The following is a 55,959-nucleotide window of genomic DNA, read 5'->3' as shown; positions in this document are numbered from 1 at the left end:
ATGATCATGCCCGACTGGCAATAGCCGCACTGCGGCACCTGCTCGGCAATCCACGCACGCTGGACCGGGTGCGAATTGTCGGCCGACAATCCTTCGATGGTAGTAATGTCGGCGCGCGCCACGCTGCCGACAGGCGTGATGCAGGCGCGCACCGCCTTGCCGTCGACATGCACGGTGCAGGCGCCGCACAGGCCGGCACCGCAGCCGAACTTGGTGCCGGTATAACCCAGGTAATCGCGCAGCACCCATAACAGGGGCATGTCGCGTTCGGCCTCGACGGCGTGGCGCTTGCCGTTGATCTTCAACTGCAGTTTCATGGGGGTCTCCTCGTTGCGCACCGGCTTCGGGGCGGCCGGTTCGGCTGCGAGCCAGTATCGGCCGGGCGGCATGGCGGGACAATCGACTTGTTTTGCCAGCACCTGTGAGGCAAGATCACAGCCATGATGCGCAGGCTCCCCTCGATGCAAGTGCTCCAGGCCTTTGCCGCCACCGCGCGCACGGGCAGCATGACGCGCGCCGCCGATGCGCTGTGCGTAACGCATGGCGCCATCAGCCGGCATATCCGTGCGCTGGAGTCACAGCTGGGCTGCACCCTGTTCCTGCGCGCCGGCCGGCAGCTGGAGCTGACCGCCACCGGGCGCGAACTCGCCGACGATCTCGATCGCGCGCTGCGCGCGGTGGAGCTGTCACTGGCCGGCGCGGCCGAGCGGCGCGCGCGTGAACGCCAGTCGCTGCATGTCAACGTCAGCCCCGAACTGGCCGGCGCCTGGCTGGTCCCCAAGCTGCCGCAGTTGCGCGAGGCGCTGCCCGGCCTGGACCTGTCCATCGCGGCCAGCACCGAAGACCCCGACTTTGCCCGATCGGACCTCGACGTCAGCCTGCGCTACGGCCCCGCGCCCTTCACCGGCTACCAGTGCCTGAAGCTGCTCGACGACGACATCATCGTGGTCTGCAGCCCGGGCTTCGCCCAGCGGCATGCCGGCATGACCGCGGCCGATGCCGCGCACCTGCCGCGGCTGCGGCACGCGCGCTTCCGCTGGTCACAGTGGGGAGCGGCTGCTGGCGTGGTATTGGATGAGCCCGAAGACGGCATCGTGTTCGACTGCCGCGCGCTGCTGATCGAGGCTGCGGCCAATGGCATGGGGCTGGCGCTTACGCGGGGCTTGCTGGCACGCGAGGCTATCGCCGCAGGGCGGTTGGTGCGGCCGTTGGCAGATAGCTTTCCGGCCAGTCATAACTGCTACATCGTCTGGCGTGGGGATAATCCCAAGCAGGGGTTGATTCGGTACTTTGCGGAATGGTTGCGGGAGGTGGCGCTGCGGGGGTGAGAACGCCTGCCTAGTTCATGCATCGGCCCAAGGCTGCCAAGGACCGTCCGACGGCATCATCGAGCGAGAGCCGCTTACATGCCGCTGCGCGCATCGCAACGGCAAGGCGACGCGGGCGATGATCTGCGCGATACTTCGCACCAAGGCGCGACCGTCGGAAATGCCCCGGAGCTGCCGATGACCGCGGTGAGCCACTTGAGCCAAAGCCCGGGCAACTCGCGCACCCCCACCTCCTTAACGCAAACTGACGGCTCTCCAGGGCAACAGATTTGGCTATTTCGACAGCTTCGGCCAAGGAGTGTCAGCCTAGTTTACTGAGCAGGTGGATGCCCAGTCATAGCGCCGCACGATCGTCCTCTGCCCTGGGTAGCCGTCGGTGTACTGGAAATAACCGCGGCAACCGATTGTGAACCCAGGGTCGATGTTGTAAGGCCCACCCCACATTGGACGTCGACATCAATGTCGGAGGTGACCACGATATTCCTTGATTTGAGGACGATATCTTATAAACACCGAATTTTCCAGAATTTTCTGGCATAGCAAATAGAATTGCCCAGTCACATCCGGCGCACGGTGTTTGTCTATATCCGGTTTCAGCAGCAATGTATGGATGCAATGCAGAGCCGTTCGGCGTGTGAAACAGAGTCGATTCACCCGTCCACGTTATACCGTCATCGCTTGACCAAATTTGATGCAGATCGGTATAGGGATATCCGGTTGGCCGAACTCCGTCGGTGCACGTCGAATTTCTATTTGGCGCAGAATCGTAACGGGAGAAGACCAGCATGATCGCGCCGTAACTATTCTGAACCGCTCGGGGATACTCGGCGTCGCATGTGTTGGTGATGTGCATCGGCGAACTCCAAGTTCCGCCACCATCGAATGATCTTGCCAGCTTAATACGACCGCTACCAACGCCCCCCACACCCTCCGGTCCGTTCATCGTGAAAAACGCCAGCTTAGTGCCGTTTTGCAAGGTAAGCAGGCTAGGAATCCTTGTGCGATGGCTGGGGCCACGCTGATGGAGAGACCGGCCGCACACAGAACGATCGAAATCGCTGCTCTTACCCTATATATCATTTCTTCTCCATGGAAAGTCAGACAACCCATACTCATGCACTCAATCAAATCAACGGCATGACTCTATTCGGAAAGAACTGATCACTAAACGTCTTTTCGGCAATGAAGCTCCCTCCATTCCGACCAAGCACCTAACGGGACAGACGCCGCAAGATTGTCTCGCTCAGCCTAAAAAATAAACTGGATTGGCATCGCCATCTCGAATTGTTAACGGATTGTGATGCCCGTCACGAAACTCAGCTCCACGCGCCATTAACCTAGCTCCCTCGATGCAGGAGACGTGTGGCGCGGCCGGTACGCTTTCCACCCGGAATGCATGCGCTACGCCCGACGTCCTGACAGAAACGATAGCGAGATGGCATGACTGACTCTGAAAGCGGGTCCCTGGCCGTGGTGGTCCCTGTCTACAACGAAGAAGCCGTCGTTCGGGAGTTTCACGCGCGGTTGTCAGCAACGCTCGATGGGATCGGGCGTTTGCGCGCGACCGTCATTTACGTGAACGACGGAAGCAACGATCACACGCTCGGCATACTGCGGGCGCTGCGGCAGCAGGATTCCCGCATTGCCATCGTCAACCTGAGCCGCAATTTCGGCAAGGAGATTGCTCTGTCCGCGGGGCTGGACTATGCGGACGCCGATGCCGTCATTGTCATCGACGCCGACCTGCAGGATCCGCCGGAACTGATTCCGGATTTCCTCCGGCTATGGGAAGCCGGGAACGATGTCGTGTATGGTCAACGCGTCAGCCGACGGGGCGAAACCGGATTGAAGAAGGCAACGGCATACCTGTTCTATCGGGTCATTCAATCCCTTAGCCGCGTTCACATTCCGGAGGACACCGGGGACTTCCGGCTCTTGAGCCGGCGCGCAGTGACGGCGCTGCGGTCGCTTCGCGAGCAACATCGCTACATGAAAGGGTTGTTCTCATGGATCGGATATTCGCAGGTGGCGCTGCGCTATGAGCGCGCTCCGCGGTCTGCGGGCACGTCGAAGTTCAATTACGTGAGGCTTTGGGCTTTTGCCCTGGAAGGGATCACGTCGTTTTCGATTGCGCCGCTGAAGATCGCGACCTATCTGGGACTTGGGATTGCCGGATTATCGTTCATCGGCGCGGCGTTGGTGTTCTACAAGGCCATGGTCTACGGCGATCCGGTGCGGGGCTATCCGTCGCTCATGGTCACGAATCTCTTCCTGTCAGGGGTACAGCTGATCGGGATTGGCGTGCTGGGCGAGTATCTCGGCAGGATGTTCAATGAGAGCAAGAATCGGCCACTGTACTTTGTCGAAGAGCATTTCCCGGCCGGCATGGCTGATGACGCCAGAACGCTGGGGAGGCTCGTTTCGGGCATGGGCAGCACAATTGGGATTGACCGGGAGGCTCAGCAGCAGCCAGCGGTCAGGATCGCGAGTGGAATTTAGTTGGTGGTGATGTACCAGATCCTGGCCGCGGTATTTCGACCGCTGCGCTCCCCTCTTCGCATGCCAAGTGGCAAGCTCGCAGCCAGGCATGCGGATACCGTGCCAAGCAAAACCGCCAAGCTGCATATCGCCACGGCAGTCGCCCTCGTTACGCTCGTCGTCTTCTGGTTCCTCGGACGCGGTCTCGTTGTCGGGACGCTTGCCAACGTAGAACAGCTGACCGGCCACTATGTAGCCACCGCATTCGCCTGGGCAAGCCCGGCGGCTCATCTCAAGCCCGAGCTCCTGGCTGGTTCCGGCGCCTTGCAACTGACGGGTCATGCGCCGCATGATCAGCGCTGGACCCTGCGCTGCGGCAACGCTCTGGAACTTGTCATAGAGCGGCCCGCCGGCCTGTTTCGCCAGTGGATTCCGCTGGTGTCAGCGTGCGAGAGTTCCGGCCTCTCGATTCGCTCTGACTGGTCAATGGTTCCCGCTGACGGCTCGGGGGCCCGCGATCCGCGCCAGCTTTCCTTTCAGGTTTTCGAAGTCCGCGACAACGCCGGGCCGATACCGCTGGCACGCCTCGTTTCGGCATCGGCCGGCTTCTTTGAGGTCGAGAAGCACGATTTCGGCACCTCGGCAGAGCATGTTCTCACCTCGCGCTGGGATGCCGACTGGTACCGCCGCATTGCAACCCATGGCTACCACTACGACGGTGACAGCGGCAGGCAGCAAAGCGTCGCCTGGCCGTTCCTGTACCCCATGGCCGTGAAGGCATTGGCTGCCGTGCTCGGCAAACCGGTAACGTCGATGATGCTGGCATTCAATGCCGTGTGTCTTCTGCTTGCACTCGCGCTACTGTTCGCCATCGGCCGCGCCGCGGGCCTCGACGCTGGACCGGCGCTCATTGCACCCGCGTGGCTGGTGTTCAATCCGTTCGCATTCTTTCTGGTAGGAGGCTTCTCCGAGTCGCTATTCCTGCTGCTCGAGTGCGCGCTCGTGTTTTCGCTGGTCTATCGGCGTTACTGGCTAGGCGCCTGGGCCGTTGCACTGCTGACGGCAACGCGCTTTATCGGATTGCTGTCTGTGGTCTGGCTGATCCACGGCATCTGGTCCGACAGCACCTCGAGCCCGCGCAAGCAGATAATCCAATCCCTTGCCGTGGCCGGAATCGCCATGCTGGGAGTGGTTGGCGACATCGCTGTCAAGTGGATGCAAACCGGTTTTCCCCTTGCTGCCTTTACGGTACGCAACGCGTGGCAGGTCACGCCGCCAGGCCAGTGGCTGGGCATACTCGATATCGGGAAACTGTTCGAAGGTGAATACCTGGCGCTCGTCTTCCTGGGACTGTCGCTCTTCCTCTCGTGCATCGCCGCACTTTGCAAAGCCATCCGGCAGTCCTGCCATGCGGCAGCCATGCTGATTGGCATTGGTGTCACGCTGGTAGGCGGAACGCTTCTGCTCAACCCCGAATTGCACTCGGTGGGACGCTACCTGCTGCCATTGGCGCCGGCTATCGCGGGCGTACTCGCGTTGGGCCGGGGCCACGGCAGGTTGGTTGCTTGTGCTGGTGTTATCACGGCGGTTGGAGCGGCAGCCATGCCGTTCATCGTGCAGCGTATTGCCATCGGTTGGCCGCCTTATTGAATTGCTGGCGAAAGTTTCCGCCAAGCGCTCCTACCCCACCCAGACCGCCACATCATCCAGCGGATAAACCGGCCTCTCAACCCGCCGGAACGGAAACCGCTCATAGCGCGAACTGGTAACCCCCTCCCCGTCGCACTCCACCACCGCTTTCGCAATCGGCACGAACACCGGCCGGCAATACATGCGCGACTTCAGCAGCAGGAACCTGGCCCGATGCGGATCGATGCCGATATGGGTGAAGATCCCCAGGTCCCAGTGCTCTTGCGGGGTTTCGGTCACGATCACCTGCGCCGCGCCGATGTCGAGCAAGGCGGTGCGTCCCATGCGGACGCGTTGCCCGGTGTAGGTCGGCCCGGTGATGGTGTACTCGCCGTCGGTGATCGCGGCGACCGTGCCGGTCAGCGGCCGGCTTTGCGGATAGACCTCCAGCTGGGGCAGCGCCACCTTGTCGCCCACCGGCAGCGTGATGCGGGCGCCAACGCCGGCGTCGGCCAGCGCTGCCACTGCCTCCGGGTCGCATACGGGTCCGACCGCGATGCCGGTCAGGCCCTGCGCCAGCGCTTCGTGCAGCACCGCCATGTTGTCGCAGGTGCCGCCCGACATGCAGTTGTCGCCATGGTCGAGCAGCAGAACCGGTCCTTCATGCGCACCGTTGGCGCTGTCGGCAAGCCGGGCGGCGCGCGCGATGGAGCTGGCGAGCGGCTCGGCCTGGTAGCCAAAGGCGTCGCGCTCGGTCCAGGCCTGCGCCGCGATCCGGCTTGCCACCTCGTCGGCCCGGGCCGGGTCGCCGTCGCCGACGACGATTACGCTCAGGCAGGGCGCGGCGATGTCGGCCAGGCCGAAGCCGGCCAGCACCGACACCGCCAGCATGCCGTCGCGCTCGGCCTCGCGCGCCAGCGCCACGGCGCGCTGCATCGCGCCTTCGTCGGTGCGGCTGCGCAGCGTGTGGGTGATCAGCGGGGGACGCCGCCACGCCATCACCGGGCGCACGCGTCCCGCGATCATGTCGAGCAGCAGCCGGCCGGCGTGTTCGCCGGTTTCGTACATGTCCACGTGCGGGTAGGTCTTGAAGCTGACCGCGATGTCGGCATGGTCGACCAGCGCCTGCGTGATGTTGCCGTGCAGGTCCAGGGCGACCGCGACCGGCGCGTGCGGCAGCACGGCACGCAGGCGGCGCAGCAGGTCGCCTTCGCCATCGTCGCTGTTTTCCGCCACCATCGCACCATGCAGGTCGAGCATCACCGCATCGCAGCCGTCAGCGGCGGCGATGATGGTGTCGCACAGATGCGTGTAAGCCTCGGCGGCGACGCGTCCGCTCGGGTTGGCGCCGGCGATCACCGGCACCACGATCTCGGCACCGGCGGCCTCGGCCAGGTCGATGAAGGCGGCGGCGGCCGTGCGGGTTCCCTTGGCGGCGCGATAGGCGGCGTCGCCATAGGCCGGCGCGAACGCAGCCAGCGGCGTCGGCACCGGTGAAAAGGTGTTGGTCTCGTGGTTGAGTCGGGCAATCAGGATCTTCATCGGGCAGTCCGTTCCGGTGTCATGGCCGCGTGGCGGCATCGAGCATGGCGTGCAGCAGCACGTTGCAGCCCGCCTCGAGGTGCTCGGGCCGCGCGTCTTCGATTTCGTTGTGGCTGATGCCGTCCTTGCAAGGCACGAAAATCATCGCCGCCGGGGCGACGCGGGCCAGGTAGACCGCGTCATGGCCGGCGCCGCTGATCACCTCCATGGCGGAATGGCCGAGCCGTTGCGCGCCGCCGCGCACCGCCTCGACCAGCCGCGCATCGAACGGCTGCGGTGGGAAGTACACCACCTGCCGCAGATCGATGGCGATGCCGCTGCGCGCCTTCAGCGCGGCGACCTGCGTACGCAGCGCCGCATCCATCGCGGACAGCACCGTGTCGTCGCCGGCGCGCAGGTCCACCGTCATCGTCACCTGGCCTGGGATGACGTTGCGCGAATCGGGATGCACACCCAGGCAACCGACTGTGCCGCGGCCATGCGGCGGATGATCGAGTGCGATGCGGTTGACCATGCCGACCAGCTCGGACGCCGCCAGCAGTGCATCCTTGCGCAGCGCCATCGGCGTGGGACCCGCATGCGCTTCCATGCCGGTCAAAACCACGTCGTACCAGCGCTGGCCGAGCGCGCCGGTGACGACGCCGATGGTGGTGTCGTTGGCCTCCAGCACCGGTCCCTGCTCGATGTGCGCTTCAAAGTAGGCGCCGACCGGGCGCGCGCCGACCGGCTCGGGTCCGGCATAGCCGATGGCCTGCAGCGCCTGCCCGACGCTGATGCCGTCGCGGTCGCGCTGCTGCAGCATGTCCGCCAGCGCGAACTCGCCGATGAACGCGCCCGAGCCCATCATCACCGGCACGAAGCGCGAGCCTTCCTCGTTGGTCCACACCGCGACCTCGAGCGGGGCATCGGTGACGATGCCGGCGTCGGCCAGCGTGCGCAGCACTTCGATGCCGGCGAACACGCCGTAGTTGCCGTCGAACTTGCCGCCGGTCGGCTGGGTGTCGATATGGCTGCCGGTCATCACCGGCGGCAGGGCATCGTCGCGCCCGGCGCGCCGCGCAAAGATATTGCCGATGGCATCGACGCGGACCGTGCAGCCGGCGGCTTTGGCCTCGGCAACGAAGAAGTCGCGGCCCTGGCGGTCCAGCTCGGTCAGCGCCAGCCGGCATACGCCGCCCTTGGGCGTAGCGCCGATGGTGGCCAGGCGCATCAGGGTGTCCCACAGGCGCTGGCCGTCGATGCGCAGGTCGGCGCGCGCGCCGGCGCCGGCCGCCGCCACCGCTGCCGTGCGTGCAGCTTGCAATGTCGTCATGTCATTCCTCGTCCCGGTCGGCCGGCATCGCGGCCGCCGTCATCCATGGTTCAGGCCGCCAGGCCGACGCCGAGATAGCGGTCCTTGACCGCCTCGTCGGCGCGGAAGGCATCGTTGCTGCCGGTGTAGACCACCCGGCCCTGCTCGATGATCACGTGGCGGTCGGCCAGCTGCGTGCAGACCTCGAGGTTCTGCTCGACCAGCAGGATCGGTACGCCGGCGGCCTTGATGACCTTGAGCTGCGCCACGATCTCTTCCACGATCACCGGCGCCAGCCCTTCGACCGGCTCGTCGAGCATCAGCAGGCGCGGATGGTTCATCATGGCGCGCCCGATCGCGAGCATCTGCTGTTCGCCGCCGGACAGCTGCGCGCCGCCGTTGCCGCGCCGCTCGCGCAGGCGCGGGAAGATGCGGTAGATGTCCTGCAACTGCCACGGCGAATCGCGGCGCGCGGCCAGCTTGAGGTTCTCCTCCACCGTCAGCAGCTTGAAGATGCCGCGGTGCTCGGGCACCAGGCACAGGCCCTCGGCGGCAATCCGGTGCGGCGCCAGGCCGGCAACCTCCTTGCCGCGAAAGATCACGCGCCCGCCTTTAGGCTGGACCACGCCGGCGATGGCCTTGAGCGTAGTCGACTTGCCGGCGCCGTTACGTCCCAGCAGCGTGACCAGCTCGCCTTCGCCGACCGCCAGCGATACGCCCTGCAGCACATGGCTCTTGCCGTAGTAGCCATGGATCTCCTGTACGTCGAGCATCATCCCTTGCCTCCGGTAATCATGTTGCCCAGATACGCGGCGCGCACGCGCGGGTCGCCGCGCACGGCCGCGGGCGGCCCTTCCATCAGCACCTTGCCTTGCTGCATCACCGTGACGGTGTCCGAGATATCCATGACGATGTCCATGTTGTGTTCGATCAGCACGACGGTGTGGTCCTGCGCCAGCCCGCGGATCAGCCGCTTCATCGCGCCGAGGTCGTCGACGCCCATGCCCGAGGTCGGCTCGTCCAGGAAGATCGCGCGTGGCCGCGCCGCCAGCGCCATGCCGACTTCCAGCCGACGCTGCTGGCCGTGCGACAGCGCGCCCGCCGCGCTGTCGGCGACGCGCGCCAGCTCCAGCCGTTCCAGCACCTGGTCGACCACCTCGCCGCAGGCGAGTTCGCCCACCGGCAGGCGCCATCCGCTCATGGCCTTGCGCGGCGACGTGCCCAGCGCTGCCAGGCGCAGGTTCTCCCGCACCGGCAGGCTCGGGAACAGGCTGGTGACCTGGAACGAGCGCGCGATGCCGCGTTGCACGCGCTGGTAGTCGGCTTCGGCCGTGACGTCCTTGCCGTCGAAGACGATGCGGCCGGCGCTGACTTCCTTGGTTCCGGTCAGCATGTGGAACAGCGTGGTCTTGCCGGCGCCGTTGGGTCCGATCACCGAATGGATCGTGCCCGGCATCACGCGCAGGTCGACCCCGCCCAGCGCCATGAACTTGCCGTACTGCTTGACGATGCCGGTGGCTTCAAGAATCGGTGTAGTGGCGGTGCTCATGCGCGTTCCTCCTGCGTGACGGGGGCGCGGCGCACGCCGCGCAGGCGATCCCATAGCGTGGCGCCCAGCCCCCACAGCCCGCGCTGCATGAACAGGCTGACCGCGATCAGCAGGAAGCCGAGCAGCATCAGCCAGCGCGGCCACAGCGTCGACAGCCAGTCCGCCAGCAGCACATAGAAGGCGGCGCCCAGCACCGAGGCAAAGATATTGCCGGTGCCGCCGATCACGGTCATCACCAGGATCATCTCGCTGGCGTGGTAATCGATATTGGTCAGCGGCGCGATGCCGGTCAGCATGGCGTGCAGCGCGCCGGCCAGCCCGGTGACCGCGCCGGAGACCATGAACGCCAGCAGCTTGAACGTCTTGACGTTGTAGCCGACCGCCAGCGCGCGCTCTTCGTTGTCGCGGATCGCCAGCAGCGTGCGCCCCAGCACCGACTCGGTCACGCGCAGCACCGCAAGGAAGACCGCCAGGAACAGCACCGCGACGAAACCATAGAACTGCCACGGCGATGCCAGCGGCACCAGCGCATTTCCGGCGATGGACAAGGGCGGACGCGGGATGTCCAGCAGCCCGTTGTCGCCGCCGGTGATGCCGGGCGCGGTATAGGCGAGGAAGTAGAACATCTGCGCGAACGCCAGCGTCAGCATCACGAAGTAGGTGCCGCGCTGCCGGATGGCGAACCAGCCGACCAGCGCCGCCGCGGCCGCGCCGATCGCGATCGCCAGCAGCAGCGCCAGCGGCATCGGCAGGCTGGCGCGGGTCAGCGCCAGCCCCACCGCATAGCTGCCCAGCCCGAAGAAGATGCCCTGGCCGAACGACAGCAGGCCGGTGTAGCCCAGCAGCAGATTGCACGCCATCGCGGCCATCGCGTAGATCAGCACTTCGGTGGCGAGCGTGCCGGAGCGCATCGTCAGCGGCAGCAGCAGCGTGACGCCAAGTGCCAGCCACCAGAAGCGGTAGCGCAACAGCCATTGTCTTTGCATAGCCATCATCCCCTCCCCAGCAAGCCATGCGGACGCAGCAGCAGCACCGCGGCCATGGCGACATAGATCATCAGCCGCGCGCCTTCGGGCCACAGCGTGCTCATCAGGCTCTGCACCACGCCGACCAGCAGGCCGCCCACCAGCGCCCCGGTGAAGCTGCCCATGCCGCCGACCACCACCACGATAAAGGCCACGCCCAGCGCCTCGACACCCATGAAGGGCTCGGCGCCGCGGATCGGCGCGGCCAGCACGCCGGCGATCGCCGCGGTGGCGGCGCCGAGCGCAAACATCAGGCTGAACAGCCGGAACACATTGATGCCGAGCAGCGACACCATCTCGGTGGATTCGCTGCCCGCGCGCACCGCGCTGCCCAGGCGCGTGCCTTCCAGCAGCCACCACAGCCCGATCGCCAGCAGGCCGGTAAAGCCGATCACGAACAGCCGGTACTTGGGATAGATGAAGTCGCCCCACATCACCACGCCCTGCAGCGCATCCGGCGGCGGCACGTCGACGCCGAGCGGCCCCCAGCCGACGATGATGAGCTCCTGGATGGCCAACGCCAGGCCCACCGTGACCAGGATGTGGAACTCGTGCGGCTGCGCATAGACATGGCGCAGCATGACCTTCTCGGTCAGCCACGCCAGCGCGCCGATGATGATCGGCGCGAATACCAGCGCCACCCAGAAGTTCATGCCGAACTGCAGCGCCTGGAAGCAGAGGTAGGCACCCAGCGCATAGAAGGCGCCATGCGCGAAATTGACGAAGCGCAACAGGCCGAACACGATCGACAGCCCTACCGCCAGCAGGAAGTAGAGCATGCCGATGCCGACGCCGTTGATCACCTGCAACAGATAGACGTTCATGAGTCGTACGGATGTAGGAAGCCGCCATGCTCGCGCAGCCGCGCGGCATGGTGCTCAGGGGTGCTTCAGTGTGTGCTTCGCGGGGCGATGGCCCCGCGGCGTCAGGGCATCAGGCCATCTTGCACTGGGTCTGCTCGACCGGCAGGAAGGCCTTGCCGACGCTGACGATTTCGGCGTAATCGTCCTTGTCCTTCATGCGCGACTTGGCCTTGCCCTTGAGCAGGTAGTAGTTCTTCAGCACCTGGTGGTCGGCGGCGCGGATTTCCTCCGGCCCGGTCAGGCCCTCGTACTTCATGCCTTCGAGCGCGGCCACCACGGCCTTCGGATCGGCGCTGCCGGCCTTGATCATGCCGTCGACCATGATCTTGGTGCAGATGTACGAGCCGGCCAGGCTGTAGTTGGGATTGGCCTTGAACTTGGCCTGCGTGCGCTTGACCAGGTCGCGGTTCAGCGGCGTATCGACGCCGTGCCAGTACTGCGCGCCGAAATAAACGCCCTCGCACAGGTCCGCGCCCAGCGACTCGAACTGCTCCAGCCCCGAGGCCCAGGCCAGCAGGATGGTGGTGTTCTTCTTCATGCCGAAGCTGACCGCCTGGCGCAGCGTGTCGGCGGACTGCGAGCCGAAGTTCAGGATCAGCAGCACGTCCGGCTTGGCGGCCAGCGCATTGGTCAGGTAGCCGCTGAATTCCTTCTCGGTCAGGGCGTGGTAGCTGTTGCCGACGTGCTCGATGCCCTTCTCCTTGAAGATCGCCTTGGCTGCCGACAGCAGCCCGTCGCCGAACACGTATTGCGGCGTGATGGTGTACCAGCGCTTGGCCTTGGGCATCGCTTCGATCAGCGGCCGCACGGTGCGCTCGATCGCGCCGAAGGTCGGCACCGACCAGCGGAAGGTGGCGCGGTTGCAGTCCTTGCCGGTGATCTCGTCGGCCCCCGCGGTGGTCACGAAAACGCCGCCGAACTTTTCTGCCTCCTTGCCCATCGCCAGCGATTCGGACGACAGGATGCCGCCGGCGAAATAGCGCGCCGCCTTCTGCTGCGCCAGCTCCTGCACCTTCCGCACCGCGGTGGCGGGCTTGCCTTCGGTGTCGAGCACGCTATAGCGCAGCGGCCGGCCCAGCACCTGCCCGTACTGGTCGATGGCGAGCCGCATGCCGAGGTCGGCGAACTTGCCGTTGGCGGCGAAGGCGCCCGACATCGGCACCGGGCAGCCGAATTCCAGCGCCTCGCCCGCGGCAAGAGCGCTGCGGCCATGGATCAGGGAGGTGGGGACGGCGGACAGCGCCGCCAGTTTCAGCAGGTCACGACGATTCAAGGCTCACTCCTCGTTATGTGGGGATCGGGCTGCACGGGGCGAAAGTCTGGCCACGCCATGGCCTGGCGCTGCACCGTCTCCCCGACATGCTGGTGACTTTCGCCCGGCGCCGACACTGCCCGAGCAAGAATCGAACCTGTTTATTCTATTTATACGTATAAATAGAATAGAATCATCTTAGGAGTCGGCCGGAATCGTTGTCAACAAAGGAAAGGTCAGGGTTTACGCACCCTCGGCGCATGGCGCCACGTGCGCCGCGCATGAGGCGGCGGGGGGACAGAAAGGTACGCGCTGAACCCGGCAATGCCAGCGAATCGGGCAGCATGCACGCGGCTGGGGCAAGCCGCGGCCCTGCGCCGGCGCGCTTGGCTAGAATGCAAGCGCCCAGGCCTCCATGGCTTACGGCGCATGACAAGGAAAGAGCAATGGCGATGTTTCGGGAGGGCAAGACCGGGGCCATCGAGATCCGCAAGCAGAAGCGCGCGGACCTGGTGGCGGAAGAGCTCAAGCGGCTGATTACGCAGCGCAACCTGCGCCCGGGCGACAAGCTGCCGCACGAGGTCAAGCTGCAGCAGATGTTCTCCGTCAGCAAGAGCACCATCCGCGAGGCACTGAAGTCGCTGGAGGTGCAGGGCCTGATCCGGGTCAGCACCGGACCGGCGGGCGGCGGCACGATCGTCGAAGTGCCGCTGGACCGCACCTTCCAGCTGATGCAGAACTACCTGTTCTTCAAGGACGTCGGCATTGCCGACATCTACACCGTGCGCCGGCTGCTGGAGCCGGAACTGGCCGCCGGCGCGGTGCCGCATCTGACCGATGACGATTTCCGCGCGCTGGAACGCACCATCGACCTGTGCGACCCGGCCTCGGCCGCGGCCGCGACGCCGCTGCTGGACCAGCGCCAGGAAGACCTGACCTTCCACGACATCCTGGCCGCGGCCAACCCCAACCCGATGCTGAGGTTCTCATGCGAGCTGATCAACGAGATGATCCGCCAGCTGGTGGTGTTCGGCAACGACACCCCGGCGTGCGAGCACGAGAAGTTCGGCGCGGCCAACGTCAAGTTCCACAAGCGCATCGTCGAGGCGGCACGCCAGCGCGACGCCGAGACGGTGCGCGCGCTGATGTCGGCGCATATGGAAGAGTGCACGCATTACGTCACGCGCATGAACGGTCGCGTCCATGGCCGCCTGGTGCTGGACTCCGAAATGCCGCGGCGCGGCCGGATGCTGCCGGCGGAGGACGAATGAACCGCGGACTGGCGCACCCGCTATCGCGTCAGCCGGCCGCGTCCAGGCGTGCCGCCGCCCTGTTCAGCCGCGCCACGCCTTCGGCGATCTGCTCCGGCGCCGCGCCGGCGAACGACAGCCGGAACGCGGGCCGTGCGCGGCGCTGCGCGTAGAAGCCGGCGCCGGGCACGAACAACACCTTCTCCGCGATCGCATGCGGCAGCAGCGCGGCCGCATCGTCGACGCCTTCCAGCCCTGCCCACAGGAACATGCCGCCTGCGGGCAAGGCAAAGCGGATGCGCTCGCCGAAGGCCTGCCACAGCGCCTGGGCCAGCCGGTCGCGCTTGTCGCGGTAGAACGCGATCTCGCGCTCCACCTGCTTGGGCAGGCGGCCGTCGGCCAGGTATTGCGCGACCGCCAGCTGGATCCACGGCGGCGTGCACAGATCCGACACCTGCTTGGCAATCACCGCGCGCCGGATGATTTCCGGCGCGGCCACCATCCAGCCGATGCGCAGGCCCGGCGCCAGCGTCTTCGACAAGCTGGCCAGGTGCACCAGCCACGGACGGGCATCGGGCACCTGGTCGCTCAGCGCCAGCAGCGACGGCGGTGCGGCGCCGTCGAAGCTCAGCGCGCCATAGGGATCGTCTTCGACCAGCACCACCTGGTGCCGCGCCGCCAGTTCCAGCAGCCGCAGCCGGCGCTCGGGCGACAGCGTGGCGCCGGTCGGGTTGGCGAAGGTCGGCACGGTGTAGATCAGCCGCGGACGCACCGCGCCGTCTGCCAGCATGGCCGCGAGCGCGTCGACGTCCATGCCGTGCTGGTCGGACGGCACCCCGCGCACGTCGGCGCCCGCCAGACGCAGCGCCTGCAGCGTCGCCGAATAGGTCGGCTCCTCGACCAGCACCACGCTGCCCGGCTCGACCAGCGCGCGCACCAGGAAATCAAAGCCCTGCTGCGAGCCACTGGTGACCAGCAGCTGGTCCCGCGTCACGGCGGCACCTCGCCCCGCCATCAGCGCCACCAGGGCGTCGCGCAGCACGGGTGCGCCTTCGGTGGCGCCGTACTGCAGGCATTCGGCGGGCCGCTCGCGCAGCACCTGCGCGGACGCCGCGCCAATGCCGTCGGCATCGAACAGCGCGGCCGACGGGTAGCCGCCGGCGAAGGAGATCATCTCCGGGTCCGACAGGTACTTGAACAGCTCGCGGATCGGCGAGCCTTCCGGCTCGCGCAGCGCGGGAACGAACGGGTAGGCGGCGCTCATGGTCGGGCCGGCCTCAGCATGCCGCGGCGGTCATCTTGAAGATGCCCTGCGCATTGCCTGCGTCGAAGCCCAGGTCGGTGCGCGTGACCGCCTGCGCGTCATCGACGTAGCGGTCGCGGGTGATGAACTCGTAGAACGAGCCCGGCACCTCGCGCACCACCTCGGCGCCGTCCGCGCCGACAAAGGCGCGGCGCACCGGGTCGGCGCGGAACGCGGTCTGGCGCACGCGGCCGCTGCGCGACACTTCCACCTTGTCCTTGATCGGCCGGCCCAGCCGCTTCTGCGCCTCGGCCAGCGCGAACACGTCCTCGACGCGGTCGGTGGCGTGGTTGAAGGCATTGCCCTCGGTGGCGATCCACGCCATCTCGGCCGATTCGGCCAGCAGCGCCTCGTAGTCGGCCAGCCGCGGTGCTGCATGATGGCGTTCGAAGCAGCGCGCCAGCGCCCCGATCAGCTCGCCGGCATCCGCCAGCGGTAACGACCCTTCGCGCTCGAGTTCCCACAGCAGCGCCTGCGCGCGCGGCGTCAGCGGATCGACCGAGGTCTGGAGCACGCGGCTGACCGCCTGCTGGAAGCCCGCGCTGAAGCGCTCGGGATGCAGCTCGCTGACAAAGAACTGCGCGATCTCTTCCGGCGCGTCTTCATGCGCGTACGAGCGCCCGGTCATGCCGATGCGGTCGAGCGGATAGGTGCCGTTGAGGCGGTAGCCCAGCGGGCGCAGGATGCGCGTGAAGGCGGCCTCGCCGGCGGGCAGCGCGCCATGGTCGGGCCAGCGCACGGTGCGCAGCGCGCCATGGTCGAAGTGGACCTTGCCCCCCGCTGCGGCCACGTCTTCGGTGTAGGCCTTGCCGGTCGGCACGCGCTCGAGGATGCCGTCGAACAGCACCAGGTTCAGCGCGTGGGCAATCTCGGCGCGCGACGGGCGCCCGGCTTCGCCAGCCGGCAGTTGCGCGGGCGCGCTCACCAGCGCGGACAGGCGCTCGGCGCCGCTGGCGCCAAGATGCAGGGAAACGAGTTGGTTGATGTTATTGCTCATGATGCAGGGAGGCCCATCGGCCTGATAACGAGATGAAGTTCAATGACGGCTTTCAGTCCACCGAAGCGCCGGACAGGCGCACGATCTCTCCCCACTTCTGGCGGTCTTTCTTCAGCACCTCGGCGAAGGCTTCGGGGGTGCTCGGCGCGGGTTCCGCGCCGAGGTCGCGCATGCGGGACTGCACGGCAGGATCGCCGAGCGCGCGCGCCAGGTCCTGGCTGATCTTCTGCGCCACCGCGCCGGATACGCCGCGCGGCGCCAGCAGGCCGAACCACGGGCTGGCGTCGAAGCCCGGCACCGGGCCGGCGGCGGCAACGGTCGGCACGTTGGGCAGCGCCGACGAGCGCGCCGGCGTGGTCACCGCCAGCGCCTTGAGCTTGCCGGAGCGCACGAACGGCAGCGACGCCGGCAGGTTGTCGAACATCACGTCGACGCTGCCGCCCATCAGGTCGGCAATCGCCGGGCTGCTGCCCTTGTAGGCGACGTGGCTCATCTCGGTGCCGGTCATGCGCTGGAACAGCTCGCCGGCCAGGTGCGTCGAGGTGCCGTTGCCCGCCGACGCCATATTGACGCGCTTCGGATTGGCCTTCAGGTAGGTAATGAATTCCGCCAGCGTCTGCACCTGGGCGCGCTCGGCAAACGCCGGCGACAGCACCACCACGTTGGGCACGCGCGCCACCATCGTCACCGGCGCGAAATCGGCCGCGGCGTCATAGGGCAGCTTTTTATACAAGGTGGGGTTGATGCCGAACTCGCCCACCGAGCCCATCAGCAGCGTATAGCCGTCGGCGGTGGACTTGGCGGCGACGCCGGTGCCAACGATGCCGCCCGCGCCGGGGCGGTTCTCCACCAGCACCGGTTGCTTCCATTGCAGCGCGAGCCGCTCGCCGACCAGCCGCGCCACCATGTCGGTGGTACCGCCCGGCGGATACGGCACGATGATGCGGACGGGCTTGGCGGGGAAATCCTCGGCGGCGACGATGCCGGATAGGGTCATGCCAAAGGCGAAAGTGCCGGCGGCCAGCGCGCTGAACAAGCGTTTCATTGTTGTTTTCCTGTCTACCTGATGGTTGTCGTTATGGCGGTGCCGCGATGGTGGGGGCCGCGGGACCAGGGCTGAATCATTTCTCATCAAGTTCGCCGGTTCAAGCGAGATTTCGGTATAGGATGATGACTTTATGTCATCAACTACCTTCCCGCGATGCGGCAACGCCTTCCCAGCCTTTCCAGCCTGCGCGCCTTCGAAGCCGCCGCGCTGCACCTGAACCTGCGCCGCGCCGCCGCCGACCTGTTCATCACGGAAAGCGCGGTATCGCGCCAGATTGCCGCGCTGGAAAGCCTGCTCGGCGTGCAACTCTTTCACCGCGCCAACCAGCGCATCACGCTGACCGCGGCCGGTGCGCTGTACAGCGTCCAGGTGCGCGAGATGTTGCGCAAGCTGCAGCGCGACACGCTCGAGGTGATGGCACATGAAGGCGCGGGCGGCACCGTCGAACTGGCGTGCGTGCCGACCCTGGCGGTCGAATGGCTGATCCCGCGGCTGCCCGATTTCTACGCGCGCCATCCGCGGGTGGTGGTCAATATCAGCGCCCAGTCCGACGTGTTCCTGTTCGACGGCACGCCCTACGACGCGGCGATCCACTTCGGCGAAGCGGTCTATCCCGGCGCCCGGGCGGACCTGTTGTTCGGCGAGGAATCCGTGGCGGTATGCCACCCGCAGCTGTTCGGCCGCAAGAAGCGCCTCGACGCCCATGACATCGCCCATGCGCCGCTGCTGCACCTGGCCACGCGCAGTTTCGGCTGGAAGCAATGGATGGAGGCGGCCGGCATCGACGACGTCAACGCCATGCGCGGCGCCCGCTTCGACCACCACAGCATGGTGATCGCCGCGGCGCGGGCCGGCCTGGGCATCGGCCTGGTGCCACGTTTCCTGGTGGAAGAGTATCTGGCGAGCGGGCAACTGGTGAGCCCCGTGGCCCGCTCGTTGCGCTCCACCAGCGCGTATTACCTGGTCCAGCCCGATACGCGCCCGATGAGCCATGCCATGCAGCAACTGCGTAGCTGGCTGCTGGAGGCGGCCTCGGCATTTGCCGAGGGCCAGGGCATGGGATCTGCGGGCCCAAAGTCAGCCGCGCGGGATTGAAGGCCGCAGGCGTGCGCGGCCTACTCCTTCTCCCCGCGCCACACCCGCTGCAGCTCCCACGCCGGCGCCTCGCCCGCCGGCTGCGGCAAGGCCTGGGCCTCGGCCAGCATGGCGCCGGCCCGCGCCTGCAGCTTGTCGAGGCAGCGCGACAGCACCCGCGCCTCTTCGGCCGTCAGGCAGGCGGCCAGCTGCGTATTGAAGTCACGCGCCTGCGCAAAGGCGGTGCGGTAGACCGCCTCGCCCTCCTCCGTCAGCGTGAAAGCGGCCGCGCGCCGGTCCTGCGAGCGCGTTTCCCGGCACACCAGGCCGCGCTCCACCAAGGCGTGCACGGCGCGGCTGGCCAGTACCTTGTCGAGGCCGGCGCTCTCCGCCAGTTCGGTCAGCCGCGTGCCGGGCTGCTCGCCCAGGAAGGAGATCATGCGCCATTCGCGCCGGGTCACGCCCGCTCGTGCGCGCAGGTGCAGCGCGGCCGCGCCCAGCGCGACCCGGTTCAGGTGGTAGACCCGGTAGTTGATGAAATCCGCCAGCCGCCGCGGCCGCTGCAGGCGGCTGCTGTCGCTCCCGCTGTTCTCGCGCGCCATGCCACACCTTCGATTTAGTTGACTTTGTCAATTATATCGACGGGTGTTAGCTTCCTCACCAAGCCGGCCGCCGGCGCATAACAGACAGGAGACACCGTGAGCCCCAGCAACTTCGTTCCCCGCCTTGCCGCATGCCTGCTGGCAGTCGCCGCGGCCTGGTCCGCGCCGGCCAGCGCGCAGTCGGACCGGCCGCTGCGCATCCTGGTAGGCTACCCCGCCGGCGGCACCGCCGACCTGGCCGCGCGCCTGGTCGGCGACAAGCTGCGCGAGACGCTGAACCAGACCGTGGTGATCGAGAACAAGCCCGGCGCAGGCGGCCGGCTGGTGATGGACTACGCGCGCACGCAGCCGGCCGACGGCAATACGCTGGTGGTCGCCAACTCGGCGGTGATGACCATCGCGCCGCTGGTCTACCGCAAGCTCAACTACGATATCCAGCGCGATTTCACGCCGGTGGCGCAGGCCGCCAATTTCCAGCTGGCGCTGGCCACCGGTCCTGGCAGCCCGGCGCGCACGCTGAAGGATTACGTGACCTGGCTCAGGGCCGGTGCGCAGAACAACTCCTACGCCTCGCCCGCGCTCGGCAGCATTCCGCATTTCTTCGGGCTGATGATCGGCAAGCAGGTGGGCGTCGACATGCTGCACGTGCCGTTCAACGGCTCGGCGCCGCTGATGAGCGCACTGGTCGGGGGGCAGGTGCCGGCCTCGGTCGACACGCTGGCCGACCTGACCGAGATGCACCGCGCCGGCAAGATTCGCGTGCTGGCGACCTCGGGCAAGCATCGCTCGGTGGCACTGCCGGACGTGCCCACCTTTACCGAACTCGGCTACCAGGGCATCGAGGGCGAAGGCCGCTATGGCGTGCTGGCGCCTGCCGGCACACCGCGCGCGGCGCTGGAGCGGCTCAACGCCGCCATCGTCAAGGCAGTGCAGTCGCCCGACGTGCGCGACCGATTCCTGAAGCTGGGGCTCGAACCCGCCACCGGGTCAGCCGAGGCCTTCGCCGGCGTGCTGAAGGCCGACGCCGCCAAATGGGCGCCGGTGGTCAAGGCATCGGGCTATACCGGCGACTGACGGCGCCAGCCGGCTTCCCGCAACCTTACCGACCATGACGATCCGCAACACCCTTTTCATCATGTGCGACCAGCTGCGGCGCGACCATCTCGGTTGCTACGGGCACCCGACGCTGCGCACGCGCAATATCGATGCCCTGGCCGCGCGTGGCGTGCGCTTCGACCGCGCCTATGTCACCTCCGGCGTCTGCGGCCCCAGCCGCATGAGCTTCTACACCGGCCGCTACGTCAGCAGCCACGGCGCCACCTGGAACCGCGTGCCGCTGTCGGTCGGCGAAGTCACGCTGGGCGAGTACCTGAAGGACAGCGGCCGCGCGCTGGCGCTGGCGGGCAAGACCCATGTGATGCCCGACCACGCCAACCTGAAGCGGCTGCACCTGGACGGCGGCACCGAGCTGGAGACGCTGCTGCGCAGCGGCCACTTCACCGAAGTCGACCGCCACGACGGCCATCATGCCGAGCCGCGCAGTGCCTATGCCGACTGGCTGCGCCGGCAGGGCTACGACAGCGCCGACCCGTGGACCGACTATGTGATCAGCGCCGAGAACGCGCACGGCGAGATCGTCTCGGGCTGGCACATGCGCAATGCCGGGCTGCCCGCGCGCGTGGCCGAGCCGCACTCCGAGACCGCCTATACCGTTGGCCAGGCCATGCAGTACATCGCGGCGCGCGGCGACGATCCGTGGGTGCTGCACCTGTCGCTGGTCAAGCCGCACTGGCCCTACCTCGCGCCCGCGCCGTACCACGCCGCCTATTCGCTGGACGACTGCCTGCCGCTGCAGCGCCACGAGGCCGAACTGGAAGACCCGCATCCCGTGCTGTCGGCGTATCGCACGCAGGAGGAATGCGCCAACTTCATGCGCACCGAGGTCTCCGACACGGTACGCCCCGCCTACCAGGGGCTGATCCAGCAGATCGACGACCGGCTCGGCCTGCTGTGGGAACAGCTGGAACGGATGGGCCGCTGGGACGACACCCTGATCGTCTTCACCGCCGACCATGGCGACTTCCTCGGCGACCACTGGCTGGGCGAGAAGGAGCAGTTCTACGACACCGTGCAGAACATCCCGCTGATCGTCTACGACCCTTCTCCGCAGGCCGATGCCACCCGCGGCACTGCGCAAGACAGCCTGGTCAGCGCGGTCGACGTGGTCCCGACGGTGCTGGATGCGCTGGGGCTGCCGCCCGCCGACCACCGCGTCGAAGGCCGCTCGCTGCTCGACCTGACGCGCGCCGCCGCGCGCGACGGCGCGGGTGCGTGGCGCGATGCCGTGGTCTCCGAGCTGGACTATGCCTACCGCGGCGCGCGCGTCGCGCTGGGCCGCCATCCCGGCGAATGCCGCGCGTGGATGGTGCGCGACGCACGCTGGAAATACGTGCACTGGCAGGGCTTCCGGCCGCAGCTGTTCGACCTGCACAACGATCCGCAGGAATACTTCGACCTGGGCGCCGATCCCGGGCATGAAGCCGTGCGCAGCGCCATGCGGCTGCGCCTGCTGGACTGGTTCTGCACGCTCAAGCCGCGCGTGACGGTGACCAACGAAGAAGTCGCGGCCAAGACCAATGTGTACAAGCAGGCCGGCGTGTTCTTCGGCGTGTGGTAACCGGATCGCTGCCGCCCTGGCCTGAGCGCCCAGTGCCGGTTGCCTGAAAAAGTTGCACGGTTTCCCTGTCGATACTGCAACCGTGTGCCGCGACCGGCATCTCAGGCCGCTTATGGCGCCGCCTGCGGCCAAAGCGCGGCGGCGGGACGGATGGCGTATCCCTTGCAACAGGTGCCGGAGGGCCCTGTGTTCGGGCCGGCAACCGGAGCGATCATGAAGAACATCTGGATCCTGGTGGCGGACGAATCCGTCGCCCGCATCTTTGCCTCGCATGGCGACAGCGCCCCGCTGGAAGTCATCAAGGAAATCACCGACGCGGCCGCGCATGCCGACCGCGCCGATCTGCGGCGCGACGCCTACGGCCGCCGCGGACAGGCCGCCGCCCAGGGCGATGCGGGACATCCCGGCGCTCACCAGGTTGGCCCGTCGACGGTCACGTCTTCGGCGGGCGAGGACGAGCTGCACCAGGAAGCGCAGCTGTTTGCGCGGCGCGTGGCCGATTACCTCGACGACGCGCGCAACAAGCAGCGCTTCGATGAACTGGCGCTGATCGCGGCGCCGCGCTTCCTGGGGCTGTTGCGCAAGACGCTGCCGCCGAGCGTCACCGATCTGGTCACCAGGGAAATCGACAAGGACTTCAAGTACGTGGCGAACAACGACCTGCAGCAGCGGCTGGCCGACGAGGGCATCGTGCCGGCGCGGCGCGACGAACGCGTCAATACCAGCCGCGACCGTTAGCGCGGAGGCACGACAACGCAGCCGCCCGTGCTGGCGCAGGCGGCTGCGCCGTCGTCAGCGGGCGGTGCCGGAACCGCTGGCGGCGCCACTGCTGCCGCTCGAGGTACCGCTCGGGCTGGTGGTGCTGGTCGCGCCGGAGGTGCCGGTGGATGTGCTGGCGCCAGGCGTGGTGCGGCTGCGGTTCTGTTCCGTCACCGAACCCGACCCGGACAGCGAGCCAGAGCCGCTGGTGCTGCCGGTGGCGGTGCAACCCGCCAGGATGCCAAGTGCTAGCAAGGCTGTGCCGATGCGTAAGGGTGTTTTCATGTTGTCCTCCATCTGGCAGGTTGGCGGCAAGCCTTGCTGCATGGCGCAGCCTGCCGGCGGGGCGCCGATGGCGCCGCTGCGCTGGAGAAGACGCAACTGACGTACCAGATTGGGAAGGACGGGTGCAGCGCTGCGGCGAAGCGGGCACGGCCGCACAGCGTGCCCTGGCCGCAGTAAGAAGTACGTGCGGGCGGTAAAAGTTACCGTGCGGGTACCTGAAGACTGGCCGCGCCAGCGCGGTTGCGGTGCTCGCTTCCGCCGCTCCCGCGCTTTAGCGCGTCAGCGTCCACTTGTAGGCATAGCGGTCCGGGCGGAACAGCAGGTCCGCGCAGAACAGCGGCGTGCCTTCGATGTCATAGGGCGTGCAACGCAGGCGCAACAGCGGCAACCCTTCGGCGACGCCGAGCTTGCGCGCCACATCGGCCGGCGCCGGGATGGCGCTGGCTTCCATCGCCACGTCGCGAAAGCGATACCCCAGCCGGCTTTCGAACAACGCCATGGCATCGTTGGTCTCGACATCTTCCTGCACCAGGCGGCGCATCAGCGGCTCGGGCCCCATCAGGTTGAAATAGGCGACCGCCACGTCGTCCCAATAGCGCACCGTGGCCACGCTCAGCACCTTCTCGCCCGGCTGCAGGCTCAGCGCCGCCGCCACATGGGGCGGCGCCCGCAACAACCGCACCGATGCCAGCTTGCCGTAAGCCAGCTGGCCGCGCGCCCGGCCGGTCTCGTAGAAACCTGTCAGCGCGCCCAGGCTTGGGGTATCGGCCGGCCGCGTCACGAAACTGCCCTTGCCATTCACTTTCTCGATCAGGCCGGCGTTGTGCAGGCCGGACAGGGCCTGCCGCACGGTGATGCGGCTGACGCCGAACTCTGCCATCAGTTCGGCCTCGGACGGCAGCTTCGCCCCGGGGCCGAAGGTGTTGCTGGCGATTCGCTGGCGAATCTCGCTCTCGATCTCTTTGAACCTGGGCAGTGCCACGTCTGTCCCGCCCCGCGGGCGGCTCCGAACTGGGTGAGGCGGATTATACCTATCATGACAGGTCGCGTCATAACCTATTGACCTGTTATAACAGGTAATGGCAGTATCCGTCGTCACCAGCGCTCTGCGCCCCCACCCCACTGCATGCTGGCAACACAGGAGACAACGCAATTGGATACCAGGGCAAATGACACCGCCGGCGCGCCGACGGAGTTCGACTACATCGTCATCGGCGCCGGATCGGCGGGCTGTGCCGTGGCCGGCCGCCTGGCCGAGGACGCCAGCGTCACCGTGGCGCTGCTCGAGGCGGGACCGCATGACCACCATTACGCGATCTGGGCGCCGGTCGGCATCGCCGCCGTGGTGCCCAAGGCCGGGCCGCGCAATTACGCCTACTACACCGAGCCGCAGCCGGGCCTGAACGGCCGCCGCTCCTACCAGCCGCGCGGGCGCTGCCTGGGCGGCAGCTCGTCGATCAACGGCATGGTCTATATCCGTGGCCACCGGCGCGACTATGACGACTGGGCCGCGCTGGGTTGCCGCGGCTGGGGCTATGACGAGGTGCTGCCCTACTTCCGCCGCAGCGAGCGCAATCCGCGCCTGGGCGGGCAGCCGGACGCGCTGCATGGCAGCGACGGGCCGCTGCACGTCAGCGACCTGCGCTCGCCCAACCCGTTCGCGCAGCGCTTCGTCGAGGCCGCGATGCAGGCCGGACTGCCGCGCAACGACGACTTCAACGGCGCCACCCAGGAAGGCGCCGGCCTGTACCAGGTGACGCAGCGCAACGGCGAGCGCTGGAACGCGGCGCGCGCCTACCTGCACAGCGGCAATGCGGCCGACACCGCGCTCAACGGCGGCCGCCGCGGGCTGGCGGTGATGACCGACACGCAGGCACTGCGCATCCTGTTCGACGGCAAGCGCGCCACCGGCGTGGAAGTGGTCCGTGGCGGCACGGTGCAGGTGCTGCGCGCACGGCGCGAGATCGTGCTCAGCGGCGGCGCCTTCAATTCGCCGCAACTGCTGCTGGCCTCGGGCATCGGCCCGGCCGCGCACCTGCGCGAGGTCGGCATCGACGTGGTCCACGAACTGCCGGGCGTGGGCGAGAACCTGCAGGACCATCTCGACATCATCGTCAACAAACAGCTGCAGAGCACCGAGCTGTTCGGCAAGACCGGCCGCGGCATGCTGAAGCTGGCGCGCGAGGTGATGCGCTACCGCCGCACCCGCACCGGCATGGTGACGTCCAATATCGCCGAGGCCGGCGCGTTCCTGCGCAGCCGGCCCGAACTGGAAATCCCCGACGTGCAGCTGCACTTCGCGGTGGCGCTGCTCGGCAACCGCAACCTGGGCAATCTCGGCCACGGCTATTCCTGCCATGCCTGCGTGCTGCGCCCGAAGAGCCGCGGCCACGTGCGCCTGCGCAGCGCCGACACGCGCGAAGCGCCGCTGATCGATCCGCGCTTCCTGTCGGCAGAGGAAGACATGGCCGGCATGGTCGAAGGCGTGCGCGCGATTCGCCGCATCTTCGCCCAGCCCGCACTGGCGCAGCACGGCGGGCGCGAGGTGCTGACCGACGCGTTCGGGCCCGACAGCAGCAACGAGGCAGCGATCCAGGACTTCGTGCGCAACCATGCCGATACGGTCTACCACCCGGTCGGCACCTGCAAGATGGGCGTCGACGACATGGCCGTGGTCGACCCCGAACTGCGCGTGCGCGGCGTGCAGGGCCTGCGCGTCGCCGATGCCTCGATCATGCCGACCCTGGTCGGCGGCAACACCAACGCGCCGGCCATCATGATCGGCGAAAAGGCCGCGGACCTGCTCAGGGCCGCGCTCCGCTGAAACCCACCTGCATTGGCACAAACACTAGCAAGGAGACCATCATGCAAGCCGCCGCACCCGCCACCATCAGCCCGCAAGACTACCGGGCGCTCGAGCAGGAGCCGTTTCCCTTCACCGTGCGCCGCTGCACGCCGACCATCGGCGCCGAGGTCGAGGGCATCGATTTCCGCGAGACCCTGGACCACGACACCTATCTCTCGCTGCGCCGCGCACTGCTGAAGTACAAGGTGCTGTTCTTCCGCAAGCAGGCCATCACGCCGGCCCAGCACGTTGCGGTGGCGCGGCGCTTCGGCGAGCTCGAAGTCCACCCGATGTTCACCAACCATCCGGAGCATCCGGAGCTGGTGGTGTTCGGCCGCAACGACAAGACCCGCGGCCGCGAGAACCTGTACCACTCCGACGTATCGTGGCGCGAGATCCCGTCGATGGGCTCGATGCTGCGCTGCCTGGAGTGCCCGGAGGTCGGCGGCGACACCATCTGGATCAACATGGCCGCGGCCTACGACAACCTGCCGCAGGAGATGAAGGACCGCATCGCCAGGCTGAAGGCGGTGCACGACGCCATGCCGGCATTCGGCACCGCCCTGAGCGAGGAAAAATACGCCGAGATGCGCGCCAAGTATCCGCCCATGGTGCACCCGGTGGTACGCACCCATCCGGAAACCGGCGAGAAGATCCTGTTCGTGAACGAGGCCTTCACCACGCATTTCGCCAACTTCGCCAAAGAACAGCCGTACCGCTTCGGTTCCGATTTCCGGCCGGCGGAACTGGACCTGATGCAGTACCTGTACCGCCAGGCCGCCGCGCCCGAATATCAGGTGCGCCTGCGCTGGCAGCCCGACACGATCGCGCTGTGGGACAACCGTTCGACCCAGCACTACGCCGTGCAGGACTACTTCCCCGCGGTGCGCCACATGAACCGCGCCACCATCATCGGTGATCGTCCGGTCTGACCGATCGCGAACTTACCAAGGCAACCGGCATGCATATCGTCGACAAGTTCTATATCCAGGGCCAATGGGTGCAGCCCGCTGCAGGCGCTACCCAGGCCGACATCATCGACCCGGCCACCGAAGCGGTGGCGGGCAGGCTCGCCATGGGCACCGCCGCGGACGTGGACCGCGCCGTCGCGGCCGCGCGCGAGGCCTTCCCCGCGTGGTCGGTATCCACCCGCGAAACCCGCATTGCGCTGCTCGAGCGCATCATCGCCGCCTACCAGGCGCGCATTCCCGACCTGGCGCAGGCGGTGCGCCAGGAGATCGGCGCACCGATCACGCTGGCCACCAACCTGCAGGCGGCAATCGGGCTGGGGCAATTGCAGGCAACGTTGCAGGCGCTGCGCGACTTTGCCTTCGAAAGCCCGCGCGGCAAGAGCGTGGTGCTGCGCGAAGCCATCGGCGTGGCCGCGCTGATCACCCCGTGGAACTGGCCGCTGAACCAGATCGCGGCCAAGGTGGCGCCGGCACTGGCGGCCGGCTGCACCGTGGTGCTCAAGCCCTCGGAGATCGCGCCGCTGGACGCGCAGATCTTCGCCGAGATCATGGATGCCGCCGGCACGCCGCCGGGCGTGTTCAACATGCTCTATGGCGAAGGCCGCGTGGTCGGCGCCGCGCTGTCGTCGCATCCTGGGGTCGACATGGTGTCGATCACCGGCTCGACCCGCGCCGGCGTCGAAGTGGCCATCAGCGCCGCCCCCACGGTCAAGCGCGTGGCACAGGAACTTGGCGGCAAGTCGCCGCTGATCGTGCTGGACGACGCCGACCTGCAGGCCGCGGTGACCAGCGGCGTGGCCCAGTGCATGGTCAATTCGGGCCAGACCTGCGTGGCGCCCACGCGCGTGCTGGTGCCGCGCGCACGCTACGAGGAAGCGGTGCAGATCGCCGCGGCGGTGGCCAATGCGGTGAAGGTCGGCGATCCCTCCGATCCTGAAACCAAGATGGGCCCGATCTCCAACCGCGGCCAGTACGACAAGGTGCAGCGCCTGATCGGCGTCGGCATCGAGGAAGGCGCCCGGCTGGCCGCCGGCGGCCCGGGCCGCCCCGACGGCCTGGCACGCGGCTTCTATGTCCGCCCGACCGTCTTTGCCGACGTGCGCAACGACATGGCCATTGCCCGCGAGGAAATCTTCGGGCCGGTGCTGTGCCTGTTGCCGTACGACAGCGAAGAGGAAGCCGTGGCCATCGCCAACGACACCGAGTTCGGCCTGGCGGCCTATGTCGCCTCGTCCGACCCGGCGCGGGCGCGCAGGCTGGCGGCGCGGCTGCGCGCCGGCAGCGTGCGCATCAACGGCGCGATGATGGATATCACCGCGCCCTTCGGCGGCTACAAGACTTCCGGCAACGGCCGCGAGTACGGTCCCGAAGGCATCGCCGAGTTCCTCGAGACCAAGACCGTGACGGGCTGAAGCCGCCCGGTCCGCGATACGACGCCCGGCCGCCAGCGCCATGCCGGCCGCCGGGCGGTGTCGTTTGCGCGGCGCATGCTTGCGCGCTGCCGCGCTTGTCTGACACCGGCAGGCGGCGCCGTCCGACAGCCATCGCCTGCCAGCAAGCTATCTTCGAGGGTAGCGCCAGGCCTTTTGCCGAAGCGCCTGGCTATGTCGACCGTTCCCGATCCCACTGCCCCGGGGCTGCCGCCAGCGCAGCCCGTCCCGCAACTGACCGACGATGGCCGCCCTGCAGGCGCCCCCGCGGATCCGTCCACGCCAGTGCCCGCGCTGCTGACCGATGCCGCAGTTGCCGGCGCGCTGCATCGCGCCAGCACCGCGCTGATGGTGCTGGCGGTGCTGTTCTCGCTGTACGCCGTGCACGTGGCGCGCGACTTCCTGGTGCCGGTGGTGATCGCGGTGGTGATGGCCTACCTGCTCGACCCGCTGGTGTGCGCGCTGCAGCGGCTGGGGCTGCCGCGCTCGCTGGCCAGCACCATCGTGCTGCTGGCGCTGCTCGCCGCCCTGCTCAGCGGCGCCTACCTGCTGCAGGGGCAAGTCGAATCGATGGTCAACAGCCTGCCGGAGATGGCCAGCAAACTGTCGCGGTCCGTCGGCGCTCTGCTCAGCGGCGACGACTCGATGTGGCAGAAGATACGCCGCGCCGCCACCGTGCTCAGCGGCACCGGCCAGCCGCCGCCGGCGCGCGGCACCCACGTTGTCGTGGAGCAGTCGGCTGGCCAGATCAACAACATGCTGCTGGCCGGCTCGGTCAGCATCTTCACCATGGCCGCGCAGGCGGTGGTGGTGGTGTTCCTGCTGTATTTCCTGATGCTTGCCGGCGACACCTTCAAGCGCAAGTTCATCAAGATGGTCGGCACCACCATCTCGGAGAAGAAGATCAGCGTGCACATGCTGGACGAGGTCAACCGCTCGATCCGCCGCTACATGGGGATGCTGCTGGTGACCAACGCCGGCCTGGGCGTGTGCACCTGGCTGCTGCTGAAATGGCTTGGAGTCGACAATGCCGGCAGCTGGTCGATCGCGGCGGCAGCGCTGCACCTGGTGCCCTACTTCGGCGCGCTGGCAATCGCGCTGTGCCTGGGCATGGTCACCTTCATGCAGTTCGGCACGCTGGGCATGGCGGCCGCCGCGGCGGGCGGCTCGCTGCTGATCGCCACGCTGATCGGTTCGGTCATCACCACGTGGATGACAGGCCGCATGGCGCGCATGAATGCGGTCGCGGTATTCGTGGCGCTGCTGCTGTTCACCTGGCTGTGGGGGGTGTGGGGGATGCTGCTCGCGATACCGCTGATCACCATCGCCAAGGTGGTGGCGGATCACATCGAAGGCATGGAAGTGGTGGCCGAGTTCCTTGGCGAGTAGCGTGCGTTCGCGCACCTGTCGCATCGGAGCTGCACCGCTATACTGAAACAGCGAATGCTGCACCACAGCATTACAGGCGCAGCCATTCGCGCGGAGGAAACCACCATGTCTCTATGCGACCTGTGCGAGTCGCAACTGGACCGCCCCGGCCATGTGCCGCCGCATCCGCAACTGGCGATCTCGGCGACGCTGCGCATGGCGAGCGGACAGAATGCGTTCGTGTACCGCTGCGCCAGCTGCGGCCAGACTCTGCTGCTTGCGTCCGATGACGAAGAAGCGCCGGACCGCTGGACGCGCCTCGACGCCGACGGCTGGCGTTGATGCTGGCCCGGCGTCACAGCGCTGTTGGTGCCGCCTTGATCCCGCACAAGTCCGGGATCCGGAAGCGTCGACATAATGGGCCATCATGGCCAAGAAATTTCCCATCCATCCCAGCCATCCCGAGCGCATCTGCTGGGGCTGCGACCAATACTGCCCGGTCGACTCGATGCGCTGCGGCAACGGCTCCAGCCGCACCCAGCATCCGGTCGAACTGCTCGGCGACGACTGGCTCGAATGCGGCGACTGGGGCATCGAGGCGCCGCCCGCCAAGGCACCGTCCGGGACCACCCCCGGGTAGCGGGATTACAATCGTTGTCTCCGGCCCAACGACAAAGACCCGGCGCCACTGCCGGCGTACACCGAGACAACCATGCTGAACCTCCAGGATTCCTCGCTGCTGCGGCAGCAGTGCTTGATCGACGGCCGCTGGATCGATGGCGAGCGCCACATCGACGTGACCAATCCCGCCACCGGCGAGCGCGTCGGCAAGGTGCCGCAACTGGGCGCCGAAGAGACCCGCCAGGCCATCGAGGCCGCCAACCGCGCGCTGCCGGCGTGGCGCGCCCGCACCGCCAAGGAACGCTCGGCGCTGCTGCGCAAATGGTTCGAGCTGATCATGGCGAACCAGGAAGACCTGGCCCGCATCATGACCGCGGAGCAAGGCAAGCCGATCGCCGAGGCGCGCGGCGAGATCGCCTACGCGGCCTCGTTCATCGAGTGGTTTGCCGAGGAAGGCAAGCGGGTCTATGGCGATACCATTCCCGCCCCGGTCAGCAACCAGCGCATCGTCGTGACCAAGGAACCGGTCGGGGTCTGTGCCGCGATCACGCCGTGGAACTTCCCCGCCGCGATGATCACCCGCAAGGCCGGCCCGGCGCTGGCGGTCGGCTGCACCATGGTGGTCAAACCCGCCTCGCAGACACCGCTGACGGCACTGGCGCTGGTGGCCCTGGCCGAGCGTGCCGGCATCCCCGCCGGCGTGCTGTCGGTAGTGACCGGCTCGGCCAGCGCGATCGGCGGCGAGATGAGCAGCAATGCGCTGGTGCGCAAGCTGACTTTCACCGGCTCGACCGAAGTCGGCCGCGTGCTGATGGCGCAGACCGCCGCCACCATCAAGAAGGTGTCGATGGAACTGGGCGGCAATGCGCCCTTTATCGTGTTCGACGATGCCGACCTCGACGCCGCCGTCGAAGGCGCGATCGTTTCCAAGTACCGCAATGCCGGTCAGACCTGCGTCTGCGCCAACCGCATCTACGTGCAATCCGGCGTGTATGAGGCGTTTGCGCAGAAGCTGGTGGCCGCGGTGGCGGCGCTGAAGGTGGGCAACGGCATGGACGACGGCGTGCGCATCGGCCCGCTGATCGACGACAAGGCCGTGGCCAAGGTCGAGGAGCATATCGCCGATGCGCTCGGCAAGGGTGCCCGCGTGTTGCAAGGCGGCCAGCGTCACGCGCTCGGGCACTCCTTCTTCCAGCCGACGGTGCTGGCCGACGTCGCGCCCGGCATGCTGGTGGCGCGCGAGGAAACCTTCGGCCCGCTCGCGCCGCTGTTCCGCTTCGACACCGAGGACGACGTGGTCGCGATGGCCAACGACACCGAGTTCGGCCTGGCGAGCTATTTCTACGCGCGCGACCTGGGCCGGGTCTGGCGCGTCTCGGAACGGCTGGAATACGGCATGGTCGGCGTCAATACGGGCCTGATCTCGAACGAGGTGGCGCCGTTCGGCGGCGTCAAGCAATCCGGCGTGGGCCGCGAGGGCTCGCATTACGGCATCGACGACTACCTGGTGATCAAGTACACCTGCATGGCCGGCATCTGACCTGGCGCGCCCTCAGCCCGCCGTGTCTGCGGCGTGCCGGGGCCCGGACTGTGGCGGCGCCAGCCGGCAGCTGTCCCGAAAGCGCGCGATCTGGTCATGCAGCTGCTGCATCTGTTCGACCCGGAAGCTGGCCCGCTCCCGGCTGTAGCGGGTGCCGGACTCATACAGCGCGCCGTCCGCGGCGCGGGCCAGCCCCTCCAGCACCTGCGCCAGCGCGCGTCCCTCGACGCTGCGGTGCCGCCGCAGGCGCCAGGACAGCGCCTCCTGGCCCTGGTCGAGCAGGTTCTGCTGCAGGTAGCCAAGCCGCTCGGCAAGGCTTTGCGCATCCTGCAACACCGACAGATAGGCGCATACCACCGCCAGCCGCTGCTGCATCTCGCCGCCTGACAGCAGCTCGCGCGCGCACGCGCCCCAGGCCTGCGCCTCGGGCCCGTGGTCCTGCCCGCCGCATTCGCGCACATAGATGTCCAGCGGCAGCACCGATACCGCCAGACCGGGCGGCAGCACGCTGGTGAAGCGGCTGGCGATGGCTTGCTGCAGGGTGCGGTCGAGCGCGACGCACGTCTTGATGTCCGCATCGACGTGGAAGTCCAGCGCCGGCTGCCGGCCATGGCCTACCGAGACCACCGCCCGCACCGGCGGGTGCCCCGCCATCGCCAGCGTTTCCAGGCCGGCTTCGATGCAGCGCTGCTCGGCGGCCTCGGCGCCGAGAGCCTGGACGATGTCCTGCATCTGCAGCGTGCCGGCGATTTCGGTGCGGTCGATCGCGGGCCGCCAGCCGCCGCGGCGGTCGGCGGCCATGGTGGTGCGCTTCAGATCGACATGCGTGATCGCATTGCCCGTCATATACCCTCCGATTCCAGAAGTCGTGTCTCAATCCCGCCGCGATGCCATCACGATCGCGGCATGCATGCCGTGCAAGGCGTGCGCCGGCTCGGCCCCGGTCAGTGCGGCCACCAGCACGATGTCATCCAGCCGGAAGCGGTACAGCATCACGCTGGACCGCGCCAGCGCGATGGTCTGCGCCGGCGTCAGCGATGCCAGCAGGCGGCCCATCTCGCGCCCGAGGCCGAGCCGGAACAACGCCTCGGCCTCGTTCTCGCGCATCAGCCGCTGTACCAGCAGCAGGTAGGACAGGTTCAGCGCCTCGATCTGGCGCAGGCGCTCGGCGTCCGTTTCCCGGCGCGTGTCGGGATCGCTTGCTGCGGGTGTCCTGGCCGGTTCCATGTCAGCCTCGCGCGGGTGCGGTTGCGTCGCCGGCCCTGCGCAAGCGCGGCGCGGGCGCATGGGCGAGGATCATCGGGCGCGCGGCAATGGCCCGCAGCGCGGCCTTGTCGAGCAGCGTGATGGTGCGGTGCCGTACCGTGATCAATCCAACTTCGGCCAGCCGCGAGAACTGCCGGCTGACCGTTTCCAGGGTCAGGCCGATATAGCTGCCGATTTCCTCGCGGCTCATGCGCAGTACAAAGGCCGACGATGAAAAGCCGCGCAGCGCAAAGCCGTCCGCCAGCCACAGCAGGAACGTCACCAGGCGCTCTTCGGCGGTCATCAGCGCCAGCATGGTCTGCACCGCCCGCGCGCGCTGCAGCTGGCCGTCCAGCGCCAGCAGCAGCTGCCGGCCGAGCGGCGCGAGCGTGGCCGCGGCCAGGCGCAGCGCGTCTACGGTGAACAGGCACAGCTTGGTGTCTTCCAGCGCGGTGGCGTACGACGCATAGTGCGGGCGCACCAGGCTGTCCAGCCCCACCATGTCGCCGGGAAAGTGGAAGGCGAGCACCTGGGTGCGCCCGTCCTCGGTAGTGACATGGGTCTTGATGGTGCCGACGCGAATGGCATAGACCGATGTCACCGGGTCTCCCATCAGGTACAGGAATTCGCCCTTGCGCAGGCGCACCATGCGTTGCGCCACTTCAATGCCCGGTGCGCCCGGCGCGCCGCGGGCCTGGCCGGCCGGTGCGCAGTCAGGGCAGGCGCCGGCCATCTGGCAACACGTGCTGCACGGCATGGCTTCGCGCTGCGGCTGGCGATCGTCGGACTGTGTCATCGGCGCTGTGGGCTGTGAGACCTTGAGAACCTCGTGCGTCCATTCTATGGAGCCCTCCTGGCCAGACAATCCGTACATTCCGATTCCCGGCACGGAAGCGTCCGACTTGTCGCGCGCCGGCCCGCCGGGACGTCCGTGCTGCAGTCCGTGCTGCACTTGGCCGCGCAGGCGGCTGCCAGCGAAGCGCAAGCAGGCGTATCCTTACCGGACCATCAGGATTGGATGCGCCGGCAGCGCCGGCACGTCGCCCCAACCCATTCCATGACAAGACGCCCCCCCGACGATCCACAGCCCCTTGCCGGCAACGCCAGCAGCCCCGAGGCCAGTGGCCCCGACTATCCGAACGCCGACACCCCCTACCGGACGCTGGTGGAAGCCGTGCAGGACTACGCCATCTTCACGCTCGACGTGGGTGGCCATGTCTCCAGCTGGAACAAGGGCGCGGCGCGCATCAAGGGCTACCGGCGCGAGGAGATCCTGGGCAAGCATTTCTCGCACTTCTATACGCCCGACGCGGTAGCCCGGCGCTGGCCCGACGCCGAGCTCAAGGCGGCCGCCGAACTTGGCCGCTTCGAGGACGAGGGCTGGCGCGTGCGCAAGGACGGCAGCCGCTTCTGGGCCAACGTCGTCATCACCGCCCTGCGCGACCCCGACGGCCGGCTGATCGGCTTCGGCAAGGTCACGCGCGACCTGACCGAACAGCGCCGCGCCGCCGAGGCGCTGCGCCAGAGCGAGGAATCGCTGCGCCTGCTGGTGGAGGGGGTCAAGGACTACGCGATCTTCATGCTCGACCCCGGTGGTCATATCGTCAGCTGGAATTCCGGCGCGTCCTATATCAAGGGCTACCGCCGCGACGAGATCATCGGCCGCCATTTTTCGCTGTTCTATCCGCAGGAGGACATCGCCGCGGGCAAGCCGGCGCGGCACCTGGACCTGGCCCGGCGCGCCGGGCGCATCGAGGACGAGGGCTGGCGCGTGCGCAAGGACGGCTCGCTGTTCTGGGCCAATGTCACGCTGACCGCCGTCTACGACGATTCGCGCGCGCTGCGCGGCTTTGCCAAGGTGACGCGCGACATGAGCGAACGCCGCCGCCGCGAGGAACTGGAACGCTCCAGCCAGCGGCTGAACGAATTCCTGGCCACGCTTTCGCATGAGCTGCGCAATCCGCTGGCGCCGGTGCGCAGCGCGCTGACCGCGATGCGGCTCGCCCCCGGCGACGGCGCGCTGGCCAATCAGAGCCTGGCCCTGATCGAGCGCCAGGTGACGCACCTGAGCCGGCTCGTCGACGACCTGCTCGATATCGGGCGCATCACCTCCGGCCGGATCGAACTGCGCACCGGACCGGTGGAACTCGACGAGATCATTGGGCTGGCGATCGAGGGCGCGCGCCCGGCGCTCGATGCCAAGTCGCAGCGCGTCGACGTGCAGGGCACGCCCGGCGCGATCCGCATGGATGCCGACAAGACCCGGCTGGTGCAGGTGCTGCAGAACCTGGTGCTCAATGCGTCGAAGTTTTCACCGCCCGGCTCGGTGGTGACGATTGCCGCGGCGGTGCAGAACCGTACCCTTGAGCTGCGGGTGACCGACCAGGGCCGCGGCATCTCGCCGCATGCGCTCGAGGACATCTTCCAGCTGTTCGTGCAGGAAAGCCGGCCGGGCACCGATGTGCAGGGCGGACTCGGCATCGGCCTGTCGCTGTGCCGCTCGCTGGTGGAGTTGCACGGCGGCACCATCGCGGCCACCAGCGCCGGGCCGGGGCTGGGCAGCACCTTCACGGTACGGCTGCCGCTGCCGGCCGCGCGCCCCTCCGACGAGGTGCACCGCGCCGCCCTGCCTGCCGCCGGCCATGACAAGGCCGACCTGCAGGTGCAGCGCATCCTGCTGGTCGACGACAACCGCGACGCCGCCGACAGCCTGGCGATGCTGCTCGAGATGTGCGGCCACGAGGTAACCATCGCCTACGACGGCTCCGAAGCCCTGCACGTGGCGCCGCGCTGCCGCCCGCATATCGCGCTGATCGACCTGGCTATGCCGGGCATGGATGGCTTCGAGGTGGTGCGGGCCATGCGCGGCGTGGCGGGCACCGAATCCACTCGTTACGTCGCGCTGACCGGCTTCGGCCAGCCGGCGGACCGGCAGCATACCGAGGCCGCCGGCTTCGATGCGCACCTGGTCAAGCCGGTGGAACTGGAAACCCTGTTCGGCACCATCGCGCGCCTGCGCCAGCCCGACTGAGCGGCACCGCATCCGGCCGAACCCGACCTTCGCCAATCCCGAACCCGCGCGCGCCGCCGCTGCGACACACTGACGCCCGTTCCATCGCAACAGACCAAGGAAAGGAGACAGCGATGCAGGGTTGGATCAGGCGTGCGGCCATGGGGCTGCTGTTTGCATGCGCGGCCACGGCCGCCGGCACCGCGCTGGCGGACTACCCCGACAAGCCGGTGCGGCTGGTGGTGCCGTTCCCGCCGGGCGGCGCCACCGACCTGCTGGCGCGCGAGATCGGCAACGCGCTGTCGGCGCGGCTGCAGCAGCCGGTGGTGATCGACAACCGCCCCGGTGCGGGCGGCAACCTGGCGGCGATCGCCGTGGCGCGGGCCCCGGCCGACGGCTACACGCTGCTGTTCGGCACCTTCGGCTCGCTGGCGGTGAACAAGAGCCTCTATGACAAGCCCGGCTACGACCCGCTCAGGGACTTCGCGCCGGTGGCGTCGGTGGCCTACCTGCCCAACGTGCTGGTGGTGCATCCCAGCGTGCCGGCGCGCACCGTGCCGGAACTGCTGGCGCTGGCGCGCAAGGAGCCGGCCAAGCTGACCTACGGCTCGTTCGGCAACGGCTCGTCGTCGCACCTGGCGGGCGAGCTGTTCACGCACATGGCCGGTGTCGATATCACGCATATTCCGTACAAGGGCAGCGCCGCGTCGATGACCGACCTGATCGGCGGGCGCATCACCATGATGTTCGACAGCGTCTCCACGGCGCTGCCGTATATCCGCGACAAGCGCGTGCGCGCGCTGGCGGTGACCACGCAGAAGCCGTCCGAACAGTTGCCCGGCGTGCCGACGCTGGCCGCCGCCGGCGTGCCCGGCTACGAGCTGACCGCATGGTTTGGCGTGGCGGCCCCGGCGGGAACGCCCAAGGCCGTGATCGACCGCCTCAACGGCGAGATCGTGGCCGCGCTCAGGCAGCCGGACCTGGCGGCCAGGCTGGCCAGCCAGGGCACGGTGCCCTTCCCCGCCACGCCGGCGCAGTTCGGCAGCTATATCCGCGCGCAATACGAGAAGTGGGACGGCCTGATCAAGTCCGCCAATATCAAGCTGGACAACTGACCCGTTGGCGTGATGCGGCCTGGGGCGGCCTCAGGCGGCGTCAGGCGGCCTCGGGTGCGCCGAAGCGCCACGACAGCCGCGCCGCCGCCTGCCGCACCAGCGCGGCGGTGGCGCCTTCGGTGCCGCTGTCGAAGCTGCCGCTGGAACCCATCACCGCGATCACCAGCGCCAGGCTGCCGGTGTGGTCGAACACCGGCGCCGCCAGCGTGTCGATGCCCGGCACGGGGTGGCTCAGCGCATTGTCGATGCGCGCCGCGCGCACCTGCGCCAGCCGCGCGGCGTAGCCCGGCGCCAGCTTGCCGCCGGGCCCGAGCACCTGCTCGGCGGGAGCGCCCGCCATGCGTAGCGCATCGTTCCGCAGCAGGCCCGCGAGCACGTTGGCCGGCAGGTGCGCCGCCACGGTGCGGCCGATGGCGGTGTGGACCAGCGACAGCACCGTGCCCACGCGCAGGCTGACATGCTGCGGCCGCGCCGATTCTTCCAGCCGCACCACGGTGGGCCCCAGCGGCCCCAGCACCGCCATCGCCACGCTCAGGCCCGTGGTCCCGGCCAGCTCGATCACCTCCGGTTCGGCCTCGCGCGTCGGCGACAGCCGCTGCAGCGCGATCAGTCCCAGTTCCAGCGCCAGCGGTCCGCACTGGTAGTTGCCGGCGGCATCGCGCGCCAGCAGCCCGGTCTTCTGCAAGCTGACCAGGTGCGGAAAGGCCTTGGCCGCCGGCATGCCCGCGGCCAGCGCCAGGTCGCGCAGCGGCAGCGGCCGTCCGGCGGCCACCAACGCGCCCAGCAACTGGCCGGTGCTGTCGAGCGACTGGATGCCGCGCTGCGGCTTGCCGCCGTCGAGGTCCTGCGGGGTTTCGCTCACGTCGCTCATGCCGTTCATGCCTGTTCACCGTCCGGTTCGCGCAGCGCCGCGCCGATCTCCGCGCCCGCGGAAAGCAGCGCCCGCGCCGCCGCGCCGTGCCAGTCGACGTCGATGGCACCGGTCGATCCCACCAGCGTCAGCACCAGCCGCAGCGCGCCGGCGCCGTCGAGCACCGGCACGCTGAGGCTGCTGACGGCCGGGCTGGGCGCATCGATGCTGCGCTCGATGCCGCGTGCGCGGATTTCCGCCAGCCTGGCGCCGAACGCGGCCAGGTCCGCCGCGGTGGCTTCCGGTTGCTGCGCCTGCCATAACGGCTGCCACTGCGCCGGCGGCTGGAAGGCGCAGAACACGCGGCCGGTGGCGGTGGCTGCCAGCGCCATGACCGTGCCCACGTGCAGGTTGACGTGCAGCGGCGCGGTGGCCGGCACATAGCGCACGATGGTCGGCCCCTGCGGCCCGGCCAGGCAGATCGCCACGCTGCAGCCCAGCGCCTGCGCCAGCGCGTCCGCGCGCGGCAGCGCGGCGCGCCAGGCGGCGTCCTGCTCCAGGTGCAGCAGGCCCAGGCGCAGCGACAGCGGTCCGGGCTCGTAGCGGCCGGACAGGTGGTCGCGCTTGATCAGGCCCAGCCGCGCCAGGCTGACCAGATAGGCATGCGCCTGCGCCGGCGCCAGCTGCGCCGCGTCGGCCAGCGCCGCCAGCGGCATCGGCACGCGCGCCGCGGCCAGCGCCGCGAGCAGGCGCGCGCCCACCTCCACGCTCTGGATGCCGCGCTGCGCCTTGTCGGCACGCGCCGCCGGTGCGCTCGCCGGCGTTACCGCTGTCCCCGCCCTGGGTCTGGCCATCAACGTCATGTGTGGTCGGAAAAACCGGATATTAATCGAACGCCTCCCGGATCCCGCCGCACGCGGGTTTACCCCCATCTCGATCCCGCCGAAGTTCGTCGCTTCGATTATTTGTCATAGGCTAATCATTTCGCTATTGATTAATTCGACGACCTTTCCTAAGATGGCATTACCCCGTCGCGCCACGGCAGACCCAGCCGTGCGACATCCCGAAATCCATACGAACGGGGGCGAGACAGCCAGTGCCACGCCGCATGCGCGTGCGGCCATTCCCGCGCGGTCCCGCCCTGCCCACAAAAGGAAAAGACGCCATGTCCAAGGCATTCGCATCGCAGGCCGACCTGGAAGCCAAGCAGATCACCTTCACCCAGCTGTCCGAGAACGCGTGGGCCTATACCGCCGAGGGCGATCCCAACTCCGGCGTGGTGATCGGCGATGACGGCGTGCTGATCGTCGACACCACCGCCACGCCGGCGATGGCGCAGGACCTGATCGCGCGCATCCGCACCATCACCGACAAGCCGATCAAGTACGTGGTGCTGTCGCACTACCACGCCGTGCGCGTGCTGGGCGCGTCGGCGTACTTTGCCGAGGGCGCGCAGCAGATCATCGCCAGCCGCGGCACCTACGAGATGATCGTCGAGCGCGGCGAGGCCGACATGAAGTCCGAGATCGAACGCTTCCCGCGCCTGTTCGCCGGCGTGGAAACGGTGCCCGGCCTGACCTGGCCGACGCTGGTGTTCGACAAGGAGATCACCCTGTTCCTGGGCCAGCTGGAAGTGCGCATTGCCCACCTGGGCTCGGGCCATACCAAGGGCGACACCGTGGTGTGGCTGCCGCAGCAGAAGGTGCTGTTCTCCGGCGACCTGGTCGAGTACGACGCCGCCTGCTACTGCGGCGACGCGCAGCTGGCCGAATGGCCGGCCACGCTCGACGCGCTGCAGGCGCTGAACCCCGAGAAGCTGGTGCCCGGCCGCGGCCCTGCGCTGACCACGCCGGATGAAGTGAAGAAGGGCATTGCCTACACCAAGGACTTCGTCACCACGCTGTTCAAGTCCGGCCAGGAAGCGGTGGCGGAAAAGCTCGACCTGAAGGCCGCGATGGCGCACACCCGCCGCGCCATGGACCCGAAGTTCGGCCACGTCTTTATCTACGAGCACTGCCTCCCCTTCGATGTCTCGCGCGCCTACGACGAGGCCAGCGGCATGCGCCACCCGCGCATCTGGACCGCCCAGCGCGACAAGGAGATGTGGGCCGCGCTGCAGGACTGACGACGGCATATCAGCAAGCCATCGCACAACAGAGATATTTCAGGTGGAGGAGACACAAGCATGAACAGCATCGACTACCAGCGGCTGACGTTCGCCTACCAGCCCTGCGCGGAACAGCAGCGCGCCGGGCAATCCGCTGAGGCCGCGCCCGCGGCAATGCATCCGGTGGTCGTGGTCGGCGCCGGCCCGGTGGGGCTGGCCACCGCCATCGACCTGGCGCAACGCGGCGTGCCCGTGGTGCTGGTGGACGACGACTGCACGCTGTCCACCGGTTCGCGCGCGATCTGCTTTTCCAAGCGCACGCTCGATATCTTCGACCGCCTCGGCTGCGGTGAGCGTATGGTCGACAAGGGCGTGCGCTGGCATGTCGGCAGGGTGTTCCTGCGCGACGAGCAGGTCTACAGCTTCGACCTGCTGCCCGAGAGCGGCCACCGGCGCCCGGCCTTCATCAACCTGCAGCAGTACTACCTCGAAGGCTACCTGCTGGAGCGCGCGCAGGCGCTGCCCAATATCGAGATCCGCTGGCGCAACAAGGTGGTCGGCGTGGAAAGCCGCCGCGCGCCTGACGCCGGCGTGGTGCTGACCGTCGAGACCCCGGACGGCTGCTACCCGCTGGCCGCGCGCTACGTGGTGGCCGCCGACGGCTCGCGCAGCCCGATGCGCACCCTGCTGGGCCTGGACAGCAAGGGCCGCACCTTCCGCGACCGCTTCCTGATCGCCGATGTCAAAATGGAAGCCGAGTTCCCGGCCGAGCGCTGGTTCTGGTTCGACCCGCCCTTCCATCCGCACCAGTCGGTGCTGCTGCACCGGCAGCCGGACAATGTCTGGCGCATCGACTTCCAGCTGGGCTGGGACGCCGACCCGGTGCTGGAAAAATCGCCCGAGCGCGTGATCCCGCGGGTGCAGGCGCTGCTGGGCAAGGACGCGAAGTTCGAGCTGGAGTGGGTCAGCGTCTACACCTTCTCCTGCCAGCGCATGGACAGCTTCCGCCACGGCAATATCCTGTTCGCCGGCGATGCCGCGCACGGCGTCTCGCCGTTCGGCGCGCGCGGTGCCAACAGCGGTGTCCAGGACGCCGAGAACCTGGCGTGGAAGCTGGCCTACGTGCTGCAGGGCCACGCGTGCGACCGCCTGCTCGACACTTACGCCAGCGAGCGCGAATTCGCCGCCGACGAGAACATCCGCAATTCCACCCGCTCGACCGACTTCATCACGCCCAAGAGCGCCGCCAGCCGCGTGTTCCGAGACGCGGTGCTGGCGTTGTCCAGGCGCCATGCGTTCGCGCGCGCCCTGGTCAACAGCGGCAGGCTGTCGGTGCCGGCCGTGTTGCACGGCTCGCCCCTGAATACCGAAGACGCCGCCCCCGATGCTGCCGGCAACCTGGTGCCTGGTGCGGTCTGCTGCGATGCGCCGGTGTCCGGCGTTGACGGCGCGGGCTGGCTGCTGTCGCACCTCGGCGGTGATTTCACCTTGCTGGTGTTCGGCAATCCTGAGGCCATCAATGCCGGCACGCTGGCCGACCTGGCCGCGCTGAAGCAGGCCGGCACGCCGCTGCAGCTGGTCTATGTCACCGACGCCGCGCAAGCGGCCATGACCTGCACCCACGCCACCGTGCTGCGCGACGACCAAGGCCTGGCGGCGGCACGCTACGGCGCCACGCCCGGCACCTGCTACCTGGTCCGACCCGACCAGCATGTATGCGCACGCTGGCACCGTCCCGACCCCGCCGCGATCCGCGCCGCGCTGGCGCGCGCCACCGGCGCCGACCTGCGCGCGCCGCAGCCGGGCCGCATGGCCGCCTGATTGCCCGGACGCCAGCCCTGCCCTACGGAGATTGCCATGCCCAATTCGCTCAACACCCAACCCAACCTGGCGCGGCCCGACGACTTCTACGAAGCGCTGATCGAGATGCACCGCGACCTCGACGAGGCCCAGAGCCAGGCCGCCAACGCGCAGCTGATCCTGCTGCTGGCCAACCATATCGGCGACCACGATGTGCTGCTGGCGGCGATGGCCGAAGCGCGCGCCGGCGTCGTCGCCAGCCCGGACACGGCGCCGGCCTGACCGCATAGCCAGGCGCAGGCGCGGCCCAAGCCTGCGCCACGCGCTGGCCTTCAACCCATCCCGGGACCAACGCGCACCAGACGCGGCCCACTGGCGGCAACCGCCCGGCTGCCTGCCGCCGCAGCCACCACCGCACGGAGACAACATCGATGAGCCATCCGGTCTCAGGGGAGCTTTCGTCCCTATCCAGCCTGGCGCCTTCCGCCCCGGCCGCGCCAACCCCCGCAGCACTCGCCGCGCGTGACGAGGATGCGCTTTACCGCAAGGTCTGGCTGCGCATCATTCCCTTCCTGTTCGTCTGCTACGTGGTGTCGTTCCTGGACCGCATCAACATCGGCTTCGCGCAGCTGCAGATGAAGCACGACCTGGGCTTCAGCGACGCCATGTACGGCCTTGGCGCGGCGGTGTTCTACGTCGGCTATGTGCTGTGCGAAGTGCCGAGCAACATGCTGCTGGCGCGCTTCGGCGCGCGCCGCACCTTCACCCGCATCATGGTGCTGTGGGGCACCGTGTCGGTGGCGATGATGGCGGTGTCGACGCCGGCGCAGTTCTACGCGCTGCGCTTCCTGCTGGGCGTGTTCGAGGCCGGCTTCTTCCCCGGCATCGTGCTGTACCTGACCTACTGGTTCCCGGCGCGCCGGCGTGCCGCGGTGATGGCGATCTTCTTTGCCGGCGTGGCGGTGGCGGGCGTGCTGGGCGGGCTGGTGTCCGGCTGGATCATGCGCGACATGGCCGGCGTGCTGGGGCTGCAGGGCTGGAAATGGATGTTCGCGATCGAAGGCGCGCCCGCGGTGCTGCTGGGGCTGGCGGCCGCGCGCCTGCTGGTCGACGGGCCGCAGCAGGCCGGCTGGCTGAGCGAGCGCGAGCGCGCCCACCTGCTGCGCGACACCGCCGCGCATACCCAGGGCGGCGGCCATTCGCTGCACGCGCTGCGCCAGGTGCTGCGCAACCCGCGCGTGTACCTGTTCGCCTTTATCTATTTTTCGCTGACCTGCGGCTCGCTCGCGCTCAGCTTCTGGATGCCGCTGATGATCCGCGATTTCGGCGTGACCGACGTGATGTCGGTGAGCCTGTATTCGGTGGTGCCCAATGCGGTGGGCGCGGTCGGCCTGATCCTGATCGCGCGGCACTCGGACCGCACCGGCGAGCGCCATCGCCATTTCCTGCTGTGCACCGCGGGCGGCGCGCTGGCGCTGGCGGCGCTGACCTTGCCGCTGCCGGGGCTGGCCGCGATGCTGGCCATCCTGTCGGTGGCGGCGGTGCTGATCTTTGCCGCGCTGCCGGTGTTCTGGGCGCTGCCGCCGGGCTACCTGCCCGGCGCGGGCAGCGCAGCCGGGATCGCCTTCATCAGCAGCATCGGCATCACCAGCGGCATCGTCAGCCCGTGGGTAATCGGCCAGATCAAGATGCGCACCGGCAGCCTCGACCATGCGCTCTACCTGCTGGCGGCGCTGCTGCTGGCAAGCGGCCTGGCCATGTGGCTGGGCGTGCCGAAACAGCCCGCGCGGCCGGCGTGAGCCAGGCCTCGGGAAACCTCAATTCCGGATGGTCCGCACCCGCACGGGTGCGGCGTTCAGTGGGATCGGCCGCAGGGAATCACGGAGGCGATTTCCTCCCGCATCACCTCGACCACATCGTCGATTTCCAGCCCCTCGGCGGTGACCAGCACGTCCTGTCCGCGCCCGATGGCGTAGACCACGCCGCGCCAGCGGCCGGGCTCGACGGCCTCGCACAGGCGGATATTGAATTCGGTGTCCTGGTCCTGGCTATACACCGTCACCAGGTCGCCCACCTGGGGAGTGCGCACCGCTTCTCCGTCGAACGCCCGGGCCACCACGGTCACCGGCGACTGCGTCAGCCCCCTGGCAAATCTTGCACGCATGGTCCGCTCCTCTGATTGCGATCCAAGTCCAGCTTACAAGAGGCCGGACAAATAACCAGGGATTTCCATCGGAAAGTGGAACCGGAAGCGCTTCGCGCCTGTCAGACGCCGCCGGATAGACAGCGCGCACAGATCGACCACAATAAAAGGACCGATATCCGAGGAGACCCGACATGGGCAGCAACATACACGTCGTTCCGCACGACGAAGGCTGGGACGTCATCCACGAAGGCGCACGCTACGCCGAATCGCACCATGCCACGCAGGAAGAGGCGGTCGCCGCCGGCACCTCGCAGGCCCAGCGCGAGCATGTCGAATTGCTGATCCATGGCCGCGACGGCCAGATCCGCTCGCGCAACAGCTTCGGCCACGATCCCCGCACCATTCACGGCTGACCCGCGCTGTTTGCCGCAACGCTGAGGATGCCGGCACGCTGCCGGCACCCCGCGCCACCATGCCACAACACCGCGCCGACCCGCACGCCGTGGCAGCCATCGCTGCCGCGACCGTGCCGTGGCCGGCGATCGACCACGCGGCCGAGAGCCCGTTCACCGGTTCCTTCGCCAACGCTGCCGCGGCGCTCGCCGATCGGCTTGGCCATCATCGCGTCGTGCTGCTGGGCGAGAGCACGCACGGTACCGCCGAGTTCTACCACGCCCGCGCCGCGCTGACCGCGCAGCTGGTGGCCCGGCACGGCTTCGGCATCATCGCGGTGGAGGCAGACTGGCCTGACGCCGCGGCGGTGGACCGCCATGTGCGCGGGCGCCCGCCGCGCCCCGCCGAATCCCCTGGCGCCGCCTTTACGCGCTTTCCGGTCTGGATGTGGCGCAACCTAGAGGTGGCGCGCTTTATCCGCTGGCTGCACGCGCACAATGCCGCGCTGGCGCCGGCCCGGCGCGCCGGCTTCTTCGGCCTCGATATCTACAGCCTGGGCGCCTCGATGGCGGCGGTGCTGGCTTACCTGGAGGGCGTCGATCCCCGCGCCGCGCAGGCTGCGCGCGAACGCTATGGCTGCCTGGAACCGTGGCGGCGCGACCCGGCGCGCTACGGCCGCGCCGTGCTGCACGGCACCCATGAAGACTGCGAGGACGCGGTGGTCGAACAACTTCAGGCCTTGCTCGACAAGCGCCTCGCCTACGCGCGCGACGGGCACGAGGACTTCCTCGACGCCGCGCAGAATGCGCGCCTGGTGGCGTCGGCCGAGCGCTACTACCGCGTCATGTACCACGGCAGCGACGACAGCTGGAACCTGCGCGACACGCATATGTTCGAGACCCTGGAGCAGTTGCTGCACGCCCATGGGCCGGCATCGCGCGCGGTGGTGTGGGCGCACAACTCGCATATCGGCGATGCGTCGCAAACCGAGATGGGCACCAGCCAGGGCCAGCTGAATATCGGCCAGCTCTGCCGCGAGGCCTTCGGCGACGCGGCCGCGCTGGTCGGCTTCAGCACCTACGACGGCACCGTCGCGGCGGCAACCTCGTGGGACGGGCCGATGGAAATCAAGCAGGTGCGTCCCGCGCGGGCGGACAGCTACGAACACCTGTTCCACGCAGCCGGCCATGCGCAGGGGTGGACAGATTTGCGCGGGGACGGTGTTGACGACGGCAAGGGTAGCGCCGTGCACGCCGAATTACGAGAACTGCTGATGCCCGCGCGGCAGGAGCGCTTTATCGGCGTGATCTACCGCCCGGAAACCGAACTGCAGAGCCACTATGCACGCGCCATCCTGCCGCGGCAGTTCGACGTGCTGGCGTGGTTCGACCGCAGCAGCGCAGTACCGGCGCTGCCCGCGGCGCCGGCACCGGGCGCGCCCGAGACCTGGCCGTCGGGTCTCTGAAACGCTGGCGCGGCCCGGCTGCTCCTGGCTCGGTGATTTTGCCTCGGTTATTTGCGGCTCTTCGGCGCCTTCGGTTCCGAAGCCGGATAGTCATACCGTTGCGGCGATTGCGGCCCCTCGTTGACGGCGGGGCTGGCCGGCGTGGCAGGCGTTGCCGGTGTGGCGCGGGTGCCGGGACCGCCCGGCGTTGCGGGTGTGGCCGGCGTTGCAGGGGTGGCGCGGCGCGTGTCGCCCTGGCCTGGCATGACATCCGAGGCCGACGTGCCCGGCGCGCGCGTGTCGGCGCCAGGGCGAGTGGTGGTGGTCTGGGCCCACGCGGGGGCGCTGAGCAGCGCGGCCAGCGCAAGGATCGCGGTGTATCTCATGACAGTCTCCTTCCTCGTTCATCCATCGCTGATGGCCGGCCGCGTTCGGCAGTGGCCGGAACTGGCTCCGTTGCGAAAGCCATGCCAGGACGCGCAGCTCAGCCGCCGGTGCGGTCGGGCGCGACCTCGATGTGATTGACGACCTCGCGCCCGCCGGCATGCATGCGCACGCAGGCTTCGATCGCGTCGCGGTCAGCGGCGCTGCCGATCGCGCCGCGCAGCGTGATGCGGCCTTGCGCCACGTCCAGCGCGATCTCGCTGACGTCGAGGCCGCTCTCCCACAAGCGCTCGCACAGCGAGGCCTGCAGCGCGGTGTCGGCCGCGCCCACGGCGTTGCCGCGCGGGTTGGTGTCCGCCTTCGTGGAACCGGGCATGGGCATGGTCTCCGCGCCGCCCTCAATACATGCGCATGCCGTGGCCGGGGTGGCCCTCCGCACTTGCCGGCCGAGCCACGTGCAAGTGGTTGACCAGGTCCCTGACGCCGAACACCTCGTCGGCGATATCCTCGATACGGTACTTCTGGTGGCGATCCGGCACGCTGCCCTCCAGCGTCACCACGCCCTGCTCGACCCGCACCTCGACCTCGTTCAGGTCCAGCCGGCCACTGCGCGTCAGTTGCTCGCACAGGTCTTCCAGGATGCGTTCGTCGCTGCGCTGGTAGTTGCGCGGCCCGACCGGCCGCCAGTGTTCGCTGCCGCTACGGTAGAGATCCATGCGCTCGTTGTAGCCGGTGAACTGACGATAGGGATCGGCCATGCCGCGGGCCTGGTTCGGCGCGGTTTCGTGCGGCCGCCATTCCCCGGTCCCGCGGCCGGCAGCGCGGCCGCCGCCAAATTCGCCGGGGTCGACCGGCTGGTCATAGTCGTACACGCCATAGGCGCCCACGTAGTGGCTGCGCATATCGGCCTCGGGCACGGCACTTTCGTGCCATGGCGGGCCGCGCCAGTTGTCTCTGCGATCCATCGTTGCCTCCGTTGTTGCCTGGGTTCCCATCTTGGCTCGTTGCGCTACTTCAGCCGCGGCGGCACCAGGCCGTGGTCCGCGGTGCGCAACTGGCCATGGCGCAGCTGCTCGACCGCGCAAGCGAGCGCACGCGCCACGTTGTCGACTTCGCCCTGCACGCTGGTGTCGTGGTCCAGCGCGACGTGGCTGGTGGCATAAGGCTCGTAGTAGCCGATATACCGGTCCAGCCGCGCCTGGGCGCCGGCATCGATCAGTCCCATCCAGTCCAGCCAGTCCGACAGCGCGCGGCGCACGCCTTCGATGCCGGCGACGTCGCCATGCACCACCAGCCCGTAGGCGCGCCCGGCCAGGTGCTTGGGATAGTCCCAGCCCGACAGCTCGATCGCCTTGGCCCGGGTCACGTCCTTGCCGTGCGTGGTGGTGGGATCCGGGTTGCCGCCATCGGCGCAGACCAGCCGGTCCATCATCAGCTTGAGCGGGCTGCTGACCTGGTACCAGTACACCGGCGTGACGATCAGCACGCCGTGGCAGGCGGCCCAGCGTGGGTAGATCTCGTTCATCCAGTCATTGACCTGGCCCAGCGCATGGTTGGGATAGCAGCTGCACGGCCAGTGGCACAGCGGCATCGCGGTGGATACGCAGCCCTTGCACGGATGGATATGCAGTTGCGCGTCGGAAGTCAGATGGCTCAGGTCGAGCAGGTCGACCTCGATGCCCTGCGCTTCCAGGCGCTCGCGCGCCCGCCCGGCCAGCCGCCAGGATTTCGACATTTCGCCCGGGCAGGTGTAGTCGTTGCGCGAGGCCGCGCACACCAGCAGCACGCGCGAGCGCGTGGCCGGATCGGCCTGGCGCTGCTGCGCCACGCGCACCGCCTCGCTGGCGGCGCGCCATTCGTCGGAGAGGTCGTAGTCCGGGTCGGCATAGCCCGCACCCGCCTTGTGCGTCAGCGGCGCCTTGCGGCTTTGCGCATAGGCGTCCCACGCAATGCGCTCGAGCCGGTCCAGCGCCTCATCCTCCTGCCGGTAGGCGGGATCGGTAAAGCGCTCGAGGAAACGCTGGCGAAAGACTTCGCGCGGCAGCGGACTGGTGACCTGCCCCTTGCGCACATCCTCGGGGTTGCCCGCGTGGCGCGGCGCGCGCGGCGCATCATGCGCGGGACGGTCCGGGGGTGCGGGTGGCATGGGCGGCTTCGGCGGCTGCTCGGGCATGTCGGTCTCCGTAATGGTGTCCGTACGGGTCGTTGCGCACCGGACATGCAAGATGAGCGCCATCGCCGCGCAAGGTGTGCGCCGCGCGCGGCGCGCAGCTTTTACAGGCGCGCTCCGGCGCTGCATGTACATTTTTCCCCGCATTTGGACCCGTCGGTGCCGCCAGCGGGCGCGCGCTGTCCCTGCGGCGCAGCGCGTGCGCTATCAACTTGCTGGCACGGAACCTGCCGCCCTGCGGGAAATCGACTGCGGATACCGCAATGGAGAATATGCGAGTGATTGCGATGAGTCACGGCGGCGCAGGCCGCAGCAATAACGTCGGCATTGCCCGCTATCTGCTGCGCCATGGGCTGCGCGTGGTCACGGCGGAATCCTGCACCGCCGGCCTGATCGCCTCGCGCATCGCCGAGGTGCCTGGCTGCGGCGACGTGTTGCGCTGCGCGATCGTGGCCTACTCGCCGTCCGCCAAGGAACAGCTGCTGCACGTCCCGGCCGAGACCATCCGGCGCCATGGCCTGACCAGCGAGGCGGTCTCCCTGGCGATGGCGCGCGGCGCCATGCAACTGACCGGCGCCGACCTGGCAATCGCCAACACCGGCGTGGCCGATGGGGGCGGCGACGGCGATATCCCCGCCGGCACGCAGTGCTTTGCCTGGGTCTTCCGCCGCCACGGCCATGCCGCGCACGACGTGGTGTCGCACGCGGAGGGCATCGCAGCCTTTACCGAGACACGCCGCTTCGCCGGTGCGCGCAACGCCGTGCGCGAAGCCGCCGCCGACTGGGCCCTGGCACGCATCTGCCATTACCACGAACTGGCGCGCAGCGGGCAAGGCCGCGACGCGCGCCCATGAATCGCCGGCGCGCCGAGACGGCATACCGGCAATCCCGAGGGCCCTGGGCCCGACCGACGTAGTCTTGCAATGGAGACCATCATGAAACGCACTCTCGCTACCACGGCACTGGTCGTCGGCACCGCGCTCTGCCTGCCGGCCTTTGCCCAACAGGCCCCGGCGTCGCCGAACGTGCCGAACCCCAGCGTGCCGCCGATCGAAGGTTCGCCTCCGGCCTCGCGCAACCAGCCGGCCGCTACCGACATGGGCTCCGCTTCCGCCCCCGGCGCCAAGGACACCATGAAGAAATCGAAGTCCAAGTCCGACAAGGCTTCGACCAGCGCGCGCAGCAAGAAGCCGCGCGAGCAAGGCGCGCCCGCGGCACCGACCGCCGATGCCCCAAGCGGCCCCAAGGGCGATTCGCCGGATCCGGCGCCCAAGCAATAAGCGCATTAATGATCCTGGACATGCGGCGCGCCCTGCGCGCCGGCTGCTCGCCACCCGCGCCCGCAACGCAACGGACTATCGCGTCAGCGGGCGTCGCGGCAGGTCAGCCGCCGCCGCGCATGGCCCGCGTCGCCTGTGCCAGCAGTGCCTCGCGTTCACGCCGGCGCCAGCGCACGCAGCGCCATAGCTCCTCCAGATAAGGGAGCCCCGCCAGCAGCACCACCGCCACCAGCAGGCCGGCCAGATACGCCGGCGGCAGCGGCTCGGCCTTCAGCGCCAGCGCCATCCGCGCCGGCTCGGGCCCGCGCCCGAACAAGGCCAGAAACTGGTCCCAGTGCAACACCACCACATAAGACGCCGCGGCCAGCGGCAGCACTTCCAGCAGGCTGTGCATGTGCTGCTCGACCGGTGCGATATGGCGACGCTTGCTGGCGTAATGCACATCCCACCATGCGGTGATCTCGTGGATGACCAGCGCCGCCAGCACCACCGCGATCAGCAGCGCGTTGACCTCCAGGAACAGCACCAGCAGCAGCGGCAGGCCCACCTCGGCCAGCATCAGCACGTGCAGCAGCGATTCGGTGACGCCGGCGTTGCGTTCGATCTGCGTGACGCGGTGGCAGAGCCAGTCGCCCACGCCCGCCAGCAGCCACAGCGGCACCAGCCCGTACATCAGCACGAGCCGGGCGGCATGTTCAAAGGCAGGGAGGTCGGCCGGCATGACAGTGGTGTGGCCCGGGGCACGCCGGCTACGGCCGTTCTTGCGGCGCGCGGTACTGCTGTCGCAGCACGCGGAACAGCTCGTGGTTCAACTGCACGCCGCGATACTGCCGGCGCACCACGGCGCGCAGGCGCGAGCCCAGCACGTGCGTGCGCAGCGCCCGCGCATAGCGGCGCTGCACGGCGTGCTCGCGCTTGCTGATGGCCTGCACGATGGAACGGTCCGACCTGTGCTTGCCCATCCCTTCTGTGGCCGGGGCCCGGCCAGTGGCCGACATTGCAAACGCCTCAGGCACCTCGCCGAGGTCGAGCAGGCACGCTTGCAGCTCGTGCGTGGCCTGCGCGAACGCATTGGCGCGGCTGGTGAGCACGGACTTGAGGTGGGGGTTGGCCGCCGCGGTGGCGGCGCGGCGGCAGCCCAGTTCGCCGTCGCGCGAGGCCGCGATCAGCGCGTTGAGCAACAGGACTTTTTTCTTCGCCATGGCACACCTGCCCTGGTCCGCGGGCGGACCGTGAAGTCACCGATCGGAGCCGGCGGCTGCCGGCGGTTGCGCGTTGGCGCCGGACATGCGGCGCATGCCGGACTGGTCCAAGGATAGCGGCTGGGCCTGCGTAGCGCCAGCTGCGGCGAAGGCGTGCTGCGCGGCGGCCCGCCACGCCTTGCGCGCCTCGCGCATGCCGCGCAGGTTCATGGCGATGAGCGCCAGCTGCAGCACGATCAGCGCATGGGCGTCGCCGTGCCAGCCCCACGCAATCCACAGCACGTTGCTGGCCAGGAACACCCAGAAGCCGGCGCGCCGCCGCGCGATCGAGCGCGAACCGACCAGCCAGGTCGCCACTACCGTCACCACCATTGCCGGCCATTGCGCCGCCTCCAGCCACTGATCCATGGGTCTCCTTAGATGGCTTGCCACGTGCCGGCGATGGCACGCACGGGTTCAACGGGGCAAGAACCATACCGGCGAGTGCGCGGGCCGGCAGCGGCCGCGCGGCCTTGCGCGTTATTTCCATCAACGCGGCGGCCACCAGTACTTTTTACAAGGCGTTGCCGGATCGGCACATGCGCTGCCGTGCCGTACGCCCTTGCGGTGCTTGGGCGAACCGACCCGTCGCGGCGCGCGGGCGCGCTGGCACGCACTTCGCATGGCAGAGCCATCCCGGCGGCTGGCCGCAAGGCGCCGCTCCGGGATTTTTGTTGCTCCGCCGGAGCGAAACACCGGGAGGACATGTGCGGATCTGCCAGATCGACCTGACCGGAACGCCCGAAGCCGATCAGCATGCGCTGCAGCGCGTGGCGGCACTGGGGTTCGACCACGTATTGATCGGCGGCTGGCCGCACCTGCCTGAGGACGACACGCTCGCGGCGTGCGCCCGGCATGGACTGGCCCCTCTGCTCGATATATCACTCGACCGCTATATGGCGGACGGCGCCGCCGGGACCGACGACCTTCCCGATGCGGCCTGGATCGACACCGCGGCGCCCGCGTTCGCGCCGCATGAAACCGACAACCACATCCCCGGCTCGCGCCTGCGCTGGCATGACCGGCAGATCGCCGAGGCGCTGGTGCAATGGTGGGCGGCACGGCTGCGCCTGGCGTGGGCCGCCGGCGCGGCCGGCTTCTGCTGCCGCGCGCCGGCACGCGTGCCGGGCCAGTGCTGGGCCGCACTGCTGGCGACCCTGCGTGGCGATGCGGTGCCCGAAACGGCGCGCGGCACGCCGCGTTTCCTTGCCTGGACCCCGGGGCTGACGCCGGCACAGCTGGACGAGCTGGCGCCGGCCGGCTTCGACGGCGCTTTTTGCTCGCTGCCGTGGTGGGACTACCGCAGCGCCTGGCTGACCGAGGAAATGGCGCGGCTGCGCCGCCTCGGCCGGGTGCTGGCGGCGCCGGCACTGGCGCCGGCGCGCCATGACGCGCTCAGCGCGCGGCGCGCGCTGTGGACCGCCGCGGCGATTGGCGACGGCATCCTGGTGCCGGCCGGATTCGAGACCGGCGGTGCGCAGGCGCGCGATCCGCTGGCGCCGGACGGCCACGCGCATGACGGCGTGCCCTACGACATCACCCATGAAGTGCTGGAAGCCAATACCTGGCTGGCCGCGCGCGACCCCGCGCCGGCGCTCGCGGTGCGCCTGCTGAGCGGCCCCGACGCGCCGCTGACCGTGCTGGCGCGCCTGCCCGCCCCCGATGGCCATGGCAACGGGCCCGATGCCGCGCCGCACCGCGAGGATCCGGCGGTGCCCGACGCCGGTCCCGCGCTGGCGGTGGTGATCAACCCCGATCCGATGGAGCCGGCCAGCCTGGGCGCCGACCGCGTGCTCAGTGCCATGCCGCATGCCAGCGCCCGGCTGGAGCCGGCCGCCGGCGGCCCGGGCGGCACCATGGACGGCACCAGCCGACTCGATGCACTGTCCAGCATCACGCTGGCGCCGGCCGATATCCGCCTCTATGAAGTGCCGCCGGTGCCGCTGAGCCGGCCCGGCATGCCGCGGGCCGACGCGACCGCGCCGCACGGCCACGAAACCCTGGCGGTCACCGGCCTGGGCAGCGTGGTGGCCGCCATGGAGGCGCCGCGCATCGCCATCGAACGGGTCGAGCCCGCCTGCGACGCCGGCCGCTTCGCCGTGCGCCGCGTGGTGGGCGAGCGCGTCGCCGTCAGCGCCGATATCTGGATGGATGGCCACGACAAGCTGGCCGCGGCGGTGCTGTGGCGCGCGCCGGGCGAAAGCGAATGGCGCGAAACGCCGATGCAGCCAGGCATCAACGACCGCTGGGAAGGCAGCTTCCCGCTGGTGGCGCTGGGCCGGCATGAATTCACGGTCGAGGCCTGGCGCGACACCTACGCCAGCTGGCTCGACGAGATCGGCAAGAAGCGCGCGGCGGGCCTCAACGTCGCGCTCGAGATCGAGGAAGGCGCGCGGCTGGTGGCCGATGCGCTGCTGCGGCCGGCGGGAAATGGAAAAGCGGGCAACGGCAAGGCGGGCAACGGCAGGAAATCCGGCAGGAAGGACAGCCAGAAGACCGCTACCGACAGCGAACTGTCCGCCATCGTCGACGAGCTGACCGCCGCCGGCGATGACGAACGGCGCCTGCAGCTGCTGCTGTCCGAGCGCACCGCCGCGGCCATGCAGGCCGTGATGCAGACCCCGGCCGGACGCCCTTTCGCGTCGCGCCATCCGGTGGCGATGCCGGTCGAGGCCGACCGGCTGGCGGCGCGCTTCGCCAGCTGGTACGAGCTTTTTCCGCGCTCGCAGAGCAACGACGCGCAGCGCCATGGCACCTTCGACGACGTCATCGCGCGCCTGCCCGCGATCCGTGCGATGGGTTTCGACGTGCTGTACTTTCCGCCGATCCACCCGATCGGCCGCACCCATCGCAAGGGCCGCAACAACAGCCTGCGCAGCGAGCCGGGCGACCCTGGGAGCCCCTACGCCATCGGCAGCGCCGAAGGCGGCCACGATGCGCTGCATCCGGAGCTGGGCACGTTCGAGGACTTCAGCCGGCTGATCGATGCCGCCGCGGCCAATGGCCTGGAGCTGGCGCTGGACTTCGCGATCCAGTGCTCGCCCGATCATCCGTGGTTGCGGGATCATCCGGAGTGGTTCGCGCACCGGCCCGACGGCTCGCTGCGCTACGCCGAGAACCCGCCCAAGAAGTACGAGGACATCGTCAACGTCGACTTCTACGCCGCGGCGCCGGCCGGTGCCGCGCTATGGCAGGCGCTGCGCGACGTGGTGATGTTCTGGGCCGACCACGGCATCCGCATCTTCCGCGTCGACAACCCGCACACCAAGCCGCTGCCGTTCTGGGAATGGATGATCGCCGACGTGCGCGCGCGCCACCCCGACACCATCTTCCTGGCCGAGGCCTTCACCCGGCCCAAGATGATGGCGCGGCTGGCCAAGCTGGGCTTCAGCCAGTCGTACACCTACTTCACCTGGCGCAACGCCAAGTGGGAGCTGACCGAGTACCTGACCGAACTGACGCAGAGCCCGCTGCGCGAATTCTTCCGGCCGCACTTCTTCGTCAACACGCCCGACATCAACCCCTACTTCCTGCATCACGGCGGCCGCCCCGCGTTCCTGATCCGCGCGGCGCTGGCGACGCTGCTGTCCGGGCTGTGGGGCATGTACAGCGGCTTCGAGCTGTGCGAGAGCGCGCCCTTCGTGCTCGATGGCAAGGTGCGCGAGGAATACCTGGACTCCGAGAAATACCAGCTGCGCGTGCGCGACTGGCAGCAACCCGGCAATATCGTCGCCGAGATCTCGCGCCTCAACGAGATCCGTGCCGGCCACCCGGCGCTGCAGAACCACCTGGGGCTGCGCTTCTACCATGCCGGCAGCGACGCGGTGCTGTGGTTCGCGCGCTTCGTGCCAGGCACCGACTACCTGTTCGGCGACGACGTGCTGCTGGTGGCGATCAACCTCGACCCGCGCACTGCGCACGATGCCGATATCGAAATCCCGCTGTGGGAATGGGGCCTGCCGGACCAGGCCGGCCTGGCGGTGCAGGAGCTGATGCGCGGCCAGCGCTTCGAGCTGCGCGGCAAGTACCAGCGCATCCGGCTCGACCCGGCGCAGCTGCCGTTCGCGGTCTGGCACGTGCAGCCGCTGGAACGTCCCGCCCCCCGCCCACCTGCTGCGCCGGTCTCGACCGACCCGCACGGCGCCTGACAGGCATACGTGGAGACACGGATGAAACGCCTTACCGAAACCGCCAGCGCCGCCCTGCTCAACGCCGACCCGCTCTGGTACAAGGATGCCGTCATCTACCAGCTGCACATCAAGTCCTTTTTCGACGCCAATGGCGATGGCGTGGGCGACTTCGCCGGCCTGCTCGGCAAGCTCGACTATCTGGTCAACCTGGGCGTCGACACGGTATGGCTGCTGCCGTTCTATCCGTCGCCGCGCCGCGACGACGGCTACGACATCGCCGACTACCGCAACGTCCACCCCGACTACGGCACGCTGGCCGACGCGCGGCGCTTTATCGCCGCCGCGCATGCGCGCGGCCTGCGCGTGATCACCGAGCTGGTGATCAACCATACCTCTGACCAGCATCCGTGGTTCCAGCGCGCGCGCAAGGCCAAGCCCGGCTCCGCGGCGCGCCGCTATTACGTGTGGTCGGACCATGACCAGGCCTACGCCGGCACGCGCATCATCTTCTGCGATACCGAGAAATCCAACTGGAGCTGGGATCCGGTGGCGGGCGCGTATTTCTGGCACCGCTTTTACTCGCACCAGCCGGACCTGAACTTCGACAACCCGCAGGTGCTCAACGAAGTGCTGTCGGTGATGCGCTTCTGGCTCGACATGGGGGTCGACGGCCTGCGCCTGGACGCGGTGCCCTACCTGGTCGAGCGCGAAGGCACCAGCAACGAGAACCTGCCCGAGACCCACGCCGTGATCCGCAGCATCCGCTCGCACCTGGACCAGCACTTCCCCGGCCGCATGCTGCTGGCCGAGGCCAATATGTGGCCGGAGGACGCGCAGCAGTACTTCGGCCTGACCGGGCCCGACCCGGAGGGCGACGAATGCCACATGGCGTTCCACTTCCCGCTGATGCCGCGCAT

Annotated in this window: 54 protein-coding genes (2 of these 54 cut by a window edge); 27 read left to right on the top strand and 27 right to left on the bottom strand. The window is 68.5% G+C overall.

Annotation, left to right across the window (positions count from 1 at the left end; all coding sequences use genetic code 11):
• Positions 1-317, bottom strand: partial view of a (2Fe-2S)-binding protein gene (locus C7416_RS04855; RefSeq protein ID WP_111517356.1) — the 5' portion only. The gene continues 169 nt to the left of window position 1, outside the view; only the first 317 of its 486 coding nucleotides appear in the window; it begins with the start codon at positions 315-317; the stop codon falls past the left edge of the window.
• Between the two features lie 144 nt (positions 318-461).
• Between C7416_RS04855 and C7416_RS04850 the strand changes: the two genes are divergently transcribed.
• The 3 genes from C7416_RS04850 (at position 462) to C7416_RS04840 (ending at position 5,456) form a co-directional block, all read left to right on the top strand.
• Entirely contained in the window at positions 462-1,328 is an 867-nt protein-coding gene (locus C7416_RS04850) for a LysR substrate-binding domain-containing protein (protein ID WP_240988286.1), read from the top strand.
• 1,440 nt (positions 1,329-2,768) lie between these two features.
• On the top strand, positions 2,769-3,827 hold the full coding sequence (locus C7416_RS04845; protein ID WP_111517354.1) for a glycosyltransferase family 2 protein: 1,059 nt from the start codon (positions 2,769-2,771) through the stop codon (positions 3,825-3,827).
• Between the two features lie 9 nt (positions 3,828-3,836).
• Positions 3,837-5,456, top strand: a complete 1,620-nt coding sequence (locus tag C7416_RS04840; protein ID WP_146604245.1) for a mannosyltransferase family protein — start codon at positions 3,837-3,839, stop codon at positions 5,454-5,456.
• A gap of 30 nt (positions 5,457-5,486) precedes the next feature.
• Here C7416_RS04840 and C7416_RS04835 read toward each other — a convergent pair whose 3' ends face one another.
• From C7416_RS04835 to C7416_RS04805, 7 genes are all read right to left on the bottom strand, one after another.
• On the bottom strand, positions 5,487-6,977 hold the full coding sequence (locus C7416_RS04835) for a M81 family metallopeptidase (protein ID WP_111517352.1): 1,491 nt from the start codon (positions 6,975-6,977) through the stop codon (positions 5,487-5,489).
• 19 nt (positions 6,978-6,996) lie between these two features.
• A complete protein-coding gene (locus tag C7416_RS04830) occupies positions 6,997-8,289 on the bottom strand; it encodes a Zn-dependent hydrolase (protein ID WP_240988287.1) in 1,293 nt (430 codons plus the stop codon).
• A gap of 50 nt (positions 8,290-8,339) precedes the next feature.
• Complete coding sequence (locus C7416_RS04825; protein WP_111517350.1) at positions 8,340-9,044, bottom strand: ABC transporter ATP-binding protein; 705 nt, start codon at positions 9,042-9,044, stop codon at positions 8,340-8,342.
• Complete coding sequence (locus C7416_RS04820; protein ID WP_111517349.1) at positions 9,041-9,817, bottom strand: ABC transporter ATP-binding protein; 777 nt, start codon at positions 9,815-9,817, stop codon at positions 9,041-9,043. Before C7416_RS04820 ends, C7416_RS04825 begins: the two co-directional genes overlap by 4 nt.
• Positions 9,814-10,809, bottom strand: a complete 996-nt coding sequence (locus C7416_RS04815; protein ID WP_111517348.1) for a branched-chain amino acid ABC transporter permease — start codon at positions 10,807-10,809, stop codon at positions 9,814-9,816. The genes C7416_RS04820 and C7416_RS04815 overlap by 4 nt, the downstream gene beginning before the upstream one ends.
• Complete coding sequence (locus C7416_RS04810; protein WP_111517347.1) at positions 10,809-11,666, bottom strand: branched-chain amino acid ABC transporter permease; 858 nt, start codon at positions 11,664-11,666, stop codon at positions 10,809-10,811. The genes C7416_RS04815 and C7416_RS04810 overlap by 1 nt, the downstream gene beginning before the upstream one ends.
• A 109-nt stretch (positions 11,667-11,775) precedes the next feature.
• On the bottom strand, positions 11,776-12,978 hold the full coding sequence (locus tag C7416_RS04805; RefSeq protein WP_111517346.1) for an ABC transporter substrate-binding protein: 1,203 nt from the start codon (positions 12,976-12,978) through the stop codon (positions 11,776-11,778).
• A gap of 425 nt (positions 12,979-13,403) precedes the next feature.
• Here C7416_RS04805 and C7416_RS04800 point away from each other — a divergent pair, with 425 nt between their 5' ends.
• Entirely contained in the window at positions 13,404-14,228 is an 825-nt protein-coding gene (locus C7416_RS04800; protein WP_111517345.1) for a FadR/GntR family transcriptional regulator, read from the top strand.
• A gap of 28 nt (positions 14,229-14,256) precedes the next feature.
• On the opposite strand, the gene C7416_RS04795 is transcribed toward C7416_RS04800, so the two are convergent.
• From C7416_RS04795 to C7416_RS04785, 3 genes are read right to left on the bottom strand one after another with little or no spacing between them, the layout of a single operon-like run.
• Positions 14,257-15,471: an aminotransferase-like domain-containing protein gene (locus tag C7416_RS04795; protein ID WP_111517344.1), complete on the bottom strand. Its 1,215-nt coding sequence runs from the start codon at positions 15,469-15,471 to the stop codon at positions 14,257-14,259.
• 13 nt (positions 15,472-15,484) lie between these two features.
• Entirely contained in the window at positions 15,485-16,507 is a 1,023-nt protein-coding gene (locus tag C7416_RS04790; RefSeq protein WP_111517343.1) for a DUF1338 domain-containing protein, read from the bottom strand.
• Positions 16,508-16,559: 52 nt separating this feature from the next.
• Positions 16,560-17,552, bottom strand: coding sequence for a Bug family tripartite tricarboxylate transporter substrate binding protein (locus tag C7416_RS04785; protein WP_111517342.1), 993 nt, complete (start codon positions 17,550-17,552; stop codon positions 16,560-16,562).
• Positions 17,553-17,708: 156 nt separating this feature from the next.
• Between C7416_RS04785 and C7416_RS04780 the strand changes: the two genes are divergently transcribed.
• Positions 17,709-18,650, top strand: a complete 942-nt coding sequence (locus C7416_RS04780) for a LysR substrate-binding domain-containing protein (protein WP_111517341.1) — start codon at positions 17,709-17,711, stop codon at positions 18,648-18,650.
• Positions 18,651-18,670: 20 nt separating this feature from the next.
• Here the strand turns inward: C7416_RS04780 and C7416_RS04775 are convergent, their stop codons facing one another.
• Positions 18,671-19,231, bottom strand: coding sequence for a MarR family winged helix-turn-helix transcriptional regulator (locus tag C7416_RS04775; protein WP_111517340.1), 561 nt, complete (start codon positions 19,229-19,231; stop codon positions 18,671-18,673).
• Positions 19,232-19,327: 96 nt separating this feature from the next.
• Between C7416_RS04775 and C7416_RS04770 the strand changes: the two genes are divergently transcribed.
• From C7416_RS04770 to C7416_RS04760, 3 genes are all read left to right on the top strand, one after another.
• Positions 19,328-20,305, top strand: coding sequence for a Bug family tripartite tricarboxylate transporter substrate binding protein (locus tag C7416_RS04770; protein WP_111517339.1), 978 nt, complete (start codon positions 19,328-19,330; stop codon positions 20,303-20,305).
• A gap of 34 nt (positions 20,306-20,339) precedes the next feature.
• The gene (locus C7416_RS04765) at positions 20,340-21,908 is read left to right on the top strand and encodes a sulfatase-like hydrolase/transferase (protein WP_111517338.1); all 1,569 of its coding nucleotides are present in this window, start codon (positions 20,340-20,342) and stop codon (positions 21,906-21,908) included.
• A gap of 213 nt (positions 21,909-22,121) precedes the next feature.
• Positions 22,122-22,646, top strand: coding sequence for a host attachment protein (locus C7416_RS04760; protein ID WP_111517337.1), 525 nt, complete (start codon positions 22,122-22,124; stop codon positions 22,644-22,646).
• 54 nt (positions 22,647-22,700) lie between these two features.
• Here C7416_RS04760 and C7416_RS29080 read toward each other — a convergent pair whose 3' ends face one another.
• Both C7416_RS29080 and C7416_RS04750 read right to left on the bottom strand, forming a co-directional pair.
• Entirely contained in the window at positions 22,701-22,952 is a 252-nt protein-coding gene (locus C7416_RS29080) for a hypothetical protein (protein ID WP_147308996.1), read from the bottom strand.
• Positions 22,953-23,223: 271 nt separating this feature from the next.
• Positions 23,224-23,934, bottom strand: coding sequence for a GntR family transcriptional regulator (locus C7416_RS04750; RefSeq protein ID WP_111517335.1), 711 nt, complete (start codon positions 23,932-23,934; stop codon positions 23,224-23,226).
• 171 nt (positions 23,935-24,105) lie between these two features.
• Here C7416_RS04750 and C7416_RS04745 point away from each other — a divergent pair, with 171 nt between their 5' ends.
• The 7 genes from C7416_RS04745 to gabD all read left to right on the top strand — a co-directional run bounded on the left by C7416_RS04745 (position 24,106) and on the right by gabD (position 31,727).
• Complete coding sequence (locus tag C7416_RS04745; RefSeq protein ID WP_111517334.1) at positions 24,106-25,776, top strand: GMC family oxidoreductase; 1,671 nt, start codon at positions 24,106-24,108, stop codon at positions 25,774-25,776.
• A 41-nt stretch (positions 25,777-25,817) separates the two neighbouring features.
• Positions 25,818-26,729, top strand: a complete 912-nt coding sequence (locus C7416_RS04740; protein WP_111517333.1) for a TauD/TfdA dioxygenase family protein — start codon at positions 25,818-25,820, stop codon at positions 26,727-26,729.
• A 29-nt stretch (positions 26,730-26,758) separates the two neighbouring features.
• Entirely contained in the window at positions 26,759-28,180 is a 1,422-nt protein-coding gene (locus C7416_RS04735) for an aldehyde dehydrogenase family protein (protein ID WP_111517332.1), read from the top strand.
• Positions 28,181-28,372: 192 nt separating this feature from the next.
• Entirely contained in the window at positions 28,373-29,587 is a 1,215-nt protein-coding gene (locus tag C7416_RS04730) for an AI-2E family transporter (protein ID WP_111517331.1), read from the top strand.
• Between the two features lie 105 nt (positions 29,588-29,692).
• Positions 29,693-29,908 (top strand): hypothetical protein, encoded by a 216-nt coding sequence (locus C7416_RS04725; protein ID WP_111517507.1) that lies wholly within the window; start codon positions 29,693-29,695, stop codon positions 29,906-29,908.
• A gap of 85 nt (positions 29,909-29,993) precedes the next feature.
• Positions 29,994-30,206: a DUF3079 domain-containing protein gene (locus tag C7416_RS04720; RefSeq protein ID WP_111517330.1), complete on the top strand. Its 213-nt coding sequence runs from the start codon at positions 29,994-29,996 to the stop codon at positions 30,204-30,206.
• Between the two features lie 72 nt (positions 30,207-30,278).
• Positions 30,279-31,727, top strand: coding sequence for an NADP-dependent succinate-semialdehyde dehydrogenase (gene gabD, locus C7416_RS04715; RefSeq protein ID WP_111517329.1), 1,449 nt, complete (start codon positions 30,279-30,281; stop codon positions 31,725-31,727).
• 12 nt (positions 31,728-31,739) lie between these two features.
• Here the strand turns inward: gabD and C7416_RS04710 are convergent, their stop codons facing one another.
• From C7416_RS04710 to C7416_RS04700, 3 genes are read right to left on the bottom strand one after another with little or no spacing between them, the layout of a single operon-like run.
• Positions 31,740-32,573 carry a hypothetical protein gene (locus tag C7416_RS04710; RefSeq protein ID WP_111517328.1) on the bottom strand — a complete coding sequence of 278 codons (834 nt, stop codon included), beginning with the start codon at positions 32,571-32,573 and terminating at the stop codon, positions 31,740-31,742.
• A gap of 27 nt (positions 32,574-32,600) precedes the next feature.
• Positions 32,601-32,954, bottom strand: coding sequence for a flagellar transcriptional regulator FlhD (flhD, locus tag C7416_RS04705; protein ID WP_111517327.1), 354 nt, complete (start codon positions 32,952-32,954; stop codon positions 32,601-32,603).
• Position 32,955: 1 nt separating this feature from the next.
• A complete protein-coding gene (locus C7416_RS04700; protein WP_111517326.1) occupies positions 32,956-33,768 on the bottom strand; it encodes a Crp/Fnr family transcriptional regulator in 813 nt (270 codons plus the stop codon).
• 261 nt (positions 33,769-34,029) lie between these two features.
• On the opposite strand from C7416_RS04700, the gene C7416_RS04695 reads away from it, so the two are divergent.
• Positions 34,030-36,003: a PAS domain-containing hybrid sensor histidine kinase/response regulator gene (locus C7416_RS04695; protein ID WP_111517325.1), complete on the top strand. Its 1,974-nt coding sequence runs from the start codon at positions 34,030-34,032 to the stop codon at positions 36,001-36,003.
• 113 nt (positions 36,004-36,116) lie between these two features.
• On the top strand, positions 36,117-37,097 hold the full coding sequence (locus C7416_RS04690) for a Bug family tripartite tricarboxylate transporter substrate binding protein (RefSeq protein ID WP_111517324.1): 981 nt from the start codon (positions 36,117-36,119) through the stop codon (positions 37,095-37,097).
• Positions 37,098-37,137: 40 nt separating this feature from the next.
• Here the strand turns inward: C7416_RS04690 and C7416_RS04685 are convergent, their stop codons facing one another.
• Both C7416_RS04685 and C7416_RS04680 read right to left on the bottom strand, forming a co-directional pair.
• Positions 37,138-37,968 (bottom strand): IclR family transcriptional regulator, encoded by an 831-nt coding sequence (locus C7416_RS04685; RefSeq protein WP_111517506.1) that lies wholly within the window; start codon positions 37,966-37,968, stop codon positions 37,138-37,140.
• A gap of 5 nt (positions 37,969-37,973) precedes the next feature.
• A complete protein-coding gene (locus C7416_RS04680) occupies positions 37,974-38,801 on the bottom strand; it encodes an IclR family transcriptional regulator (RefSeq protein WP_111517505.1) in 828 nt (275 codons plus the stop codon).
• Positions 38,802-39,112: 311 nt separating this feature from the next.
• Between C7416_RS04680 and C7416_RS04675 the strand changes: the two genes are divergently transcribed.
• From C7416_RS04675 to C7416_RS04660, 4 genes are all read left to right on the top strand, one after another.
• Complete coding sequence (locus tag C7416_RS04675; RefSeq protein ID WP_111517323.1) at positions 39,113-40,072, top strand: MBL fold metallo-hydrolase; 960 nt, start codon at positions 39,113-39,115, stop codon at positions 40,070-40,072.
• A 60-nt stretch (positions 40,073-40,132) separates the two neighbouring features.
• Positions 40,133-41,875 carry an FAD-dependent oxidoreductase gene (locus tag C7416_RS04670; protein WP_111517322.1) on the top strand — a complete coding sequence of 581 codons (1,743 nt, stop codon included), beginning with the start codon at positions 40,133-40,135 and terminating at the stop codon, positions 41,873-41,875.
• A 36-nt stretch (positions 41,876-41,911) separates the two neighbouring features.
• Positions 41,912-42,136, top strand: a complete 225-nt coding sequence (locus tag C7416_RS04665) for a DUF2783 domain-containing protein (RefSeq protein ID WP_111517321.1) — start codon at positions 41,912-41,914, stop codon at positions 42,134-42,136.
• A 149-nt stretch (positions 42,137-42,285) separates the two neighbouring features.
• Positions 42,286-43,653, top strand: coding sequence for an MFS transporter (locus C7416_RS04660; RefSeq protein ID WP_111517320.1), 1,368 nt, complete (start codon positions 42,286-42,288; stop codon positions 43,651-43,653).
• Between the two features lie 56 nt (positions 43,654-43,709).
• Here the strand turns inward: C7416_RS04660 and C7416_RS04655 are convergent, their stop codons facing one another.
• Positions 43,710-44,018 (bottom strand): hypothetical protein, encoded by a 309-nt coding sequence (locus C7416_RS04655; RefSeq protein ID WP_010814535.1) that lies wholly within the window; start codon positions 44,016-44,018, stop codon positions 43,710-43,712.
• 173 nt (positions 44,019-44,191) lie between these two features.
• Here C7416_RS04655 and C7416_RS04650 point away from each other — a divergent pair, with 173 nt between their 5' ends.
• Both C7416_RS04650 and C7416_RS04645 read left to right on the top strand, forming a co-directional pair.
• A complete protein-coding gene (locus tag C7416_RS04650) occupies positions 44,192-44,413 on the top strand; it encodes a DUF2188 domain-containing protein (RefSeq protein ID WP_018007233.1) in 222 nt (73 codons plus the stop codon).
• A gap of 59 nt (positions 44,414-44,472) precedes the next feature.
• Positions 44,473-45,858, top strand: a complete 1,386-nt coding sequence (locus C7416_RS04645; protein WP_111517319.1) for an erythromycin esterase family protein — start codon at positions 44,473-44,475, stop codon at positions 45,856-45,858.
• A 47-nt stretch (positions 45,859-45,905) separates the two neighbouring features.
• Here the strand turns inward: C7416_RS04645 and C7416_RS04640 are convergent, their stop codons facing one another.
• The 4 genes from C7416_RS04640 to C7416_RS04625 all read right to left on the bottom strand — a co-directional run bounded on the left by C7416_RS04640 (position 45,906) and on the right by C7416_RS04625 (position 48,394).
• On the bottom strand, positions 45,906-46,223 hold the full coding sequence (locus C7416_RS04640) for a hypothetical protein (RefSeq protein ID WP_062803001.1): 318 nt from the start codon (positions 46,221-46,223) through the stop codon (positions 45,906-45,908).
• Between the two features lie 98 nt (positions 46,224-46,321).
• Complete coding sequence (locus C7416_RS04635; protein ID WP_111517318.1) at positions 46,322-46,597, bottom strand: BON domain-containing protein; 276 nt, start codon at positions 46,595-46,597, stop codon at positions 46,322-46,324.
• Between the two features lie 22 nt (positions 46,598-46,619).
• Positions 46,620-47,186, bottom strand: coding sequence for a BON domain-containing protein (locus tag C7416_RS04630; protein WP_111517317.1), 567 nt, complete (start codon positions 47,184-47,186; stop codon positions 46,620-46,622).
• A 44-nt stretch (positions 47,187-47,230) separates the two neighbouring features.
• Entirely contained in the window at positions 47,231-48,394 is a 1,164-nt protein-coding gene (locus C7416_RS04625) for a flavodoxin family protein (RefSeq protein ID WP_240988288.1), read from the bottom strand.
• Between the two features lie 284 nt (positions 48,395-48,678).
• Here C7416_RS04625 and C7416_RS04620 point away from each other — a divergent pair, with 284 nt between their 5' ends.
• Together C7416_RS04620 and C7416_RS04615 are read left to right on the top strand one after the other, a co-directional pair.
• A complete protein-coding gene (locus C7416_RS04620; RefSeq protein WP_111517316.1) occupies positions 48,679-49,245 on the top strand; it encodes a CinA family protein in 567 nt (188 codons plus the stop codon).
• Between the two features lie 81 nt (positions 49,246-49,326).
• A complete protein-coding gene (locus C7416_RS04615; protein ID WP_111517315.1) occupies positions 49,327-49,671 on the top strand; it encodes a hypothetical protein in 345 nt (114 codons plus the stop codon).
• Between the two features lie 103 nt (positions 49,672-49,774).
• On the opposite strand, the gene C7416_RS28840 is transcribed toward C7416_RS04615, so the two are convergent.
• Genes C7416_RS28840 through C7416_RS04600 form a run of 3 tightly spaced genes read right to left on the bottom strand, consistent with a single transcriptional unit; the run spans position 49,775 to position 51,281 of the window.
• Positions 49,775-50,392: a diguanylate cyclase gene (locus C7416_RS28840; protein ID WP_116328168.1), complete on the bottom strand. Its 618-nt coding sequence runs from the start codon at positions 50,390-50,392 to the stop codon at positions 49,775-49,777.
• A gap of 28 nt (positions 50,393-50,420) precedes the next feature.
• Positions 50,421-50,873, bottom strand: coding sequence for a PA2169 family four-helix-bundle protein (locus C7416_RS04605; protein ID WP_111517314.1), 453 nt, complete (start codon positions 50,871-50,873; stop codon positions 50,421-50,423).
• 36 nt (positions 50,874-50,909) lie between these two features.
• Positions 50,910-51,281: a hypothetical protein gene (locus C7416_RS04600; protein WP_111517313.1), complete on the bottom strand. Its 372-nt coding sequence runs from the start codon at positions 51,279-51,281 to the stop codon at positions 50,910-50,912.
• A gap of 338 nt (positions 51,282-51,619) precedes the next feature.
• On the opposite strand from C7416_RS04600, the gene C7416_RS04595 reads away from it, so the two are divergent.
• On the top strand, positions 51,620-55,060 hold the full coding sequence (locus C7416_RS04595) for an alpha-1,4-glucan--maltose-1-phosphate maltosyltransferase (protein ID WP_111517312.1): 3,441 nt from the start codon (positions 51,620-51,622) through the stop codon (positions 55,058-55,060).
• A gap of 21 nt (positions 55,061-55,081) precedes the next feature.
• Positions 55,082-55,959 carry the start of a maltose alpha-D-glucosyltransferase gene (treS, locus tag C7416_RS04590; RefSeq protein WP_111517311.1) on the top strand. It continues 2,476 nt past the right edge of the window, so only the first 878 of its 3,354 coding nucleotides appear in the window; it begins with the start codon at positions 55,082-55,084; its stop codon lies off the right edge, out of view.

Origin of the sequence: Cupriavidus phytorum (assembly GCF_003254285.1) — a bacterium.
In the GTDB taxonomy this organism is placed as follows: domain Bacteria; phylum Pseudomonadota; class Gammaproteobacteria; order Burkholderiales; family Burkholderiaceae; genus Cupriavidus; species Cupriavidus phytorum.
Note: the sequence above shows the minus strand (reverse complement) of the source record. Positions and strands in the feature narration are given on the sequence as shown.

Excerpts from the sequence above, each read along its gene's own strand:
- C7416_RS04660 (WP_111517320.1), top strand. The coding sequence starts at position 42,286 with ATGAGCCATCCGGTCTCAGGGGAGCTTTCGTCCCTATCCAGCCTGGCG.
- C7416_RS04685 (WP_111517506.1), bottom strand. The coding sequence starts at position 37,968 with ATGAGCGACGTGAGCGAAACCCCGCAGGACCTCGACGGCGGCAAGCCG.
- C7416_RS04700 (WP_111517326.1), bottom strand. The coding sequence starts at position 33,768 with ATGACACAGTCCGACGATCGCCAGCCGCAGCGCGAAGCCATGCCGTGC.
- C7416_RS04800 (WP_111517345.1), top strand. The coding sequence starts at position 13,404 with ATGGCGATGTTTCGGGAGGGCAAGACCGGGGCCATCGAGATCCGCAAG.
- C7416_RS04735 (WP_111517332.1), top strand. The coding sequence starts at position 26,759 with ATGCATATCGTCGACAAGTTCTATATCCAGGGCCAATGGGTGCAGCCC.
- C7416_RS04650 (WP_018007233.1), top strand. The coding sequence starts at position 44,192 with ATGGGCAGCAACATACACGTCGTTCCGCACGACGAAGGCTGGGACGTC.
- C7416_RS04665 (WP_111517321.1), top strand. The coding sequence starts at position 41,912 with ATGCCCAATTCGCTCAACACCCAACCCAACCTGGCGCGGCCCGACGAC.
- C7416_RS04615 (WP_111517315.1), top strand. The coding sequence starts at position 49,327 with ATGAAACGCACTCTCGCTACCACGGCACTGGTCGTCGGCACCGCGCTC.
- C7416_RS04835 (WP_111517352.1), bottom strand. The coding sequence starts at position 6,977 with ATGAAGATCCTGATTGCCCGACTCAACCACGAGACCAACACCTTTTCA.
- C7416_RS04670 (WP_111517322.1), top strand. The coding sequence starts at position 40,133 with ATGAACAGCATCGACTACCAGCGGCTGACGTTCGCCTACCAGCCCTGC.
- flhD (WP_111517327.1), bottom strand. The coding sequence starts at position 32,954 with ATGGAACCGGCCAGGACACCCGCAGCAAGCGATCCCGACACGCGCCGG.
- C7416_RS04605 (WP_111517314.1), bottom strand. The coding sequence starts at position 50,873 with ATGGCGAAGAAAAAAGTCCTGTTGCTCAACGCGCTGATCGCGGCCTCG.
- C7416_RS04795 (WP_111517344.1), bottom strand. The coding sequence starts at position 15,471 with ATGAGCGCCGCCTACCCGTTCGTTCCCGCGCTGCGCGAGCCGGAAGGC.
- C7416_RS04765 (WP_111517338.1), top strand. The coding sequence starts at position 20,340 with ATGACGATCCGCAACACCCTTTTCATCATGTGCGACCAGCTGCGGCGC.
- C7416_RS04690 (WP_111517324.1), top strand. The coding sequence starts at position 36,117 with ATGCAGGGTTGGATCAGGCGTGCGGCCATGGGGCTGCTGTTTGCATGC.
- C7416_RS04620 (WP_111517316.1), top strand. The coding sequence starts at position 48,679 with ATGAGTCACGGCGGCGCAGGCCGCAGCAATAACGTCGGCATTGCCCGC.
- C7416_RS04820 (WP_111517349.1), bottom strand. The coding sequence starts at position 9,817 with ATGAGCACCGCCACTACACCGATTCTTGAAGCCACCGGCATCGTCAAG.
- C7416_RS04675 (WP_111517323.1), top strand. The coding sequence starts at position 39,113 with ATGTCCAAGGCATTCGCATCGCAGGCCGACCTGGAAGCCAAGCAGATC.
- C7416_RS04710 (WP_111517328.1), bottom strand. The coding sequence starts at position 32,573 with ATGACGGGCAATGCGATCACGCATGTCGATCTGAAGCGCACCACCATG.
- C7416_RS04840 (WP_146604245.1), top strand. The coding sequence starts at position 3,837 with ATGTACCAGATCCTGGCCGCGGTATTTCGACCGCTGCGCTCCCCTCTT.
- C7416_RS04790 (WP_111517343.1), bottom strand. The coding sequence starts at position 16,507 with ATGAGCAATAACATCAACCAACTCGTTTCCCTGCATCTTGGCGCCAGC.
- C7416_RS04810 (WP_111517347.1), bottom strand. The coding sequence starts at position 11,666 with ATGAACGTCTATCTGTTGCAGGTGATCAACGGCGTCGGCATCGGCATG.
- C7416_RS04850 (WP_240988286.1), top strand. The coding sequence starts at position 462 with ATGCAAGTGCTCCAGGCCTTTGCCGCCACCGCGCGCACGGGCAGCATG.
- C7416_RS04720 (WP_111517330.1), top strand. The coding sequence starts at position 29,994 with ATGGCCAAGAAATTTCCCATCCATCCCAGCCATCCCGAGCGCATCTGC.
- C7416_RS04630 (WP_111517317.1), bottom strand. The coding sequence starts at position 47,186 with ATGGATCGCAGAGACAACTGGCGCGGCCCGCCATGGCACGAAAGTGCC.
- C7416_RS04830 (WP_240988287.1), bottom strand. The coding sequence starts at position 8,289 with ATGACGACATTGCAAGCTGCACGCACGGCAGCGGTGGCGGCGGCCGGC.
- C7416_RS04725 (WP_111517507.1), top strand. The coding sequence starts at position 29,693 with ATGTCTCTATGCGACCTGTGCGAGTCGCAACTGGACCGCCCCGGCCAT.
- C7416_RS04680 (WP_111517505.1), bottom strand. The coding sequence starts at position 38,801 with ATGGCCAGACCCAGGGCGGGGACAGCGGTAACGCCGGCGAGCGCACCG.
- C7416_RS04845 (WP_111517354.1), top strand. The coding sequence starts at position 2,769 with ATGACTGACTCTGAAAGCGGGTCCCTGGCCGTGGTGGTCCCTGTCTAC.
- C7416_RS28840 (WP_116328168.1), bottom strand. The coding sequence starts at position 50,392 with ATGCCGGCCGACCTCCCTGCCTTTGAACATGCCGCCCGGCTCGTGCTG.
- C7416_RS04600 (WP_111517313.1), bottom strand. The coding sequence starts at position 51,281 with ATGGATCAGTGGCTGGAGGCGGCGCAATGGCCGGCAATGGTGGTGACG.
- C7416_RS04740 (WP_111517333.1), top strand. The coding sequence starts at position 25,818 with ATGCAAGCCGCCGCACCCGCCACCATCAGCCCGCAAGACTACCGGGCG.
- C7416_RS04815 (WP_111517348.1), bottom strand. The coding sequence starts at position 10,809 with ATGGCTATGCAAAGACAATGGCTGTTGCGCTACCGCTTCTGGTGGCTG.
- C7416_RS04695 (WP_111517325.1), top strand. The coding sequence starts at position 34,030 with ATGACAAGACGCCCCCCCGACGATCCACAGCCCCTTGCCGGCAACGCC.
- C7416_RS04780 (WP_111517341.1), top strand. The coding sequence starts at position 17,709 with ATGCGGCAACGCCTTCCCAGCCTTTCCAGCCTGCGCGCCTTCGAAGCC.
- C7416_RS04730 (WP_111517331.1), top strand. The coding sequence starts at position 28,373 with ATGTCGACCGTTCCCGATCCCACTGCCCCGGGGCTGCCGCCAGCGCAG.
- C7416_RS04625 (WP_240988288.1), bottom strand. The coding sequence starts at position 48,394 with ATGCCCGAGCAGCCGCCGAAGCCGCCCATGCCACCCGCACCCCCGGAC.
- C7416_RS04775 (WP_111517340.1), bottom strand. The coding sequence starts at position 19,231 with ATGGCGCGCGAGAACAGCGGGAGCGACAGCAGCCGCCTGCAGCGGCCG.
- C7416_RS04825 (WP_111517350.1), bottom strand. The coding sequence starts at position 9,044 with ATGATGCTCGACGTACAGGAGATCCATGGCTACTACGGCAAGAGCCAT.
- C7416_RS04655 (WP_010814535.1), bottom strand. The coding sequence starts at position 44,018 with ATGCGTGCAAGATTTGCCAGGGGGCTGACGCAGTCGCCGGTGACCGTG.
- C7416_RS04785 (WP_111517342.1), bottom strand. The coding sequence starts at position 17,552 with ATGAAACGCTTGTTCAGCGCGCTGGCCGCCGGCACTTTCGCCTTTGGC.
- C7416_RS04640 (WP_062803001.1), bottom strand. The coding sequence starts at position 46,223 with ATGAGATACACCGCGATCCTTGCGCTGGCCGCGCTGCTCAGCGCCCCC.
- C7416_RS04645 (WP_111517319.1), top strand. The coding sequence starts at position 44,473 with ATGCCACAACACCGCGCCGACCCGCACGCCGTGGCAGCCATCGCTGCC.
- C7416_RS29080 (WP_147308996.1), bottom strand. The coding sequence starts at position 22,952 with ATGAAAACACCCTTACGCATCGGCACAGCCTTGCTAGCACTTGGCATC.
- C7416_RS04760 (WP_111517337.1), top strand. The coding sequence starts at position 22,122 with ATGAAGAACATCTGGATCCTGGTGGCGGACGAATCCGTCGCCCGCATC.
- C7416_RS04635 (WP_111517318.1), bottom strand. The coding sequence starts at position 46,597 with ATGCCCGGTTCCACGAAGGCGGACACCAACCCGCGCGGCAACGCCGTG.
- gabD (WP_111517329.1), top strand. The coding sequence starts at position 30,279 with ATGCTGAACCTCCAGGATTCCTCGCTGCTGCGGCAGCAGTGCTTGATC.